The sequence below is a fragment of the Ruminiclostridium sufflavum DSM 19573 genome, from assembly GCF_003208175.1.
GTDB lineage: Bacteria > Bacillota > Clostridia > Acetivibrionales > DSM-1351 > Ruminiclostridium > Ruminiclostridium sufflavum.
Map to the genome: position 1 here is coordinate 1 of NZ_QKMR01000011.1, position 57671 is coordinate 57671.

Genomic DNA, 57671 nt, shown 5'->3' on the forward strand with positions numbered 1-57671 from the left:
CTACTCCTTTGTAGCTACATAATTGTATCAAAATTTCTCTGATACTCTGTTTGTATTGATTATATATCGCCTTTCGTCTATACTTTGGAGTGAACACTATATGATATTTACACATCCATTTTGTGTGAGCTAAGCTGTGTTCCTTATTTGCCATTAAAATCACCTTTCCTCTCGTTAATTTAGTAGCTTGAACAACTCTATTTTAACGAAAAGGTGATTTTTTTGTATAACTTCTGTCGCGCACCCGCATAGCGGGTGGTTTATTGTTTCGCATGGCTCATTTCTCTGCCGAGAAACTTGCCTTATGCTCAACAGGCTAAAGCCCATAAACAAGAATAAAATAGCGGGCAGGGTACTCTGTTTAAGAACAAAGCTCCCTGCCCGCTATTTTATTTGCTTTCATAAATATCTATTACCGGATTTGTGACAAGCTTCCGGTTGACCTGCGTACCCTAGTTTGTATTCGTCAGCAGATTATACAGAACCTGTGCCATTTGGCCGCGGGTTGTAATCTCAGCAGGAGAAAGCTTTCCGCCATTTCCGCTGATTTTTCCGGCCTTTACCAGATAATCCATTGCGGGCTTTGCCCAGGAGGCAATGCTTCCTGCATCTGAGAATTCAGAAACACTTGTGCCTGAGTTGCTTTCAGGCAGTCTGCCTATGGTTTTAAGAGTATTATACAAAAGGGTGAACATCTCCTGACGGGTAACGGTCCTCTCCGGAGAGAATCTGTTCTCACCTGTGCCGCCTGAGATGCCAAGCCTTTTTGCCGCTGCCAGATACCCGGTATAGTAGGTGTTTCCGGCATCTGCAAAATTGTTCTCAAGGTTTTTATCTGAGGCAATGCCATAAGCCTTCATAACAAAGGTTATGAATTGTCCCCTTGTAAGCGCTTTATCAGGACTGAAGGCAGACGGGGCTGTTCCTCCGGTTATACCGCGTGCCGCAAGGAAGGTTACAGCATCTGAATACCACGCATTTTTCGATACATCGTTAAAGCTTACCTTGTTGTAGCCTACAGCATAAGCTGAGAAATGGTCCGTAGTGAAAATAACTGTGCCGGTGTCGGCATCGTAATGCCCGCTGGTTACTGTTTCTAGGCTGCCGGTATCATTGATATAGTAGATAATGATGGCATTTGTATCCTCACCCGGTGCCGGAGTATAGGGCATTGACGCTGTAACTGCTCCGCCGAGCTGTGAAATAATTTTTCCGCTGCTTGTGACTGTGAAGCTGTATACAGGCCTGCTGCCTATGATTTTTCTTATGTCTTCTGAGTAAGCTGAGATATCCAGCTTTGCTACAGAAATGTCAACATCATTTGAGGCTGTATCTGAGATTTTTTTTAGGGCAGCTTCATCAAAGGTGACAGTGCCAAGTCCGCTGGATATGGTCAGGCTGCTGATACCTCCCGAAACAATATCCTTTATGGAAGCGGTGGTGAGTGTTACCTGTGTTTCTGCCGCTGATTCTGTTTTGTCAAGCTTAATTTCCAATTGAGGCTTTTCCCCTGCCTTATCAGCAGCTTCCTTTGCCTTTGCAAGAGCTTCTTTTATCTTCGTTTGAGGGATTGTTATTTTTGCCTTGCCGTTTGCATCAGTACTTGCTGTAATAGCTGTTATAGCTGTACTGCCTGAAACCGTAATTGAGATTTTGCCGGAATCAGAGGATACGGAACCTTTGTTGCTGCCTCCGTCAGATACAGCAGTCGGGTATACCTTCACTCCATCTACATATACTATGCCGCCGGTAAGGTTCTGGCTGCCTTCGGCCTTGCCTTTAATAGTCACCGTGCCGTTTGAAACATTCAAGCTGCCAATTGTATTTCCGTTTATTGTTACATTTGCTGCCGAGCCGTTGATGGTGATATCGCTGTACACGGTGCCATTTAAGCTTGCAATATCACCTATTGTGACTGTACCGCCGGCAATCTTCAGGCTGCCGCCGCTGACATTTCCGTTTATTGCTACATTTGTTGCCGAGCCGCTGATGGTGATATTGCCGTACACTTTGCCATTTGAGCCTGCAATATCACCTGTTGTGACTGTACCGCCGGAAATGGTTATGCCCGTATCTCCATTTCCTCCATGCAGCGCCTCGTACATCCCTCCCGAGGCTTTAACTGTACCGCTGGAAATGGTGATACCGCCTTCAACAGGTCTTAGTCCGCAAATATTGCCTGTAGCATTTACTGTACCGCTTGTGCCGATAATGATGTCACCATTTGCTTGTATACCGCTTCCGACGATGCCGCCGGTAGTTGTCAAATTTGAGTTGCCTCTGATGATAACATCTCCAAAAGCGGTAGATATTCCATGGCAGTCTCCTGATGCCAATACTGTTCCGCTTTCAATTATGATGCTGCCTTGGGCTTGCAGAGCAATAGCCATACCGGAGGCCAGACTAAGTGTATGGGAACCTGCCTTAATGGTCAGGCTGATGTCTGTATCGTTATAGTTAAGACCGGACATACTTATCGCCCATAAATTGGCATTGATTGATACATCACCGGTTAAGACCAGATTGATATTGCTGCCGTTGCTGCATTTGATTTCGATTGAATTGCCGCTGTAGCTGCTGTTAAGTGTCAAGGTCGAGGAGTATGCATTCCAGTCCCAGCCTTTGCCTGTCGCATCAGAAATAAGGTTTACACCGGGCCGGTTGCTGATATTCATTGTGCCGGTTACTGTTCCTGTGATGCCGCCGGTAACGGTAAGAGTCGCGGCGGTACTGTAGGTGCTGCCGTTGCTGTTTGAGATATGGCAGCGGTATTGATATCCGTTGTATGCCGCCGGTACGCCGGTCAGCATTATGGCACTGGAGGTTGTGCCTGAATATATGCCTTCGTTTTCGAGGGAGTTCCAGCTTATGCCGTTCGGTGATTCGTACCAAAGGTAAGATGGTGAGGGAATTCCCTCGGCAATAACAGCAAAGCTTGCGTTCCCGCCGGCACTGGTGCTTTGATTGCTTGGAGGCAGAGCAAAATATGGGTTTTGGTTTACCTTAAAGCTTAACTCGGCAGATGCCGCCGCTCCGTGATCACCGGTGATTACCAGGGTGTCGGTGTAGGTTTCCGCCCCCAGGCCCGATTTGGGTCTTATTCCGACGGTTGCAGTATTGCCGGGGTCTATGCTTATTGCCGATGGGGTGATGATTTCAAAGGAAGAGGCCGCACCTTTCTGCAGCGCGGTGCTCAGCCCGGCAAGCTGTCCTGTGCCTGTGTTTGTAATGGTGAATTCCTGTGCCATAGAGGAATTGTCATAGTCTGTCATTGCATCAGGAAAGGTGATGGCAGACGGAGAAACAGTACAGGTATAGGTGTAGTAAAGTACGGTAAAGCTTAAAGCTACCTCGTGGGAAAATAAGTCATTATCATCTTTAATAATAAGCTTGTCGGTGTATGTACCGCCGGAAAGCCCTGTCTTTGGGCGGAAACTGATTTTCGGTATGTCCGGGTCGCTGTTGACAGTAGTCGGAGTGATAGCCGACGTGATTTCAAAAGCAGAGTAGTTACCTTGTCCCAGAGTTGCCTGAATTCCCGTTATTGGAGCGGTGACTCCCGAAAATAATAGGGATAATTCTTTTGCAGGCTGATTTTGATAGTCTAGGGACACTGTGCCGAAGTCACCGCCGCTGGAAAATACTGAATAACCATTAAATGCCGCGCCCGCAGATGCGGTAATAGGCAGCAGGGTCAGCACCAGGCATACAGCCATAAGCAGTGACAATATTTTGCTGATTGATTTTTTCATGAAATTTCCTCCTTATTCAATTGATTTGTATAAACTATAATATAGTAAAACATTGCAAAGACTGCTTATCTGAGTTTTAGGACCATGCGGTTTTACATCCTCCTCCTGAATAGCCCTGATACCGTTAAAAAAGGTTGTCGGTATCAAGCTCTAAAAATAAGCTATACTTAATTACCAGCGCCTTTCTATATCTACAAATTTCAGAATAACAAGAATTTATAAGTTTGAGGCTTTGATTACAAAATTGTAATCGAAATCTCTTGCATTAAAAATATGTTATACTTAAAACGCAGAGAGGGCAGAGAGGAGTGAAAACCGTGAGAAAACCGCATATCCTTATGGTTGAGGATGAGCAGAAGGTCAGCAGTATTAACCGTGAGTATCTGGAGGGACAGGGCTACGAAATTTCCTTAGCGGAAACACTTTCCAAGGCGCGGTTTCTGCTTGAGGAATACACACCGGATTTAATTTTACTGGATGTGATGCTTCCCGACGGGCAGGGCTTCGATTTTTGCGCTGAACTGCGGCAAAAGACAAAGGCTCCCATAATCTTTTTGACCAGCAGGAACGGGAATGACAACATAATAAGGGGTCTTATGCAGGGAGGGGACGATTATATTGCAAAGCCCTATGACCTTGCGGTTTTGGGAGCGAGGGTTGCCGCCCATCTCCGGCGCAAGGGTATTGAATTTGCAGGATGTATTGAGCTGCCACCTCTTTCCATAGATATTTTATCCGGTACCGTTACACTGGAGTGCAGGCAGATTTCCTTGCCTCCCAAAGAGCTTCAGCTGCTTTGCTGTCTTGCATTGTCGGCAGGGCGGCGTGTCAGCGGTGAAGAGCTTTACAGGCGCACATGGGGTTCGGCTGAGGGTGACTGGAGAAACATAATTCCGGTGAATATTTCAAGGCTGCGCAAGCATCTTGGGCTGGATGACGCCAGCGCTTTTGAAATCTCAGGAACAAAACAGATGGAATATGTCCTGCGCAAGGTGCGCTTCACATAAGCTTCAAGAATTTTTCGCAGCTGTCACAGAGGCAGAGAGAAGCTTACGGTTGTGCCCTTGCCGGGCATACTGTTCACCTTGATAATACCTCCATGCTCCTCTACCAGATATTTACATATATAAAGACCAAGACCGGTGCCGGTTTCGCTTGCTCCGGCCCGAAAACGGGTAAACACTCCGGAAAGTGCCTCCGGTGACATACCTGTTCCGGTATCGGATACTGATATTTCCATAAATTCACCTGCCTGACATGCCGAGACTGTGATCACACCATGGGCTGTGTGTCTGAGTGCATTGGCAATCAGATTGACCAACACCTGTGTGATGCTGTCAGAATCCACATTTACATCAGGAAGATCAAGTTTAACATTTATTTCAAGGCGGTTATCGCCCTTATTCAAAATGGGAAAATGTGTTTCTACTGCTTGGTAGATAAGCTCGTCAATATGACAGGGGCATTTTTTCAGAAGCAGTCCTCCTTCCTCAATTCGGGTTACATCCAGTACCTGTCCGACCATCAGAGCCAAGCGGTCAGCTTCGGAGGAAATTATGCGGGCCTTATTCCGTACAGCCGTATTTTCGCTTCCCGAAAGAAGGGAAAAGATCAGCTGTGCATACCCGGAAATTACTGTCAGAGGTGTCTTCAGTTCATGGGATACATTGGAAAGAAACTCTGTTTTAAGGCGGTTCAGGCTTTCCAAAGCCGACTTTTCAGCTTCAAGAGTATGCTCCGCGGCCTTGGTTTCTGCCAGCACGCGGTTGCTCATAAGAAACAGGGATACCGTCTGTGCCAGCACAAAAACCAGCATTGCTGTTTCTGCCACAGGTATGTTGGACCGGTCACCGAAAATATCGCTGTACATTACAATATCATACAAGGCGGCGAGGTAAAAGACAGCAATGCCAAATATTGCAGCACCCTGTTCCCTTGCCGGCTTGCGCATTTTAAGGAGCAAGCCTGTAATTCCGGGAACTATGCATAAAGCAAGAAATATCTGGTAATATTTCAGCACTGAGGTGTAAAAAACAGAGTCCCCAAATATAATACATACCCCGTAAGCGCAGGAGCCAAAAATTGCCGTATATTGAATGCACCTCAGAAAAGTTCCGGTTGCATACTGCCCGAGATACAGAGAAAGGAAAACAGTCAGCAGGACAACACTCAGGTATTCCAGCATAAAGGACAGATTTCCGGATATGGGGAAATAAGTCCATATCTGACTTTGCAGGAATTCCCGCAATGACATGACGATACAGGCTGTAGCAAAATAAAGGGTGGTCCTTGTGCGGAAAAGCATCAGATAAGTTCCCAGCAGCAATACCGCCGCGCACAGAAGAGCTCCAATAATTACTGTCCCCTTAATCCGCGCAAAGAAATAAGGCTCGGGGACTGTTCCTGATTTGCTGAGTCTTAGTTCCGCGAGGGAAGCTCCGCTTTTGGCATGATAAAATTGTGCGCTGTGGAGGATAATTTCCATTTTGCCGTTTTTTGCCGAGGCGTTGCAGGTAATATTGTTTTCCCATACCTCAGTGGATATTTTTGCGGTACCCGGCTTGCCGGTCTGTCCTGTAAGAACCCCGTTCACGAAAACCCGCAGGGCATGGCGGCTTGAAAGGGTGAAGGTCAGGGTGTATACGCTGCTGCTGTCTGGAACTATAACAACAAACCTCTGAGAGAGGTAGTCCGACCTGATTTCTTTGTAACGGTCAATGCTTTCGGGGACAGAGGTATTCACATTTTCAGGGGCAAGGTATGTATCAGGGTAGTAGCTTGTACCGGGAGGCAGCCGGAAAACTGCTTTCTCCAGACTTGCCGCGCCTGTCAGGTCATATATGCCGTTTTGCTCCGGGACAGTGATTTCTTCGGAAGTACCTCCCATAAGCCCCGGAAGGTTAAGCAAGGCTGTCAGCACCGCTGCTGTGAGAAATGCAGCCAGCAGTATGAAAAGCATTTTTTGTTTATATATAAAATTTTTAATATGCAGCCACCATCCTTCAAGTTTTTTCATGCTTTTATTATATCATGCTTTAATATATAATATCATTCCTTTAACACGATGCAAAACCTGCCAAATTAATTACTATCGGCTAAAGAGACGAATATATTATCACGATATAACGTCGAGGGGTGACAAATATGCAAGCAGGAGATATGATAAATAGGTTAAGAGGCATAAAAACTGATAATGCCTGTACAAGACAAAACAAAACACAAAAAGTCGGGAATAACCGCCGGAAAACAGATAAGATATATGTGAGGCAGAGGTGATAATTATGGGATGGATTGAGGGGATAGGTGAGGCTGTCACCTATATTGAGGAGAATATTAATAAAGGCATGGCAATAGAAGATATTGCTAAAAAAGCATTAATATCTCCGTTTTATTTCCAAAAGGGCTTCGCAATGCTCTGCGGTTGTACGGTGGGAGAGTATATCAGACAGCGCAGGCTTACACTTGCCGGCAGTGAGCTTGTTTCTACTGATAAAAAAATCATTGATATTGCACTGAAATATGGCTATGACTCACCGGATAGCTTCACAAAAGCTTTCACCCGCTTCCATGGTGTCACACCTACTGCCGTTAGAAAAGACGGGGCAATGATTAAGGCCTTTGCTCCGCTCAAAATTAAATTCTCATTGGAAGGCGGTTATATTATGGATTACAAAATTATTGAAAAGGATTCGTTTACTGTCATCGGAGTGTCAAGGCTTTTTAAGTATGACAGTGCAGCCGGAGAGATTCCGAGGTTCTGGTCAGAGCATTATCAGACGGGGAAGGGCAAGCTCGTATGCGGAATGTACGGAATAAGCATAGATGAGAGTATGGGCTCGGATGAATTTGAATATTTGATTGCGGACAATTACCGGCCGTCTGCGGGAATACCCGAGGGCTTTGTCACAAAGCTTATTCCAAAGTATACATGGGCTGTTTTTGCCTGCAAGGGTGCAATGCCGGAAGCTCTTCAGGAGGTGCAAAAAAAAGTCTTTTCTGAATGGCTGCCTAATTGCAAGGATTATGAAATCGCAGCAGGCTACAATATTGAAATGTACACAGATATTGCTGATTACCCTCAAGGCAGCAAGGATGAAAGCTATTACAGCGAAATTTGGATTCCTGTGAAGAAAAAATAGCCTTGTAAGGATTTTATCCGGGGATAGTCAGCCTTGGGCAAGGCTAGTCCAATTGAAAAAGAAATGCCCTGCTAAAGGTTTGACCGGAAAAGAAAAAAATGTATTGAAAAAATTACAGTTTCGTGATATGATAAAGGAGTTAGATACTATATATTAATATGGAATCATCTTTTAATACAACTCTCTTTAATTTATTGGAGTGAGAAGTTACTAATTAAATGATCCAAATAAATTAGGGAGGTATATAGATATGGCTGATAAGGTTTTAACCTGTAAGGATTGCAATGCAGAATTTACTTTTACTGAAAATGAGCAGGCTTTCTACAAGGAAAAGGGGTTTGACAATGAACCACAGAGATGTCCTGATTGCAGAAGGGCAAGAAAGCAGCAAAGGAACAACAATAACAGAGGCGGATTTGGCGGTAACAGAAGCGGCGCAGGAAAGAGCTTCGGCAATAGATGGTAATAAGTCTGAACGTCATTGAGCTTTAATATTTTTTGATAATAAAATTATAAAGTCAATTGAAGGTATTTATGCTTTCAATTGACTTTTTTGTTTATAGGCTTTAGCTTGCTTATCGGCAGCCGGTGCGGTTTATCAAATTCAATCAGGCTGAAAGCCATAGCGGCGATATACTCCCGCCTTTCCAGCCTGCAGTAATTTATTTATAATCTTTTCCGGGAACTCTCCCGAAGGAAAACACCTTTGCAAAAAATACTAATAGAATATAGCCCCAAAGGGTTTCCAAAGCCGGCTAAAAAAGGCTTAACCTTTGCAGCTCGGTATCTTCATTAATAATAGTTCGGGTTCAGACTATATATGGGCTGCAAAGAAAAATTAATTAACTGAAATAAAAGCCTTGGGCAAGGAATAGATTTTACTAGGAAGATTATTTGAGAATTTTAATGCAGGGTAAGGAGGGGCCTTATGGTTACGGAAAAGATTGTTGAAGGCTGCAGGGTTGTTAATTTTGTGCCGGACATGGATGAGAATGAGAGGAAGAACGCAGAAAGGGAAACGGCAAGGAATATTTTGAGAGAGTATAACAGGCTGGAAGAGCAGGCTTGCAAGGCTGCTGCACATAAATAAACTTTCGGGGAGCTGTTTTTCATGATCAGAATATATGCCCGTCAATCTTTAGATAAAAAGGACAGCTTATCAATAAGCAGCCAGATAGAGTTCTGCAAGCGTGAAATAAAGGATGGCGAAGAATACAGGGTTTATACAGATAAAGGCTACAGCGGAAGCAGCATAAATCGTCCGGCATTTGAAAAGCTTTTGGAGGAGGTTCAGAATAACAGGGTTTCCAGAGTGATTGTGTACAGGCTGGACAGAATAAGCAGATCTTTGCTGGACTTTGCAAAAATAATAGAGCTTTTCCAAAGGCACAAGGTTGAGTTTATTTCATCAACAGAAAAATTTGACACCTCGACTCCCATGGGAAGGGCCATGCTGGGTATAATTATGATTTTTGCAGAGCTTGAGAGAGATACCATCAGAAAAAGAATCAAGGATAACTATTATGCCAGAGGCAAGAAGGGCTTTTTTATGGGGGGACCGCCTCCCTTCGGCTTTGACAAGATAAGTGCAAGGGTGGATGGAATCAAAACCTCGGCATTGGTGCCAAGTATCATTCAGTATGAGGCGGTAAGGAAAATTTATGATTTATATGCCAATACTCAGGCATCCTTGGGGGAAATCAGCAGCCAGTTAAATGAAAGCAATGTAAAAGCTCCAAGGGGAGGGCTATGGGATTCCTGCAAGATAAGCAGGATACTGAGAAATCCTGTCTATGTGAGGGCAGACGCGGAGGTATATATTTATTATAAAAATAAAGGGTGTATCATCAGCAATGATATCAATGATTTCGTTAATGAGCTTGCATGCTTTTTATACGGTAAAAGGGATTCCAATGAAAGAAAATATACAGACGTAAAGGAGCATGTGCTTTCGCTGGCTTTGCACGAAGGAATGGTTACCTCACAGGTTTTCTTAAAGTGCCAGTACAAGCTTGATAGCAATAAACAGTTGAAAAACACCGGAAGGGGAAAGCATACATGGCTGTCGGGACTTACAAAATGCGGATACTGCCAATATACTATGACGGTAGTAAAGAACGGAAGCACCTCTTACGGAACCTATAAATATTTTATATGCAGGGGAAAGACAAACTATAAGTGCTGTGACGGGCATACGAAAGCCATATATGTCGACGCTGTAGAGAAAATAGTCAGGAATGAAATCTTTGATAAGGTCAGAAGCATAAAGGACACTCCTGCTGAAGCCGTGCAGGCTGAAAATGCCGAGGCAAACAGACTGAAAATCAGGATATTTGAAATTGATACACAAATAGATAATCTTGTAAATAGTCTTGCAAAAGCGGGAACAGTGCTTACAGATTACATAAATAAAAAAATAGCCGGGATGGATTCTGAAAAGAAGGAATTAATCAACCGGCTGAAGGAATGTACGGAAAGGGTACAGCCGGATAATACTCCGGACAGCCTTAATAAATGCATAAATAATTGGGAAAAAAGTACATTGGAGCAGAAAAAAACGGTTGCTAAGTTTCTCATTGAAAAGATATCCATAAAAGATGATGAGGTGGCAATCAAATGGAAAATATAAAAATTTAATCAGTCCTTGTTTTAAAAAAATTCTTTTGTGTCATGCTGAAAACCGCCGGGCCTGCCCCTTCATCACCTGCCGCTTTCAATTCCTAAAGTTGCGTTAAGCTCATAACAGAGAGATTTTTGTAAAAGCTATAAAATTTTATTATAAGATTTTATAGCTTTTACATATTAAACAAATGCTTGCTATCAGACTATAATAATACAAAACATATGTTATTTATATGATTTAAGGAGGGCTGGCAAAATGTTGAAAAAGCTAATCAGATGCAAAAGCCGATGTATTAAGCGGATGTTTGATGAAGGAGCCTGTTTATTCAATGCAGATATATGATGTATTACTATACTGTATAGGTAGGTGAAAGGTGATGACATACAGAGTCGCAGTATCAAGTACTGACGGAAAAGTAGTAAACCGGCATTTTGGGCATACTGAAAAATTTCTTATTTTTGAGATAACCGGGGAGGATAAATACTGCTTTGTGGAGTCAAGGAGCATACAGCCTTGCTGCAATAACGGTGAGCATGAGATGCAGGCATTTTATAATGCCATAGAAGCCTTGGAGGATGTTCAGGCTGTTATAGTAAGCAAAATCGGAGAAGGGGCTGCGGCATTTTTAGAGAGCAAGGGTCTGACCATATATGAAGCGCCGTATCCAATTGAACCAATAATTCAAAAAATTCTTGATGAAAAATTATATGAGGTGGATAAGTGGCGATTTCATATCAGCAATTAACAAATAAGCATCCATGCTTTGCCTTGGATAAAAAAGGGCAGACAGGCAGAATTCACTTACCCGTGAGCCCTACCTGCAATATTGAGTGCAAGTTTTGTGACAGGAGAATAAATGACTATGAAAACAGGCCGGGAGTGGCTTCAACGGTTATAAAGCCTTCTGAAGCGCTGGATGCCGTCAGAGAGGCCCTGAAGCTGTGTGAGAATATCACTGTTGCAGGAATTGCAGGCCCCGGTGATACATTAGCGACGGGATATGCTTTGGAAACCTTCAGGCTTATCAAGACCGATTTTCCGGATTTGATAAAATGCATGAGTACAAACGGGCTTCTTCTGCCTGAAAAAGCAGATGAAATTATTGAGACTGGAATAGATTCCCTGACTGTGACGGTTAATGCGGTAGAGCCTGAAATCTCAGCTCAATTGAACGGAGGTATCCTTTATCAGGGAGTGCATTATACGGGGACGGAGGCTGCGGAAATACTTATCGAAAATCAGCTGGAGGGAATTAAGAGGGTCAGCCGCGGGGGGGTTACATTAAAAGTGAATACTGTTTTGGTGCCTGGAATAAACAGCGGGCATATTGAAGAAATAGCGCGGACTGTGAGTAAGGCCGGCGCATCAATTTATAACATTATCCCCCTTATCCCCCAGCACGAACTGGCAGCTTGTCATGCACCGTCGTGTGTTCAGGTTGATGAGGCAAGGCAGAAGGCAGAAAAATATATTGATGTTTTCAGGCATTGTCAAAGATGTCGTGCTGATGCAATAGGAATACCGGGTGAAAAAGATTATGGAGAACAGATATATTTAAAAAGGATTTCACATGAGAATACATTTTCACATGGATGATATCACAGAAAGGATACATATAGATGCCAAAAAAAACAATAAATCTTGATATGACTGCTGTTGAAAACCGGGAAATGCGTCTGGGCACTATAACGGCATGGGATGGTTCGGCAACGGAGCTTTGGAAGGAATCCAACTATGAGCTCAGGAGCCAGAGGAAGCATGGAGGCTGCGGGAAGAAAAAGGTCTGCCGTTTGTGCGAATTAAATTCTCCCCTTAATCAGCAGACAATGTGTGCAAATGCTATAGTGGAATGTCAGATAGGGAATATTACCGATTGCGTGCTTATTCAGCATGCACCCATTGGCTGTTCCGCAGATAATCCATGGTTCAACCTTGCCTTTAAGATGGGGCTTAGCAGAAGGAATAAGCCTCCTCAGAATTTACAGGTTTACAGCACGAATCTTTTGGAAAGGGATATGGTGTTCGGTGCATCGGACAAACTCCGGCGGTCTATCCTCGATGCAAAGGAACGCTTTAATCCAAAGGCTATTTTTATTTCTATGGCTTGTGCAACAGCAATTATAGGTGAGGATATTGACAGCATAGCAGAGGAAATGGAGGAGGAAACCGGAATAAGCATTATTCCCCTGCACTGTGAAGGCTTTCGTTCAAAGCATTGGAGTACGGGCTTTGACGTTTCACAGCATGGTGTGCTGCGTCAGATTGTAAATCGTAATCCTGAAAAGCAAAAGGATTTGATAAATATTGTTGCTTTATGGGGAACGGACTATTTTACCGAAATATTAAGACCGCTGGGACTAAAGGTGAACTACATGATAGATATGGCTAGCTATGATGAGCTGGCTCAGGCATCGGAGGCTGCTGCAACAGCCACCTTCTGCCATACATTAGGCTCGTATATGGCAACGGCGCTTGAGGAGCATTTCGGAGTTCCTCAGATTGATGCACCTCAGCCGTATGGAATTGCCGGTACAGATGCATGGCTCAGAGCTATTGCAAAGATTGTTGGAAAAGAGGCGGAAACAGAAGAGTATATAAAGAGTGAGCATGAAAGAATACTTCCTAAGCTTCTGGAATTGAGAGAAAGGTTTAAAGGAATAAACGGATTTGTCATGACCGGCTCATCTTATGCACATAGCTTGATTTCAGTGCTTCGTGAGCTTGGTATAGGAGTGGAGGGCTCAGTTGTGTTTCATCATGACCCGGTATATGACGGAGGACATGAAAATCAGGACACACTGCATGAGCTTATTGATACATATGGAGATATACCGTATTTTACAGTAAGCAAAACACAGGCCTTCCAGCTGAATGCATTATTCAAGCGCGTTAAAACTGATTTTGTAATCATACGTCATCAAGGTCTTGCACCTGAGGCGGCTAAGCTTGGAATACCGTCGCTAGCTATGGGGGATGAGCATTTTCCTGTTGGATATGATGGAATTATACGGACTGGAGAAGTCCTTATTGATATTCTTGCAAGAAAAAAATTTAACGGAGTGCTTTCAAGGCATGTCAGAAGTCCATATAATGCTTGGTGGCGTTCACAGGAGGATCCGTTCCTGCTGGCTAAGCACCCGGAGGTGCTTGATGAAAGGGTAAAACTTGTATAAAGGAGAATTGCAATGGCTGAAAGGAACTTGAAGGTTACCGGAGGAAACAATACGATTGTGCATCCGCATTATGCCTGCGCTATAGGCGGAGCGTATTCGGCAGTAGCGATAAAGGGCGGGGTGCCGATTGCAAATTGCGGCCCCGGCTGCATGTATAAGCAGTATTTTTTCATGGGCTTTGAAAATGGGTTTCAGGGCTCGACGGGAGCAGGCGGAGGAAATGTTCCGAGTGCAAACGTAGGTGAAAGCGATATCGTATTCGGAGGAATGAAAAAGCTGGATGATTTAATAAAAGCAACACTGGCAATCTATGATGCTGATTTATTTGTTGTTGCTACAGGCTGTACCGGTGAGCTGGTTGGCGATGACGTAGGCTCTGTTGTAAAAAAATACCGTGAGGCGGGATATCCTGTAGTGTATGCGGATACCGGAGGCTTCAAGGGCTCAAACCTTATAGGGCATGAGATAGTTGTTAAGGCAATTATTGACCAGTTTGTGGGAGATTATGATGGAAAGAGGCAAAAGGGCCTTGTGAATTTGTGGTTTGAAACACCATATTTTAATACAAACTGGCGTGGTGATTATATTGAAATTGTAAGGATTTTAAGGGCGATAGGCTTTAAGGTAAATGTTCTTTTCGGGCCCCAGAGCGAGGGCGTAAGCGAATGGAGGGATATTCCCAAGGCACAGTTCAATCTTATCATATCACCCTGGGCAGGAATAGAAATTGTAAGGCATTTGGAGAAAAAATATAACCAGCCGTATTTGCATATTCCTGTTATTCCTATCGGTGAGGAGGCCACATCGGCATTTATCAGGGAGCTTGTCAAATATGCGGAAATAGATGAGGAAGAATCTGAAAAATTTATTAAGGAGGAGGCTGAATTATATTACTATTTCTTGGATTCCTTTTCACATTTTTTTGCGGAGTATTGGTATGGATTGCCCTCGCGGTTTGCAGTGGTCGGTGACAGTGCCTATACCCTTGCCTATACGAAATTCCTTGCGGATCAGGTCGGCCTTATTCCTGTAAAACAAATTATAACCGATAATCCTCCGGAGCAGTTCAGAGAGGAGATAAGAGAGGAGTTCAGAAAGTTATCGGAGGGCGTGTCTGTGGAAATCGAGTTCATGGAGGATGGATATCTTGCCGAAAAGGCTTTGGCAGAAACAGATTTTGGCTCAGGCGTACCTCTTATTTTAGGGTCTACATGGGAATCGGATGTGGCAAGAGAAAAGAATGCGCTGCTTCTGGAAATAGATCCTCCTTCCTCGGAAACGGTTGTATTGAATAGAAGCCATATAGGCTATAGAGGTGCGCTGCAGCTTCTTGAAAGAATTTATACCGCAACGGTAGGCAGCAAATAATACTTGCTAAAAGTCAATTACTATCCGCTAAAATACTAATTATGCCGATATCATCCCGAGGGTTTGAACCGTAATTGACTTTAGTCAATTTAAGAAAGGATTAATTAAATGTCAAATAAAGAATTAAGACAAGTAGCAATATATGGAAAAGGCGGAATAGGTAAATCCACTACGACTCAAAATCTTACAGCCGGCCTTGTGGAGCTTGGCAAAAGTGTTATGGTTGTCGGCTGCGACCCTAAGGCAGATTCAACAAGGCTGCTTCTGGGAGGACTTGCACAGAAAACTGTTCTTGATACCTTGCGTGAGGAGGGAGAGGATATCGAGCTTGATAATATACTGAAGGAAGGCTTCGGCGGTACGAAGTGCGTTGAATCCGGCGGACCGGAACCTGGAGTTGGATGTGCCGGAAGAGGTATTATCACATCAATCGGTCTTCTTGAAAGATTGGGAGCGTATACTGAGGATTTGGATTATGTTTTCTATGATGTTTTAGGAGATGTTGTATGCGGTGGCTTTGCGATGCCGATAAGGGAAGGCAAGGCAAAAGAAATCTATATTGTTGCCAGCGGGGAGATGATGGCGCTTTATGCGGCTAATAATATTTCAAAGGGTATCGCGCGTTATGCCAGCAAGGGAGGTGTAAGACTTGGAGGTATTATATGCAACAGCAGAAACGTTGATCGGGAGCACGAGCTTTTAAGGGCTTTTGCGGAAGAATTGGGCACACAGCTTATTTATTTTGTTCCTCGTGATAATGTTGTGCAGCGGGCGGAAATAAGAAAAAAGACTGTTATTGATTTTCAGTCTGAATCGCATCAGGCTGATGAATACAGAAGGCTGGCTGCGGCTATTGAAAACAATAAAAAGTTTGTTATTCCCAAGCCCATGACACAGGAGCGTTTGGAAGAGATTCTTGTTGAATATGGATTATTTGATAATTTTAAGGATGATTACAGGATATAAGCTGCTTGCCAGACTTAAACCGGGTTTAAAGCCCGCTTAAAAGCATATTTGTTTTACAATGGATAATACACCGGAGCTTCTTTGTCAGAAGCAGTTCGGGTGTATTATTTATTTTAGGGTTTTTACTTTTGTATCCAACAGTGACAGCCTCGACTGGAAAAAGGAAATGAGCAGGCAGGCAATTTTGGATAGAATCCTTAAAAAAACAAAACCCGGTTCTATTATCCTGTTTCATAATGATACGCAGTATACGGCAGAGCTTCTTCCAAAAATAATAACAGGATTAAAAGGGGAAGGGTTGATATTTGCACCTGTTTCCGAAATGATAATAACGGATAATTACTATATTGACAGTCAAGGCCGGCAGCAGAGGAAATAGATGACTAAAGTCAATTATTGTTAAAGTCTTCGGGATGATATCGTCATCATCGGTTTTTCAGCCGACAGTAATTGACTTGATGGAGGTTTATGTATTGAAACTGAAACATTTTACTGCTAATATATACATATACTGTAATTTTAATAAAATACTTTAATAAAGTGTAGGTTATATACTTTGGGGAATGGGGATTTCTATGTTAAAAAGTGCTGCAAGCGGATTCAGCATTGAAAAGCTTAATAAAATATGCTTGTGTCTTGTTATGACATTTACAATTGTATTATTCTCGTCAGGAAGCATTGCTGCTGGCACAGCCCCGCTGAAATATGGAGATGTCAACGGTGACGGGATTGTGGACTCCTTGGATTATGCCTTGTACAAGAAATATCTGTTAAATACTGTTTCGGAGTTTCCGGCAGGCAATAATATTGACTGTGCTGATGTAAATGGGGATAAGTCGGCGGATGCACTTGACTTTGCTTTGTTAAAAGCCTATTTGCTAGGGCTGATAACAGAATTTCCGGCGGAGTCCATGAATAATGAAAGTACACCTTGGGACTGGAATGGTATTATCGGGACAGGACAGAGCCTTTCTGTCGGTTGTGAAGCTAATCCGGCAATTACTGTAGCCCAGCCTTATAACAACCTTAAAATATCATTGGAAGGTGAAATGGTGCCGCCCTGGGATGACACAAACAGCAAATTCAGGATGATTCCTCTAATTGAGCCGGTTCGTGTTTATGGCTATTATCAAGGAGGGCCTTATCCGGGAAACATATTCGGTGAAACTCCTCATACGGCTATGGCAAATCAGATTACCTCACTGGTTCGTGCCGCATCAGGAAAGGACTTCGTTTCAGTACATACTGCCGTGGGGGAATCCGGACAGGGGATAGATGCACTTAGCAAGGGCGCCGCTGCTACAGGCTATTCAGGGCATGCATATGAGGCAACACTGTTTGAAGTAAAGGCTGTAAGGAGATTGGCACAGCAGGCAGGCAGGACATATGGAATCGGTGCAATAATATTGACACATGGCGAAAAAGACTCAGGAAATACAAACTATGAAAATGAAATACATAAATTATGGTCAGACTATAATCAGGATTTAAGTGCGATAACGGGGCAAACCAAAAAAATACCGCTTTTTTTAGTTCAGCAGCATTCCTCCGGCACCAGCGGAACCTCAGCTTCCTTGCTGCAGCAATGGCGTATCGGATTGGATTATCCGGGGGAAATTATTTGTGCAGGGCCTGATTATCAGAATTCCTATGTAAGTGACGGAGTTCATTTGACTGCAAAGGGATATCAGCAGCTGGGTGAGCTGTATGGCAAGGTATATTATGAAAGGGTTGTTCTGGAGCATGATTGGCAGCCGCTTCAGCCAATAAGTGCAGAGAAGAGCGGGAAGGTTATTACCGTGAATTTTAATGTGCCTTCCGGTCCGCTTGTTTGGGATACAGACTTGCCGGAGCCTAATCAGAGTACATTGACTGAGTGGAAAAACGGCAAGGGCTTTGAGGTTACTGCGGCAAACAAAAGAATAATAATCAGCTCTGTTGCTATTTCAGGCAGTTCGGTTAAAATTACCTGCGGCGGGGATATTGAGACTACAGACTTAAAAGTCGGATATGCCTTTACTGCCGGCGGGGCTAAAAGGAACGAGGGAACTTACAGATGGGGGCTTCTGAGAGATTCGGATAAATACATCGGCAGCTCGAGCGGGAATATAATCCCCAATTACTGTGTATCCTTTGAAATGGCAGTAAGGTAAATTTGCTATAAAAGCCTGTATGTGTCAGCTTGATGCATACAGGCTCAATATGTTCCGGGCCTGAGACTCTGATCTGCAATTCAGGAAGTCAGATGATTGGGATTTGCTTTGTTTTTTGGGATGTATTGTATTATTTTGGGTTTTATCACTATTATTTTATTAAAAAAATACAAAAATAATATATGATTTTTGTAGAATAAAGGATTTCCATTTTAACAATTATGTAATATAATATTAGAGTATTGTATTATTTTGGCAATATTTTTTGAGGCTTTCAGTATATGGTATTAACCTGTACCTTCATTCTTAGTTATAGAATTTATTTTAAATAATTAATTTAGAAATATTCTAAATTGTATTGTAACAGAATACATATTACATTAGATAAATAAAAGAGATACACAACGGCAAAAGAGAGGAGTGGGGGGAAAATGGTCGGGAATGTGATAGAAAACAATGTAGTGACCATTTCAGGAAAAGTAGTATCGGATGTTGAATATAGTCATGAAGTATATGGTGAGGGCTTTTATTCTTTTTATTTAGATGTGCCAAGATTAAGTGACAGCAGTGATAAAATATCTGTTACATTTTCGGAACGCCTGATACCGAAGAGCAAGCTTCAAATAGGAGTGCCGCTGGAGATAGAAGGTCAATTCAGATCTTATAATAGTTATAAGAGTGAGTCAAACAAGCTTGTTCTTACTGTTTTTGCCCGAGAAATCATCTTTGCTGATGAAGACAGGAGAATAAAAAATCCAAATCAGATTTTTTTGAATGGTTACATTTGTAAGAATCCAATATATAGAATGACACCCTTTGGAAGAGAAATCACAGATATTCTTGTAGCTGTAAACAGGCCATACAACAAATCCGATTATATACCATGCATAGCATGGGGAAGAAATGCAAGATATTCTCAGAATTTGACTATAGGTGATAATATAAAAATATGGGGAAGAATCCAGAGCAGAGAATATCAAAAGAAGCTGGAGTCAGGCGAGGTTATTTCCAAGACAGCGTATGAGGTGTCTGTTTCAAAAATGGAAATATGTGACGGAGTTCAACAGAAGGAAGCCGAGGAAGAAAATGAAAACTCTTCGGCAGCAGAGGAATAACAGTCGGATAATACTCAGCATTTTTTTACGCAATATTCTTGAAGGCGAAGCTTTTCATCATGAAGCGATTGGCTTTCGGCTCAAATAATAATTATAAAAGGCACTTCATTTTATGCTGTTTCTTAAAATGAGGTGCTTGGTTTTTTTGCAGCTGTTTATAAAGCCCTAACAGCGTTACCCTTGTAAATTTTTATGAGGGAAAGCAAGAGCGCGGGATTAACCGGCAAAGGAGGTTAAATTAGGGTTTGCTTAACAGATAAGAAATGCTAGAATTATTTTAACTGATTATCTGTTATAATAATATGGATTACAGCTTGAAAATAAAATTTATTTGAGGAAAAACATGAATATTACAACTGCATCAATTGTTCTCAGCAATACTACGAGATCATTTGATAAAAAATATACATATGCTGTTCCGGAAGGTCTCAAGGGCCAGATTTGTGCCGGCTGCAGAGTGCTGGTTCCCTTTGGCAGCGGAAGTATGGTAAAAGAAGGCTTCGTGCTTGAAATGAATCCTGAAAAGGATTCTGCAAAGCCTATCGGATATAAGACAGTCAAAAGCGTACTGGAGCCGTATCCTTTGTTAAAGGAAGATAATATAAGGCTTTTGGAGTGGATGAAGAAACAGTATATTTGTACATACTCCGATGTGATTAAATGTATGCTGCCGCCCGGAATAAGTGTTAAAGCGATAAAAAATGTAAGGCTTATATCAAAGGCTGAAAACAAGGCTTACAAAAAAAGCAATTTAAACAAGATAATACATAACTTAACTTGCGCAGGCGGAGAATGTGAATATGAGCAGCTGCGGGACATGTGCGGAATAAGGGGCTTCAAGGGATATATACAAGAGCTGTGTGAGTGCAAAGCAATTTATATAGAGGAAAGCTATGAGCAAAAGGTAAGCGCAAAGTCCATAAAGGCTGTTTCCCTGGCAAAGGAAAGGGAAGAAATAATAAATGAGCTTGAAAACAATAAAATAAAAAGGATTCAACAGGTAAGGGTTCTGGAAATCCTGCTGGACAATGAAATAGTTTCTGCCGCGGATATTAAAAGATTCGCAGGTGTCACGTCATCTGTTCTGGATACACTCAGCAAGTACGGCTACATAAGATACACCGATATAGAGGTTATGAGGAACCCATTACGCGATAAGTACTATGAAAAGACAGAGCCGCTTCTTCCGACCGGGGAGCAGTCAAAGGCGTTAACGCTTTTAAAACAGAAGCTGGACAGCGAGGTGTTTAATGAAAGCCTGATTCATGGTATAACAGGAAGCGGAAAAACAGAAGTATACCTCCAATTGATTTCGCATTGCTTTGCTTTGGGTAAAAAGGCCATAATGCTGGTTCCTGAGATAGCGTTAACTCCTCAGATGGTTGAAAGGTTTGCGGCCCGATTCGGAAATAGAGTGGCAGTCATGCACAGCAGGCTTTCCCTTGGTGAAAGGTTTGACCAGTGGAAGCTGATAAGTGAAGGTAGGGTTGACGTTGTTGTCGGCGCCCGTTCGGCTGTTTTTGCTCCTATAAGCAGGCTGGGCCTGATTATAATTGACGAGGAGCATGAAAGCTCCTACAAGTCAGAATCTCTGCCAAGATACAGTGCAAAGGAAGTAGCCCGGAAAAGATGCGAAATAAACAAAGCCCTTCTTTTGTATGGCTCAGCTACGCCTTCGGTGGATACATATTATAGGGCTGTCGGAGGGGAAATCGAGCTTATAGAAATGAAAAATCGTCCGAATGCATCGGAACTGCCGGCTGTTGAGCTCGCAGACATGAGACTCGAGCTTGAAAACGGCAACAGGACACCCTTTAGCTTCAGATTGATGGAGGAACTGAAAAAAAATATTGATAATAGCCAGCAAAGCATACTGTTTCTGAACAGGCGCGGCTTTTCAACCTTTGTATTCTGCCGGGATTGCGGATATACCATGAAATGTCCGGGCTGCAATATTGCATTGACCTATCATTCAAAGAGCAATAGATTAATATGCCACTACTGCGGCTTTACTGTTAAAAATCCCGTTAAATGCCCTTCATGTGAAAGCGTCAACATAAGATATTTTGGAATAGGCACTCAGAAGATAGAGGAAGAGGTCAGGCAAAGACTGCCTGAAAGCTCGGTAATAAGAATGGATGCAGACACAATAGGCTTCAAGAATTCACACGAAGCGATACTGAGCCGCTTCAGGAATGAAAACATCAATATAATGGTTGGCACCCAGATGATAGCCAAGGGCCATGATTTCCCGAATGTTACCTTGGTTGGAGTGCTGGCTGCGGACAGTATGCTTAATACAGGCGATTTCAGATCATCGGAGAGAACCTTCCAGCTTCTCACACAGGTAGCCGGAAGGGCCGGAAGAGGCAGCATAAACGGAAGAGTTATCATTCAAACTTATAATACCGAGGATTATAGTATACTGGCTGCCTGCAATCAGGATTTTATCAGCTTTTACAAGCAGGAAATACTGATTAGAAAGAGACTGAATTATCCTCCGTTTTCGAGCATAGCTATTGTCGTATTCAGCGGACGCAAGGATAGAGCTGTTTTTGACGTGTCAAGGGACATCAGGGCGGAGCTGGCTGAAAGGGTTTCTTCTGATATTGAAGTCTTAGGCCCGTCGAGATGTCCGATACCTAAAATATCAAATAAATACCGCTGGAGATTGGTTTTGAAGGCAAAGGCCGAGGAGCTTCTGCTTGACGAATTAACTGAAATGTCGGATAGGTTTTGGAAAAAGGCAAAGGCTGAGGATATTTTGATGAGCATAGATATAAATCCGTATAATATGCTATAATAATATGCGGGTTATTAATAGAAAATAGTATAAATACAGTTTGAGTGATATCAGTATGGGAATAATATAAAACAGCAGCTGACAATTGGAGGTTATGAAATGGCATACAGGCAGATAAGAATAGATGGTGACGAGGTTTTGAGGAAGAAAAGCAGGCAGGTTGAAAAAATTGACGAAAAAATACTTACTCTTATAGAGGATATGGCAGATACAATGTATAAAGCAGATGGGGTTGGCTTGGCAGCCCCCCAGATAGGAATTCTGAAAAGAGTGGTTACAATAGATGTTGGAGAAGGACTGATAGGAATGATTAATCCGGTAATACTTGAACAAAGAGGTGAGCAGGATGGGCCGGAAGGCTGCTTGAGCTTGCCGGGGACAACCGGAGATGTAAAAAGGCCGATGTATGTCAAGGCTAAGTATACAAATCCCGCCGGCGAGACTGTAATAGTCGAGGCGGAGGAATTGTTTGCACGGTGTATTTGTCACGAGCTGGATCATTTGGACGGAGTTTTATACAAGGACAGAGCTCATAAAATGTACACGCAGGATGAGCTTGATAATATGAAACAGTAGACAGAGGAATATTTATTGACTGATAGAGCTGCTGAAGTCAACTGGATTCAGACCTTTGATGCGGAGGCAGGCCTGAAACCCGGCTATAGACCGGTATCAGCGGTTATTTAGCCGGCAGTAATTGACTTATAAGGGAGGGGTGTTTTTTGAGGATTGTTTTTATGGGAACGCCTGAGTTTGCGGTGCCAAGTCTTGAAATGCTTGTTAAAGAAGGCTATGAGGTGGTTGCTGCAGTTACTCAGCCGGACAAACCAAAAGGAAGAGGAAATAAAATGTGTGAGCCTCCTGTAAAGGAGTTTGCTATAAAAAGCGGTATTGAGGTTTTACAGCCAAATAAAATAAAGACAGAGGAATTTGTTGATAGTATCAGGGCTTTAAAGCCTGATTTGATTGTTACGGCGGCTTACGGAAAGATTTTATCACAGGCTTTGCTGGATGTTCCGCTTTTTGGCTGCATAAATGTGCATGGCTCGTTATTACCGGCGTATAGAGGCGCCGCACCCATTAATTGGGCGGTAATAAACGGAGAGAAAGCAACCGGAATCACAACTATGTTTACAGATGCAGGACTGGATACGGGTGATATGCTTCTCAGCAAGGAACTGGCTGTAGAGCCTGATGCTACGGCAGGTGAGCTCCATGACAAGCTGGCTTTACTTGGGGCCGAGGTATTAAAAGCTACATTAACAGAGCTTAAAAAAGGAACTCTTGAGAGAAAGCCGCAGGACAATGCTTTATCCTCATATGCACCTATGATGTCAAAGGAGCTGGGACTTATTGATTGGAACAAGACCTCGCAGGAAATACACGATTTAGTCAGAGGAACAGATCCCTGGCCCGGTGCTTATACCTTTTTAAACGGTGAAAGGTTGAGAATCTGGCGTACAAGTATGGCGGGCAGCAGGCAAATTAATCCGGACTGTGAAAGTGGCCGGATACTTGAGATTAATAATGAGGGGCTTTTGATAAAGTGCGGGGACGGTTGTATTCTTGTACGGGAAATCCAGCTGGATTGCTGTAAAAGAATGAGTGTGGAGTGCTATATCAGAGGACGTCAGATAAATGTGGGTGAAAAGCTTGGAGAAAAGTAATATGAAAGCCTTTTTCAGGGCAGCCTTATTAATATTATCCTCATTTACTCTTTTATTGATATTGCTTTGCTTTGCGTACCGGTATTCGTCGATTAATACCTATAATAGCATATTAATTTTTATAATAATAATAATATGTTTTTGCATACTTTTGGCTGTATTGATGTTTATTGCCATTGCTTACACCGATATAAGGAAAAAGACCGGCGGAATATTTCTTGTACTTACGAAGCTGGGATTAAAGGTATTGCTGCCCTTGGTGCTTATACTTGAAAAGACGGACAATAAGACCAGAAAAATAATACAGCTGTTTTTTATTGAGCTGAACAATATTATTGTTGATTCTGACAATAAAAAGTATAAGACACAGGATATGCTGCTGCTTTTGCCTCATTGCCTTCAAAACAGCGAATGCGGTATAAAGGTTACAGGCAGCCCTGAATTGTGTAAGCGTTGCGGCAGATGCAAAATCGGAGATATAATGGAGTATGCGAAGGAAAAAAATATAAGTGTTTATATTGCCACAGGAGGTACGGTTGCCCGCAACATAATTAAGAAAATTAAGCCAAGGCTTATAATATCAGTCGCTTGCGAAAGGGATCTTATGAGCGGTATTTCTGATGTAAGAGGGATACCGGTGGTGGGTATAGTGAACAGAACTCCCAACGGACCGTGCCATAATACTGATGTGGATATTAATGCAATTAAAAAAAGAGTTGAGGAGCTTAGCTTTTGATGGAGGAATAGCATGGGATATTTTTACATGGATAAATACTATATAATTCTTGTTGTACCGGCTTTAATTATTTCAATGCTGGCGCAGATGCTTGTAAAGGGCACCTTTAACAAATATGACAGAGTCGGAAGCTCAAAGAACATGACGGGAGCAGAGGTGGCAAGATATATTCTTAAGGCAAACGGGATACATGATGTTCAGGTCGCAAGGGTTAGCGGAAGGCTGACGGATCATTACGATCCTCGGAAAAAGATTTTGCGTTTATCGGAAGCTACTTACGGAAGTACTTCTGTGGCGGCAATAGGTGTTGCGGCACATGAAACCGGACATGCGATACAGCATGATGTTAAATACGGGCCTCTGGCACTGCGCAGCTCACTGGTGCCTGCTGCAAATATCGGTTCATCCGCAGGACCGTATATTGCAATTCTGGGTTTATTTCTGAGAATGCCGGTAATAATTAATATAGGCTTGCTGATGTTTGCGGCGGCAATCCTTTTTTACCTGATTACGCTTCCTGTGGAATTCAACGCCAGCAGAAGAGCGATAGCTTCCTTGGACAGTACGGGGCTGCTTATGAAAAATGAGCTGACAGCTGCCAAAAGGGTGCTAAATGCGGCGGCAATGACTTATGTTGCATCTGCTTTAGTGGCAGTTGCAAGCTTTGCAAGATTATTGCTTCTATCTGGTCAAAGAAGGGACAGGGATTAGCAGAAAATCAATAACCAAAGCCAATTATGGAGATATGGGTTTTAAGAAATGTATTGGAGAAAAATATGGCAATAGATTTAGCTAGAGAAACTGCTTTAAAGATTTTATATGATATTAATGAAAATTCAGCGTATTCAAATATTTCTGTCAATAAATATTTGGAAAATAGCAGCCTTAAGGAGCTTGACAGGGCTTTTGCGACTGACCTCGTATATGGTACTGTGAAGTGGCTGCTGCAAATTGATTATATTATAGAGAAATTTTCAAGCGTAAAGATGAAAAAGCTTTCGCCTTGGATTATAAATATATTAAGAATAGGAATTTATCAATTGCTGCATACTGATAAAGTCCCTGTATCCGCAGCCTGCAATACAAGCGTTGATTTGGCAAAAAGATATGGGCATCAGAGCTCAAGCCGGTTTGTAAATGCTGTACTGAGGAGTATAGCAAAGAGGATTGACAGCCTCCCGTTTCCGGATAAGACTGATATGGCTGAATATTTCAGTATAATTTATTCCCATCCAAAATGGATGGCCGAAAAGTGGATTTCCCTTTATGGGCCGGAGTTTACCGAGACATTGTTAAAAAGCAATAATGAAAAACCGGATTTCACAATAAGAGTAAACACACTTAAAACAAGCAGAAACCAGCTTGTTGAGGAATTACATAAGGAAGGCGTTAAAACCAAAGAAGGCAGATATGGACAGGAGGCAATTATATTGGAAAACCCCTCCTCCATAGCAAAGCTTAATGCCTTTAAAGACGGATTATTTCAAGTGCAGGACGAGAGCTCCATGCTGGTAAGCAGGATATTGGCTCCTGAGGAAAGGGAGCTGGTTATTGATGTATGCAGTGCTCCCGGAGGGAAAAGTACACATTTGGCGCAGCTTATGAATAATACTGGTACAGTAATAGCCAGGGATATTCATCCTCACAAGCTGAAGCTTGTTGAGAAGGCTGCCGCAAGGCTGGGAACAGATATTATAAAAACCGAATTATTCGATGCATGTCTGCTGGATGAAAAAATGATTGGCAAAGCGGATAGGGTATTGGTGGATGCTCCCTGTTCCGGTTTAGGCATAATAAGAAAAAAGCCTGATATCAAATACTCAAAAGGTAGCGGAAGGGCTGATGAATTAGTCCGGCTTCAGCGGAAAATACTCAGCAATGCCTCGAAATATGTTAAGGAGGGAGGCTGTTTGGTATACAGTACATGTACAATACAGCCGGAGGAAAACCTTGAAAACATTACGGCATTTCTTGAGGAGAATAAAGCTTTCAGATTAATCGGCTTTGAAGAGCTGATGCCTCAAAGCCTGAAAATAAATACCTCCCGTGAAGGCTACATACAGCTGTATCCGAATATAAATCAGACAGATGGCTTTTTTATAAGTAAAATGATAAGGGAAAGATAAAATACCGGAAAACAATAACTATTTAATTAAATTAAGAGAGATAGAAAAATGAACAATTTGATGGATATGACTTTGGAAGAGCTGGAGCAGATGCTTGCAGACATGGGACAGCAGCGCTTTCGGGCAAAGCAGATATTTAAATGGGTGAACAGCGGGATTAGTTCCCTTGAGGATATGACAAATATTTCAAAACAGCTCAGGCAGGAGCTGAGTGAGGCATATAAAATTACAAGACTCAGAATTGCAGGCAAATTGGAATCAAAGCTGGATTCTACGGTAAAGTACTTGTTTGAGCTTGAAGATGGGAATATAATTGAAAGTGTTTTAATGGAGTACAAGTACGGTTTTACTGCCTGCATTTCTTCGCAGGCGGGCTGTAAAATGGGCTGTGCCTTTTGTGCCTCTACAGGTGCGGAGTTTGCCAGAAATTTGACTCCGGGAGAAATGCTGGATCAGATTATGACGATGCAGCAGGACTCAGGCAGCAGAATCGGGCATGTTGTGCTGATGGGAATAGGTGAGCCGCTGGACAATTATGACAATGTAATTAAGTTTTTGAGAATTATCAACCATCCTGACGGCTTAATGATAGGCTTCAGAAACATTTCTCTTTCTACCTGCGGTATTGTACCAAGGATTTTAAAGCTATCCGAGGAGAATATTCCCGTTACGCTTTCTATATCCCTGCATAGTGCCAGAGATGACAAGCGTTCGGAAATGATGCCCATAAACAGGTCCTTCTGTATTGACAAATTAATTTCAGCATGTAATATATATACAGAGAGGACGAAAAGAAGGATTTCCTTCGAATATGCAATGATTTCAGGAGAAAATGATTCTGAGCAGGACGCAAGAGAACTGGCCGGTTTATTAAAAGGGATGCTGTGTCATGTAAATCTTATACCGGTAAATACAGTACAAGGAAATGGCTATAGAAAAAGCTCAAGAATTCAGATAGAAAAATTTAAGAACATTATGGAATCAAGAGGTATTGAAACTACTGTCAGAAGAGAATTAGGCAGCGACATCAACGCTGCATGCGGACAGCTTAGGAAAAACAGGCTTCAGCAATTGTAAGCAAGTTCTTTGGATTTCAATGTTTGTATCAGGAGTGATTAGATTGAACTATGGCATAAAGACAGATAGGGGATTAAAACGGCAATTAAATGAAGATAATTGCAGTGTGTTGGTTGGATACACAGGTATTCCACCCTGTTTTGTCATTGCTGACGGAATGGGCGGACATAAGTGCGGAGATGTTGCAAGCAAGCAGGCGGTCGATTCTGTTTGCAGTTATTTGCTTAAGGCGGATTGGGAAAGTGATAATATACCTGAATTATTAAAGAATATTATTGCTGATGTCAATAAGGAGTTATACCAATTTTCGCTGCTTGATGAATCTACACAGGGTATGGGGACAACTCTGATTATTACCGTCCATAAAAATAAAAAACTTTATATCGGGCATGTGGGAGACAGCAGAGTATATATAATCAGGGGAAACACCATTCAAAAGGTGACAAGTGACCATTCATTTATTGAAGAGCTTGTAAAAAACGGAACAATAACCAAGGACGAGGCTATAAACCATCCTAAAAGAAATGTAATCACTCGTGCCGTAGGGTATGAGCATGATTTGCTTGTAGATACATACGAAGTAGAGGTTTTGGAAAATGACGGGATACTTGTTTGTACTGACGGCTTAACAAACATGCTGTCAGAAAAAGAAATTCTGGAAATAATTACAAAAGCCGAAAATCCGCAATCGGCATGTGATAGTTTGATACAAAATGCAAATAATAAGGGTGGAGAAGATAATATTACCGTTATAGTCGGAAGAATATAGATTGAGGTGAATTATGGAAGGTCAGATACTGGGAAACAGATATTTATTATTGGAAAAAATCGGCGGCGGCGGGATGGCTGTCGTATATAAATCTAAGGATACGCTATTGAACAGGTTTGTTGCTATAAAGGTACTTCGGAGTGAATTTTCAACAGACGAAGAATTTGTTAAGCGTTTTAATGTTGAGGCTCAGTCAGTAGCAAGCTTATCTCATCCTAATGTTGTATCAATATATGATGTTGGTTTTCAGGGTGATGTCCATTATATTGTCATGGAGTATGTGGATGGATTGACTTTAAAAGAATATATAAATAAAAGCGGGGCACTTGACTGGCAGGAGGCTATTAAAATCAGCATACAGATTTGCTCTGCCATTGAGCATGCTCATAAAAACAATATTGTACATAGGGATATTAAGCCTCATAATATTTTGATGACAAAAGAGGGAATCGCGAAGGTAACGGATTTCGGTATTGCAAGAGCGGTTACATCTTCAACCATCACTATGGTCGGAAGCACAATAGGCTCTGTGCATTATTTTTCACCGGAACAGGCCAGAGGAGGATTTATTGATGATAAATCAGATTTGTATTCTCTTGGAATAGTGATGTATGAAATGGTAACGGGCAGAGTGCCTTTTGACGGCGATTCACCGGTAGCTGTTGCGTTGAAGCACATACAGGAAACACCGGCTGAACCGAGGAAATTTCTTCCCAGCCTGCCTTATGGAGTTAATGAGATAATTATAAAGGCCATTCAGAAGGAGCAGGGGCTCAGGTACCAATCTGCGACAGCTATGATTGTTGATTTGAACAAGGTATTGGTTCGCCCCCAAGGCGGCTTTGTCGGACAGGAGACAGCATCAAATCAGTCCACTATCAGGATGCCTACCTTAAATAATTCAAATATTAGTAATCAAGCCAGAAATAGCAGTTCGGCCGGCAAGCACTCGGAGGCACAGAAAATAAAAAAGAAGAACACCACGGCATACTGGCTTGCTGGAATAACGAGTGTACTGGTAATAGCCATAGCGCTGTTTTTTACCATAAGCTTATTAATGAAAGGCAATACTGAAACTTATCAGATAGGGAATTATAAGGGGCAGGAGTATTCGGCAGTAAAGGCGGAGCTGGAGTCAAAGGGGCTGAAGGTTATTGAGATATGGCAGGATAATGAGGACTATGACAAAGGGATTATATTGGAGCAAAGTCTGCCGGAAGGTACGACATATAGGGACGGAAAATATACGAATTTAGAGCTTACAATAAGCAAGGGCCCTCAAATGTCAAAGGTTCCGGATGTTGTTGGAAAAGAAAAAAGAGAAGCGCAAAATGATATAAAAACAGCCAATTTAACTTCTTCAATCGCTGAAGAATATAATGAGGACGTTTCAGCCGACTATGTCATTAGAACCGAACCGGCTACAGGAAATGAAGTAAAGGTTGGTTCCGAGGTTGTGATATATGTCAGTAAGGGAGCACAGCTCAAAACGGTAAAAGTGCCCAATCTGGTGGGAAAGACAGAAGCTGAGGCTGAAAAGCTTTTATCGGATTCAAAGCTTGTTATCGGTAAAATATTACCGGCGGGTGTTACAAAGGGTATTGTAAACAAGCAGTTGCCGGCAGCCTTTGAGGACTTGACCGAGGGTGACTCAGTAACAATTTTCCTTACTCCGCAGGAAGAAGGGCCGTCAACAAGTACGGCTCCGTCAACAGATACAGCAAATAATCCGCAGGAAACAGGACAAAAGCCAACCGGAGATTCCGCTTCTGATACAAAGTCATCTCCAGGTAAGGAGGAGGAGGTTATTCCTTAGAAAGTATCAGGAGGGGTAACAGTCAAAATATATGATTGGCTTGGCTAATTACGGTTCAAGCCTTTGTACGAGAAAATACGGGGACGGTATGTATCGTTTTTTAGGCAGATTAGGCGTTTAAGACGGCTGCATTTCGCAGCTTGTTTTTGAGGGATTTGAGGAGGTAATTATTTGCCCATTGGTATCATTCTAAAGGGAATTGGCGGCTTCTATTATGCGGAGGACATAAGCAACAGCTTGGTATACGAATGTAAAGCCAGAGGAATATTCAGAAAGGATTCCATTATTCCTCTTCCCGGTGATAAGGTTGAATTCAGCATATTAGATGAGCAGGGGAAAACAGGATCTATAGACCGGATTCTTCCCCGGTTTTCTGAGCTGGTAAGGCCATCAATTGCAAACATAGATCAAATTATTATTGTTGTTGCAGCAAAAGCTCCGAATACAGATTTTATGTTATTGGACAAGCTTTTGATTACTGCAGGAAAGAAGAAGCTTAATGCTGTTATTTGCATCAACAAGACCGATTTAGATGACGGTACCGCAAAAAATATCAGGGATATATATTCTCCTATAGGCTACGATTGCATAGAAGTAAGCTCTGTTACTAAGGTGGGCTACGATATTTTGCAGAAAAAGCTGAAGGGTCATATTTCTGCTCTCGCAGGTCAATCGGGAGTAGGCAAGTCAACTATACTCAACCATATAATGAATTCATTTGTAATGGAGACAGGAAGTGTCAGCTGTAAAATCGAAAGAGGGAGGCACACCACAAGACATGCAGAAGTAATGGAGCTGGAAAATGGAGGCTATGTGGCGGATACTCCGGGATTCAGCTCGTTTGAAATAGAGGATATCCGCTATGACGAGCTTGAAAATTACTATCCTGAATTCGGAAAGTATTTAAATACCTGCAAATTTACTTTTTGCAGTCATATTACTGAGCCAAGATGCCCGGTGAGAGAAGCGGTAGAACGCCTTGAAATAGATAAAGACAGATTTCAGAGATATACGCAGTTATATATTACATTAAAAGACATACCACAATACAAAACAAAAAAATCTGAATCGAGGAGATGAAAAAATGCTTAAAATTGCACCTTCTATACTATCCGCAGATTTCTCCTGCCTTGGTAATGAAATCAAAAAAGTTGATAGCTGTGCTGATTTAATTCATGTTGATGTTATGGACGGTCATTTCGTTCCTAATATTACAATTGGACCTGAGGTAGTAAAATGTATAAGGAAAGCCACAAAAACGCCCTTTGATGTACATCTTATGATACAGAATCCAGACCAGTATATTGAAAAGTTTGCGGAGGCAGGAGCAGATATTATCACTGTTCATGCCGAAACCGGCACTCATTTGAACAGGACTATCGAGCTTATTAAGGGCTGCGGCAAAAAAGCGGGAATTGCGCTTAATCCTGCTACGTCATTATCTGTACTTGACTATGTTTTACAGGATGTTGACATGGTTTTGATAATGTGCGTAAATCCCGGATTTGGAGGTCAGAAATATATTGACTTATCAACGCAGAAAATACAGAGCTTGAAAAATATGATAATACGTAATAAGCTTGATATTGATATTGAGGTTGACGGAGGAATTAATGCTGAAAATATTGATGTCGTTGTAAGAGCCGGTGCAGGTATAATTGTTACAGGCTCTGCGGTATATAATACTCCTGACCCTGAAGAAGCGGTTAAGCAATTGAGAATGAATGCTTACAAAAAGTCAATTTAGTTTATTATAATTATGAAAGAAAGCTGAAACAATAAAGGTCAATTACTATCGACCGACGGAATCGGTTTTTTAGCCGATAGTAATTGACTTTTGGCAAAACAAATAGATGCTTGAAAGGCGCTTGTGGTAAGATGAAGGCTTTTTTAGTTTGTAACGGCTCTATAAGAGATTACAATGAGATTAAAAAACATATCGGCTCCGGCGGCTATATTATTTCAGTTGACGGCGGAGCAGGCCATTTGAGGAAAATGGGCATTGAACCTGATATACTTATAGGAGATTTTGACTCTGCTGCTTCTGAGGACTTGAGATACTTTGCAGACCGTGGAGTAAGCATATTTAAATTTCCTCCGGAAAAGGACATGACCGATTCTGAGCTTGCAATTGAAAAGGCAGCCGAAATCGGAGCCGAGGAATTGGTTTTTATTGGTGCGCTGGGCTCAAGAGCAGACCATTCCTTCGCCAATATGCTTCTGCTGAAAAAATGTCTGGATATTGGTATCAGAGCTTGCATTCTTGATGAGAATAATCAGATATATATGTTTAACTCGACCTTTACTCTCGGGAAGCAGGCGGGATACAAGCTGTCATTGATTCCTGTTTCCGAAAGGGTCACAGGCGTTACTACATATGGACTAAGGTACAGGCTTCATAATGCTACAATGCTTCTGGGCACATCTTGGGGTGTCAGTAACGAGTTTCTGGAGGATAATGTTACTGTTGCCCTTGATAAAGGACTATTGCTGGCTTGTGTTTCCAGGGATTAGAAAGCAGGCTGCAAGGTAATTCAAGCTGTGTTATTTCTGAAAAGCTATAAAATTTACTGAATAATCCAGCTTTCTGCAGATAAGCTCTACCTATGAAAAATTAATCTGAGAAGAAAGCTGAACAAATAATTTAGTACGTGACAAAAAATGGAATATAAGGTATAGTTAGCATGTAAGAGTCATCCGCCAAGGCGGAATATAATAAAAATTAAATATTTGAGACAGGTGTCAATTATGTTTTTAATAAATAAAAGCATGAATTGATGAAAAGGGAAGCGGGTGAAAATCCCGCGCGGTCCCGCCGCTGTGAAAGAAGAGCTACTGTATTATGCCACTGGGAAACCGGGAAGGCAGCAGGAGCAATGATGCTTGAGTCAGAAGACCTGCCTGTTTCTTAATGTCATAAACTCTACGAGCGATAGGGGGTGTGTTAACAGTATATGCCAATGCGGTTTTATTCTTTTAAGCCTCTTAACGATTCAAGTTGAGAGGTTTTTATATTTTTCGGATAAATTTGAGAGGGAAAGGTTGGTTGCATGCTGAGACTGATGAATTTTTCTGACTCTTCATATGACTTAGACAGGTTTTCAAATGATTACCGTCAAATTAATGATTTTCTTAAAAAGCATTATTTGAACGGATTGGAAATGATTCAGTGTGCCCAGTGGAAGGAGGAGCTTATCCCCTCTTCTATGATTATAGGCTTGCATATGCGCTTCTGGCCAATATGGCTTGACTTTTGGCGGGATGACAGGGAAGAACTGCTCAGGCAGTTCGGTGATGAAGCCTCGTATGTGCATTATTACGGAGGCAGGTCAAAAGAAGCTCTGTTGGAGTATTACCGAAGCGAAATAAAAGCAGCAGGTGATATGGGAGTCAAATACATAGTATTCCATGTAAGCCATGTGCAGCTGGAGCATTGCTATAACTACCGGTTTACATATTCTGACGATGAGATAATAGATGCATTTATTGAAATGATAAATGAAATACTGGATGGTGTTGAAGCTGATTTTGACATATTGCTTGAAAATCAGTGGTGGCCCGGGCTTACACTTCTGAACAAGAATGCGGCTGTCCGTCTTCTGGAGGGTATACGGTACGGTAAAAAGGGCTTTATGCTTGATATAGGGCACTTGATGAATACAAACACAGAATTGTCCTCGGAAGAGGAAGCTGTTGAGTATACGCTCATGGTATTGGAACAGCTGGAGGAGGTTTCCGGCTTAATTAAAGGCATTCATCTCAACAGCTCTCTTTCGGGTGAATATGTAAAAAGGCAGATAAATGAATGTACAGGCTATAACGTGAAGGACAGCTTTTTTGACAGGTATCTGAAGGCCTTCGGGCATATAGCCCGGATTGACAGGCATCTTCCTTTTATGAATCCGTCAATCAAGCGTGTAATTGATTTTATTAAGCCGGAATATCTTGTCTATGAGTTTATTACCGGCTCATACGAGGAATTGGAGCAGTATGCAGCAGCCCAGAACATAGTGCTGGATTAAAGCCTGTGCCGGCAGCAGCATTTTCATTTAATTTAATCTTTACTGCAATGAGCCATTAGCCGGTTAAAAAAATAACGGAGGTAATAAAGTGAGTAAGAATATCAAAAAAATATTATGTATATTCATGTTGGCAGTTATCCTTTCCACAATGCTCAGCGGCATAGTGCTTGGGGCAGATCCGATAACTGTGACAGTCAGGATTCAAGGCTATAGTGCAGGTGCAAACAGCGGCTCTATTTTGAATGAGTATCAGGTGACACTTAACGACTCAACGGGCTTTACAGCATATGCTGCACTAAGCAAAGCATGCAGTGATAAATCCATCAGCCTTGTTGCATCGGGAAGCGGTGCAAGTACATATGTATCCAGCATAGACGGTCAGACAGAAGGTTATTTTACTCCAAACTCTTCTTATTATTCCGGGTGGATGTTCCGTGTGTGGAGACAAGCTGATCCGACAACCGATGAATTGCCGTCTGTCAGTGCGGGGGCATATACAATGCAGGGAGGAGACAAGATGACATGGTATTATGCAATACCGGCGGAATCATGGTATACCTGCATGAGCAATTACTCAAGCATAGGGACTTCATATCCGGAAGGAAGCTCAATAGCTGTTAATGTCAAGGCTCAGAAGTTTACAGATATAATGAACTGGACTTTAACAGGATTTAATAATCTGTCAGGTGCGACGGTTGTACTGGCTAAAGCATCGAACGGGCTGGAGCTGGCAAGCGCTACTACTGATGCGAGCGGCAATGCTTATATTGTGGCACCGGATGTGGCGGCTAATACAGCTTGCTATTTATATGTAAAAAATAAATTTTTTACATCGGGAGCTTTGAATACAGGTTTGCAGCACGTTAAATCATGGAGAAAGAGCGTAACAATAACAGCAAATTAAGATTGTTGAATTTTAAGAGTTAAAATACAAACCCGGCTAATGGGGAGCAGTTGAAAAATATACGCAATTAATACACAACTAATACGCAACTATAAAAACGGAGGTTTTGAAATGTTAAAAAGGCTTAGCTCAATGCTTTTAATCTTATGCCTGATAACCAATATTTTTCTGGGCATGGATACGTATGCTTTAGAAACTGACAGGCATGTAAGCATAAGGGTAGAGGGTATTTACAGCAATATTGCCGCTACCGGCAAGGATTATACCACACAGAAGGAAACAGTGTATGATGCCTTGTATGAGGTTCTGGAGGACAACGATGTACCGGTGGTTGTTCAGGACAGTCAATACGGCAAGTACATATCGTCAATCAATAATGAGGCTGCGGGACAGTTCGGAGGCTACGACGGCTGGATGTATGCAGTGAATGGTGTTGAAGGTGCTGTTTCGATGGATTCCTGCAGTATCAATGAGGGAGACAGTATCCTTGTATACTATGGAGGCTATTCACCTCAAACTTATATTCCGGAGGTGTCGTTATCCTCCGGGGAGGTAGCGGCGGGCACTGCTTTTACGGCAAAAATAACCGCTACCTATTTTGACTGGAATATAAATAATAATGTAACTGTGAATGTTACCGGCGCGGCAATTACGCTTCTGGATGAGACATATACAACAGACAATAACGGACAGGCAGTTATTACGGCACCTGCGGCAGCAGGTGATTATACTCTTGAGATAAGCAAGGAAAGAGCGAACAATTATCCCTTGCTTGTAAGAACAACTAAAGAAATAAAGGTTACTGCCTTAGGCAAGCCCTTGGAATTGGACAAAACAGAGGCAAAGCTGGGGGATACGGTTACTTTTTCACTGTATTCCGATAATTCCTCAGATTCAAACCGGCCCTTTGAGATATATTTTCTGGATAAAACCGGTAACACCTTTACGTCTGAGAAGCTATGGTCGCCTGAGCTGGACGATTATTACAGCGATACAGTGTATGCTTACGGAACTCTTGACGAGAATGGAAAGTGCAGTACAGTATTTAAAATACCTACGGACATAGATACCGGAGAGTACGGCTTCAGTACATATTTATACGGTACCGGCAGATTTGTGCCGTCAGATTTAAAATTGACGGTTAAAGCATCTGATATTATTAATAAAAGCTTATTGACAGCCGCAATTCAGGCCGCAAATTCAGGGAAGGCTTCTGTTGCTGTGAGCCTTAACGGCTCAGAGGTGGAGACTTCAAAAAAATGGGTTGTACAGGAAATAATGACCGCATACGTGGCAGCTATAGCCGAAGCGCAGAGGATATCCGATAAAGCGGATGCCGTACAGTCAGAGATTAATCAGGCTGTTATTAATTTGGGCACGGCGTCGGATGTATTTAACAATGCCGCCAGGGATGGAAAGAAGCAAGCTGCCGGTTATACGGTAACCTTCACTGCCGGAAAAAATGGAGCCTTGACCGCGGCTGTGGAGAATATGCCAATAGCAAGCGGTTCTGAGGTATTAAAAGGCAAAAATATAGTGTTTACCGCATTGCCCTCGGATACTTACAGAGTTAAGGCTTGGGCTGTGGACGGCGTTACGGTGGCAGGTAATAAAACCAATGTGCTGACTGTTACGGGGATACAGTCTTTAAAGAAGGTAACAGTGGACTTTGAACGAATTCCTTCTGCGATTGCGATTCCGGTTGACAGGCAGACAATTGTAAGTGCATTGGATAAAGCCACAGACAAGCTGATTGAGAGATTTGACGATTCCGACTTCAATTATCAGAAGCACTGGATGGCGATTGCTATAAACGGGCTGGGGAAAAAGGTTCCCGGTTCATATTTAAGAGATGTTAACGACGGAGACATGCCGGCAAATAATTCCGGGCAATATGGAAAATATATTCTCGGAATATTGGCAGCGGGAGGAGATCCAACCAATATCAACGGAAGAAATCTCCTCGAGGAGCTGTGCCGGCTAAGTGATATGAAAAACGTGAGTACCGAAGGCGGTATTTACACCACGCCTTTCGGGCTTCTGGCACTGGATGCCGTTAATTATAAGATTCCGGCAGACGCAGGATTTACAAGAGAGGATATTATAAACGAGCTTATATCGCTTGCCAGCCCCACAGGCGGCGAGGACGGAGTAGGCTTTGTTTTGACCGCCTTGGGAAAATACTATGGTGAAAAGGCGGAGGTAAAAGCAGCGGTAGACAAGGTTGCAGCAGCATGGGCAAGCAGGCAGGGAGAGGACGGAGGCTTCGGAGCCGGAGCATGGTCTGCGGAAAACAATGTAAATACTGCCGCACAGGTATTGATGGGCTTGAGCTTTAACGGTATAGACCCGCAGTCACAGCTGTTTACAAAGGCAGAGGGAAACCTTGTCAGCTTTATATTAAGACTGCAAAACGAGGACGGTACCTTCAACTGGCAGAAAAATGATGAGGGAAGTATAGCAATGGCAACAGAGCAGGCTGTCTATGCCTTGGATCAGTATTTAAGACAGCTTGACGGTAAAAAAAGCATTTATAATTTCACACAAAAGGTCAATGATGCACCTGATATAACTGCACCTGTTATATCAACGGATTTGGCCGATAATACGGTGAACGCTTCCGTACTAAAATTTACGGCGGGTGCGGTTGATGCTTCAGAGGGCCCTATTGTGCCTGCTATAAGTCTGAACGGCAAAGCGGTCGAGAAAATAAACGGGAACTACAGTGTTAATCTCGAGGAAGGCTCAAATACAATAACAATAATTGCGGCAGATTCAGCAGGGAATAAAAGCGAGAAGAGCTATACAATTGTTTATAGCTCAAAGACAAAGGAAATTCCTGCCGGAGACAGGCCTGAAATAGAAATTCCTTCAGACAGCAATGATTATAAGCTGCAAATAACTGCGGGGGACAGCAACAGGGAAATTACCGTATATATACCGGAGAACAATACGGCGAAGCTTTTTGCCGAGCTGCCGGCAAATACGAGTCTGCCCGGGCTTTCGGCTGTAAAGGGCAGGGTTGAGGTACTGTTCACAAAGGGAATACAGGTTATAAGCGGAGGAACCGGGGTAAAGGCCGAGCTGATAACCTCACTTGATACGGGAGATGCCGGAATAAGCAGTAAGATTAAGAATATCATTCCCGGCGGTAAAAAGCTGGATTCCATTAATTTCGCATTAGCTATGGGAAGCAGCGAGAGTATAAGTTTTGACGGCTTTGTCCTTCTTACCTTCAAGGGAATGCAGGGCAAGGAAGCGGCATATATCCAAAGCGGCATACTTCACCCTATTGAAAAATATGCCGGTGATACAGCAGGCCTTGCAGCAGGGAAAAGCGAATATGCATATGACAGCGGCAAGGATCTGCTTGTAAAAACAAAACATTTTACAGATTTCATAGTTTACTCGGCAAGTGATGATAAAACCTCCGACAATGACGGCGGAACAAAAAAATATGCGGAATTATCTGTTGACAAGCTTACAATCGGTGAGGGTTATGCGATTTCACCGGTACGGGCCGAGCTGCAAGCCGGTGACACCGCATGGACATTATTAAAACGCGAGCTGGATGCACGCGGCATAAGCTGCAAATTTATGTGGTCCAAGCAATACGGAAGCGTTTATGTCCAGTCTATAGACGGTGACGGTGAGTTTGACCATGGCAGCGGCAGCGGCTGGATGTATTCGGTAAACGGAAAATATCCTAATTTCGGAGCTTCAAAGTATGTGCTTAAGGAAGGGGACAAGCTTCAGTGGAGGTATACTACCAATTTGGGCGCAGATTTGGGAGAGGACCTCAGCAAATGGGAAAATCCCGGCGGACAGCTGCCAAATTTAGATGAGCAGACCTCAGAAACAGATGACGAAGCAGCAGCCGGCGGTGAAACGGCTCAGCCTTCTGATGACAGCTCTGATGCTATTGACCTTAAAAAGATATATAAGGATGAAGGCTTAATTTCACAATGGGCATATAAAGCGATAAGCATTAATGCGGAGAAGGGCTTTATTACAGGAAACAACGGCAGCTTCATGCCAAAGGACAATATCACAAGGGCGGAATTTACAAAAATAATTGTATCGGTTCTGGGACTGGATATTAATTCCCCTAACGTAATCAGCTTTGCAGATGTCAAGGAGGATAACTGGTTCTATCCTTATATTAATGCGGCATATAAAGCCGGAATTGTTAAAGGCAGCGGCAGCAGCTTCAATCCGAATGACAAAATAACCCGTGAGCAAATGGCGGCAATTATTGTAAAGGCACTTGGAGTAAAGCCTGTCAAGCCTGCTTCTTCAATAAAAGATATAAATAAGGTATCCCGCTGCTTTAAAGCAGAGGTTGAAACGGTGTATGCTCTTGGATTAATGGTGGGTGACGGCGAAAGCTTCAATCCGGGTAGCTTTGTAACAAGGGAAATGGCAGCCGTTATTGCCATAAAGGTATATGACTATAGAAGCGGCTCATATGAGAAAAATTCAGACATAAAAAAATATATTGAGGAAACCGGGGCATTGATGCAGAAGACAGTTTCAAATCCTGTTGTTTCCAGTGTGGGGGGAGAGTGGACAGTACTGTCCCTCGCCCGCTCCGGCATCAAGGTACCGGACAGCTATTATGCAGGCTATTACTCAAATGTGGAAGAAAAGCTTGCAGAATCGTCAGGAAAGCTTAGCAATATTAAGTATACCGAGTATGACAGGGTGATTTTAGCATTAGGTGCTATCGGAAAGGATGCAACAAGTGTTGCGGGGTATAATCTGACAAAGCCCTTGGCGGATTTCAGCACTCTGATAAAGCAGGGCTTGAACGGGCCTGTCTGGGCATTGATAGCCCTTGACAGCAAAAGCTATGAAATACCTGCCGATGGTAAGGTTGAGGTTCAGACTACAAGAGAGCTGCTGGTTGATTATATATTGTCAAGGGAAATTGAAGGCGGGGGCTGGTCTTTAACCTCAGAGGCACCTGCTGATACGGATATAACCGCTATGACACTGCAGGCGCTTTCAAATTATCAGGATAATGAAAGTGTAAGGGCAGCTGTTGAGAGGGCTCTAAGCTATCTGTCCGATACGCAGCTGAAGGACGGCAGCTTTGAAAGCTCATGGGGAGATGAGGTCAGCAGTGAAAGCATTGCTCAGGTTATAGTTGCTCTTACTGCCCTTGGTATTGATCCCAAGGAGGATCAGAGATTTATAAAAAACGGCAATGATACAATAACTGCCCTGCTTGGTTTTTATTCAGAGGGGGGAGGTTTCCGGCATGTCCTGAACGGAGAAACCGATGCTATGGCTACCGATCAGGGAATGTATGCACTTGTGGCCTATGAACGGTTTGCCGGAGGGGAAAATAAGCTCTATGACATGAATGATGTCAAAAAGTAATAAAAAAGCTTCAGCAATGAAGAGGTGAAAAAAGGCAAATGAAAAAAAAGCATCTTTTAACGGCTGTGCTGGTAATAATCTTGCTGGCTGCCGCCTTTTTCTGGGGAGGAAATTATCAGGAGAAGGAGATAGAGGTTAGCGGAGGCAATGCTCAAGCTCAGCCTGTGTATGATGACGGGACTTATTTACATGGCTCGGATATACAGGAAAATGATAAATCTGTTACACGTAGGGATAATAGTACCGGTGAATTAGATTCGGAAGAGGAGGAAAGGGTGTCTCCGCCCATTAAAACAGAGGAACCGGCACAAAAGGACAGTCAGAAGAAGGCTGAGAAAAAGGCTGGGGCTGCTTCCCCCGGAATGACTGCTGAAAACAAAACCGGAAATAAAGCTGGGGGTACTGTTTCACAGGAAGTAAATGAAAAGGATAAATATCAGACAGATCCTGTACCGGAAGGGAAACCGGAACCGGTTGAATGGCAGTCTGCAAAAATAGATAAGCAGAAGCAATTAACCTGTGTTTTATCGGTGACCTGCAAAACAATACTTGATAATATGGACAGGTTCAACAAGGATAAGCTTGAGGTGCTGCCGGCAGACGGAATAATATATAAAAGCCGCGAGGTAGGCTTTTATGAAGGGGAATCCGTATTTGACGTACTGCTGAGGGAAATGAAAAGTGACAAAATACATATGGAATTTGAAATGACGCCTATATATAACAGCAACTACATAGAGGGTATTCACAATCTGTACGAATTTGACTGCGGAGAGCTAAGCGGCTGGATGTACAGGGTAAACGGATGGTTTCCGAATTATGGCTGCAGCAGGTATATGCTTAAGGACGGAGATGTTGTGGAATGGATTTACACCTGTGATTTGGGGCGTGATATCGGAGGAGGGAAAGCAGTGGGAGGCAAGGGATAATGAGAGACGCATTTTCTGATTTTCATCCTGTTATAAACTTTGTTTATTTTACGGCGGTAATAATGTCAGGCATGTTTTTTCTGCATCCGGTACTGCTGGGAATTTCCGCTGTAAGTGCATTCACATATTCAGTGCTGCTTAACGGAAAAAGAACGGTAAAGTTTAATGTGTTTTGCCTTGTACCGATGCTTTTGTTTATGGCGGTTATTAATCCTGCATTCAATCATCAGGGAAGAACCATACTGTTTTATTTGAAAAACGGGAATCCTGTAACCCTTGAATCCATACTTTACGGCGCGGCGGCAGCCGTCATGTTTGTAACGGTAATATTATGGTTTTCATGCTATAATGCAGTTATGACTTCCGATAAATTCATATATTTATTCGGAAGAATTATACCGTCACTGTCGCTGATTTTATCAATGGTGCTCCGCTTTGTACCGAGGTACAGGGCACAAATAAAGGTGATTTCAAATGCTCAGAAATGTATTGGAAGAGATGTTTCTCAAGGGAATATAATAAAAAGGGCTCAAAACGGAATAAGGATTCTTTCTGTTATGACTACATGGGCATTGGAGAATGCGATTGAAACGGCAGATTCCATGAAATCGCGAGGCTACGGGCTGCCAAAGCGCACCAGCTTCTCGATTTTTTGCTTCGACGGAAGGGACAAGGCAGCTCTTGCAGCTATTATAGCTTTAATTGCTGTCTTGCTGGCAGGCAGCGCGGCAGGCCTGAACACAATACGCTTTTTCCCTTCAATAAGCGCTGCAAGGATTTCCTTTTTCAGTATCGGTGTGTTTTGTGCCTATTTAATATTATGCATGCTGCCGGTTTTTATAAATATAGCGGAGAATATAAAATGGAAATATATAAAATCAAGGAGCTGAGCTTTTCATATCCTCAAAAGGATAAGGAAGCTTTAGCAAATATTAACCTTAATGTGGAAAGGGGAGAGTTTGTCACTGTATGCGGCAGATCAGGCTGCGGGAAAACCACATTGCTCAGACATTTGAAAACAGTTCTGACACCTTACGGGAAGCGCAGCGGGAAAATTTATTTTATGGGGGAGCTCTTGGAAAAGCTTGAACAGCGCGTTCAAGCCTCTCAAATCGGCTATGTGCTTCAAAGCCCGGACAATCAGATTGTAACGGATAAGGTCTGGCATGAGCTGGCTTTCGGCCTTGAAAGCCTGGGCATGGATAATAAGACTATCCGGCTCAGGGTGGCTGAAATGGCAAGCTTTTTCGGAATACATACCTGGTTTCACAAAAATGTGACAGAGCTTTCAGGAGGGCAGAAGCAGCTGCTGAATCTGGCTTCTGTTATGGCTATGCAGCCTTCGGTATTAATATTGGATGAGCCGACCTCTCAATTGGACCCAATAGCGGCGATGGATTTTATAGAGACAGTTAAAAAAATAAATCGTGAGCTGGGCACTACAATAATTATGACAGAGCATAGAACCGAGGAAATTATTCCTGTGACGGACAGGCTTGTTGTAATGGAGGAGGGCTGCATTACAGCAGACGGTTCACCTGAAAGCGTGGGAAAGAAATTAAGCAAAGAAAAGCATCCGATGTTTTTTGTAATGACCTCTCCAATGCAGATTTATGCAGGCGTACAGAATAAGCTTCCTTGTCCGGTTTCAGTCAAGGATGGCCGCAAATGGCTTGATTTAATAGCTGGAGAAACTGAGGTGAAAAAAGAAAACAGCAGGGCTGCTTATGGCAAGTCCTCTGAAAATACGGCAATTGAAATGAAGGATGTATGGTTTAAATACCGAAAGGATATGCCGGATGTAATAAAGGGCTTGTCTTTAAAAGCAGGAAAGGGGCAGCTTTATTGCATAGTGGGAGGAAACGGGTCAGGGAAGACAACGGCATTGTCTCTTATAAGCGGAATATGCAGACCCTATAGAGGCAAAATATTAATCGGCGGAAAAAATACGGCAAAAATGAATCCGGAGGAGCTTTTTTATAATAATCTGGGAGTACTTCCTCAGAATCCCCAGGCATTATTCGTAAAAAAAACGGTTGAGCAGGATTTGTATGAAATGCTGTCGGGACTGAAATTGGAGAAGCAGGAAAAAGAGAGTAGAATCAGAGAAGTCGTTGAGCTTACGGAGCTTAATGATCTGCTTGCAATGCATCCCTATGATTTAAGCGGGGGAGAACAGCAGAAAGCAGCCTTGGCAAAGGTGCTTTTGCGGAAGCCCCGGATTTTGCTGCTTGATGAGCCGACAAAAGGGCTGGACGGCTGCTTCAAGGAAAAGCTGGCGGAGCTTTTGAAGGGCTTGACACGGCAGGGGGCGGCGGTTATTGCGGTTTCCCATGATATTGAGTTCTGTGCCCGTCATGCAGATGTATGCGCAATGTTTTTCGACGGCAGTATAATAACGGAAAATACCGCAAAGGAATTCTTTGCGGGAAACAGCTTCTATACTACGGCGGCAAACCGTATGGCAAGGCATATATGTAAGAATGCGGTAACGGTGGAGGATGTGATTGAGCTATGCCGGAAAAGCAAATGCCGGTCAAATATATAGACAGACGAACTATACTGGCGGCGGTAATTATTTTAATTATAATTCCGGGAACGATTCTGTTTGGTGTGTTTTTTCTGAAGGACAGGAAATATTATTTTATAAGTCTGCTGATTTTGATTTATACCATGCTGCCTTTTATGCTGGTATTTGAAAAAAGGAAGCCTCAGGCACGCGAGCTGATTGTCGTCGCAGTGCTGGCAGCGATTGCTGTGGCCGGAAGGGCGGCTTTTTTCATGCTGCCCCAGTTTAAGCCGGTTGTTGCTGTTGTAATTATTGCCGGTGTATGCTTTGGAGGAGAAGCAGGATTCCTTGTGGGAGCGGTTGCCGGCTTTGTATCAAATTTTTTCTTCGGACAGGGGCCGTGGACACCGTGGCAGATGTTCTGCTTCGGCATTATCGGGTTTTTAGCAGGAATACTTTATAAAAAGGGAATTCTGAAAAAAACAAGGTTAAGCTTATGTATTTTCGGTGGGCTTGCCACATTTTTCATTTACGGAGGCATAATAAATATAGGCTCGCTGCTGATGTTCACTTCTCAGCTTTCATGGAAGGCTCTGCTTGCCTACTATGTGTCCGGATTCTGGTTTGATATTGTGCATGCTGTCGCAACAGTTGTATTCCTGTATGCAATATCCCAGCCCATGCTTGAAAAGCTTGACCGGATTAAAATCAAGTACGGGCTTATTGAAACTGAAGAAGCTTAAGCTTATGCTTGTTTGCTTTTCTCAAATAGAGCTTTCATGGGGAAAGTTGAGTTAAGAATAAAATTTTATATAAATTACGGCAACCGGCACAATTGTGCTTATTAATGCCAGAAAAATTGCGCCGAAGCCCCCAAGCTTGTTGTTGTCCTGCTTCCACATGTTGATACCAAAGGTCAGAGTATAATATCCGGAACAAATAATAAAAAAAGACAGAATAAAAAGCATATTATTTTTTCCCCTCCTTTTCCTCTGTTTTATCTTCCCAAGCCTTGAACGGAGATGAATATATCAGAAGTCCTGTCCGCCTGATACTGACATCAACGGTTAAGTTTACTTTTGCATAAGGATAATGTGAAGGCCAGTTATACTGCTCCCATTCCTGTATTGTAGGGAAATATCCGGCTACTTTATGCCCGAATCCAAAGATATCTGCTTTCAATTCCTTTTGCGTTTTTTCAATAAGCTTATTTAGCCCGCTTTGTAGATAATCCTTGATTTGGCTGTCCAAGCTGTCCAGATTATCGATGCTTTCATAATTTATTCTGCTGTTTATAGACTCGATTTCACTTTCGATTTTCAGATTAACGTCAATTACAGGGTTTCCGTTTTCAAAACGGCACTTAATCATAGGATGCCTTCCCAGCCTTATATCAACAGCAATTTCATTACCGGGTTTTTCCCTGTCGTCAATTGTAATAATTCCTCTTTTATATTTGCCAAGCAATAAAAGATAGTACCGGGTTTCGTTGGAATTCAAGGCCCCTGCCAGCTTGTCGCCTCTGAATACGGCAGTGCCTACAAATTCTCTTTTGGTTACTCCTTTTCGAGGCAGTTCATCAGGCAGAAAGCCTGTGTCAACAATCAAAGGTGACGTACTGCTATGATTGCCCTTTGGCAGCTTGTCAAAATTATTTATACCGCCGTGTATGGCAACAGCGGATTCGTAGGAAGACATAATTCCCCTGTAAAAGCTTGTAAATCTGGCTTCGGGGAAAAAACCTGTATTTTTGGATTGGGTGGTCAAAAGTTCTATGGCCTTTGCCAGACTATCCCCTATATTTGTCTTGTTTTCATTTATAAATTCTTCTGCCTTGCCCTTTACTATAGCAACATGCATTGTTTTTCTTGTTTCCCTGTAGCGCACTATTGGCGCAATGTAATTTCCCACGCCTTCTTTTGCTATTTCCTCGGAGAATACAATCATTTTAGTATGCATTAAGGAAATTCTTCTGGAAACGGCCATGCCTAGCATGTCAATACCCTCGAGTATGCTTGGTGCTTCTATGGTCTGGATGTTTGTATCTGATATTTTATTTGAAGAAGACTGGCTATCCTCGCCGTTTTTGCCGCTTTCCTCGGAACTGCCGCCGCCGCTGCTTTTGTAAGTGGAATACTGGATAGAGAGGATAATTTTGTTATTAACCCCTTTATCTATTCCTAAAACCAACGCATAGACCTCGGAGTCGATTTCCATAGAATCATAGCAGCCCGTAAGCAAGATATTTAAGACAAGTACTGCTGATATAAACAAGCTAATTTTTCTGAGCATTCAAGGCAGCCCCCCTTTTTCTTGTTATCAACGAGATTATTAATACGGCAACCGGCACCAAATATATAAAAAACATACTGTATTGCCTTATGACGAGCAGGTTCATCTGCAGCACCTCAGTCAGATTGTCAGGTAAAATGGCAACCAGAAACAATAAAAAGGAAAAAGGGAAGATAAGAGGCTTGTGTCTGTTTATTCTAAATGCTTTGCAGTAAATACTTATGGGCAGATAAAAGGAAATGGACACCGAAACTACGGAGGATATAACCCAGGTAAAAAGGAAAATGGACTCCAGTCTTTGAAGGAATCTGTTATAATATATAACTCTGGCTAATTCAAACATTCCTGACAGGTTTTCGCTCCCGATTTTATAACCAAAAACCATCAGATAACAGGCTACTGATATACCAAAGCTTATTCCGGCTATTAGCAAGCTGATAACTCCTGCTTTTTTAAAGTTTTTCAGCCCGTGAATTGAATTAATGATTACCGTAAGTATAAAGAATTCATCGTATGCCGAACTGCGCAATACTCCTGTAATAAGTGTTTTATTTATTCCGTATCCCAGATAAGGCTTCAGGTAATCAGCGTCATACTCGGGATACGTAAGCACAAGAATGGTTATAAAACCGGCTATAACAGGGAAAAAGCTTATTACGGATATTCTTGAAATACCGTTCAGACCGAAATATACAATCAGGCATACAACCCCGATAAACAGAGCCATTATGACACTGGGCGGTGTGTAGGGGAGATTAAAGGCCTTAATCATTTCAACGAATTCTCTTAACGTGGAACCGGCATAAAATATACCGTAAGCACAGAAGCATATTGAAATAAGCTTTCCTAAAAATTTACCAAGAACCAGCTCATATATTTCAACTATATTGTTACCTTCAAATCTTTTCATAAGAAGATATATCAAAAAGAAGAAAAACAGGCTTACCGCACAGGATAGCAGGGTCGTATACCAGGATGCGGTTCCGACCTCTTTTACAATAAAGCTTGTGCTTGTATAAAATATTTTTGTGGTTATGATAAAGGAGGATATGCATATTGCCTCAAATAGTCCTATTTGACCTTCACTGCTCATCTTTGTCCCTCCGTTTGGAAGAAATTTTGTCCTGTATGGGATTCTGGGCATCTGTTATGGTCCATTTGCGTGATATTAAGGGCTGCATGGTTTTATCAACTGCATTTAAATAATCCGGCCGTCTCTCCTGCTTCCACACAGGCTTTCTGATAATCAGATCCTGACTTTTTTTAATCCAGGGAGCCAGAGGCTCAAGCATATTTACGCCAAAGGACTTTGTATTAGCTATTAAAGCTGTTATGACAACAAGCCCCAGGGATATTCCGTAAAATCCGATAAAGCAGCCCATGGTTATAAAGAACAGTCTGATTATTCTTGCACCGAAGGCAAGGCTGAAATCAGGTATGGCAAAGTTACCAAGACCTGTAATGGCTATTATTATAATTAATACGGGACTTACAAGGTTTGCCTGTACCGCTGCCTGTCCAAGAATCAACGCTCCTATTATACCTATTGTATTTCCGATTATACCCGGTATTCTGATACCTGCTTCTCTTATAAGCTCAAAGGCAAATTCCATAAAGATGACTTGAAGTATGGTTGGAAAAGGTATGTTTTCTTGGGCCTTTGCTATTGCTATAAGAAGATCCGTTGGTATCATTTCTCTATGAAAGTTTGTTAATGCGACATATAGGCCCGGCAGCAAAGTGGCAAAAAAGAAAGCTCCGATTCTGATAAATCTCATTAGTGTTCCATACTGCCAGCGCATTGATGTATCTTCAGGAGAGTGGAACAAGGAAAACAGAGTAATTGGAACAATGAGAGCAAACGGGGTGCCTTCAGCAATTATTGCCACTTTTCCATCCAATATATGGGAGGCTGTTCTATCCGGCCTCTCTGTCGAAAGAATGGTAGGAACAATGGACCAGGAATTTTCCTCGATAAATTGCTCGAGCATTCCACTGCCTGAAATATAATCTGTTTTCAAGCTGCTTATTCTTCTTTTGACCTCTTCGACTATTGCAGGATTTACGATTCCCTTTACGTACATTATTGCACAGAGATTATTGTTTTTTTCTCCAATCTTAAGAAATTCTGTCATTAAGTCGTTGTTTTTAATGATTTTTCTTATCAAGGTTGTATTTGTTTTCAGATTTTCATTGAAGGCTTCCTGAGAACCCTTTACAACACCTTCAATCAACGGCTTGTCTACATTTCTTTTGTCATATCCTTTTGTTTCACTGAAAATATAGTAGTCACAGCCGTCAACATACAGACCTGTATCCCCGATCAGGATTTCCTCTATTACTTCATCAGGCTTTGTGACCTTAACAGCTTGATTGGTTTCAATAACATTAGCCAGAATATAATCCAGCTCACATACTTCATTTTCATTGACAAAATTTTCATCTTTAAGAAGGGGCCGAAGTATAAAATTATTTATGGTCATCCTGTCCACCATCCCGTCAATGTATACCAAAAAAGCCTTATACTTGCCTTTTATGATAAATTCACGTATTATAAAATCCTTGTTATCTGGATAATTGAATTTGTTATTTAAATAAGCCATATTTGAAGCTATGTTATTTGAAATATGGTTTTCATCGGCTTTGATTGCACTTTTATTATTTTTTTGCTCTGAGGGGGCTATGGGCTTTTTAATAATTCTGGTGTTCTTATGAACAGATTTTTTTGAAGTCTGCCCGTTATTGTCATATTGAGCTGTGCCGGCAGCATTATTCTTGGATTGCTCAACCTCGGGAATTGTAAATGTTTTGGCTTTTTCAGCATTTTTATAGGTTATGAGAGACAAAGCCCTGCTGAAAATACTGTCTTTTTTCATACAAACCTCCATGCCTGTAAATGTGCTATATTTTGTACAAACTCTGTTTTCCAGCTGATAAAATTGGATTTAGCAATAAAGATATTATCCGCAGCTCTTTTTAATTTATACTTTTGCCGCACTAATCCGCATTAAGACATATGCCGGAGTAAATTGCAGTTGAGAGCCTTCGCACTTAAAGCGCGGGAATGATCTTTTTCAAGTGAGCCATGCTTCAAATTATTCTAAATTTATCTGAATTAAACAATTTAGGAAGATTATATTCTTCTTGCAAAAGGTTATACTTGCGCACAATAAATCCAATAATTGACAATTATATTTGACAGGAATAATATAAATGTTATACGCATTTGCTCTCACCGGTCTTTTGCTGTGTATGCTGCTTTCCGGGCGGTGAAAGAAAGGCTGGTTGTGCAGGTGCTGATAATTTTGAAAATGGAGGCGTTATTATGGAAGTTAAGTTTATTGAAAGGCTAAAAGAATATGCACTGAATTCTCCCATGCAGATTGCTTTGACATTTTTGAACTATGCAGCCGGAGACAGAAGCGAACTGAATGTTACATATACAGAGCTTTATAACCGTGCCAGAGCTGTTGCGGTTTCACTGATAGAAGAAGGCTTGAAAACCGGTGACAGGGTGGTTGTCTTATCAAATCAAACCAAGGAGAATGTTTTTGCCATACTGGGGACAATGCTTGCAGGCGGGGTTTTTACTATCATACCGTCTCCGGATAACGAAAGTAGAAAGCAGCGTTTTAAATCAGTGCTGGAATCCTCCGGCGCAAAGTTTATACTTTATGATAATTTATCAGAAGAACCGATGAAGGAAAGCGGCAAGGGGGAAATAGCAGCTGTTAAAAATATTAATACGGCAGAATGCAACGGAAATCCCAATGAATGGATACAGCCTGAAATTTGCGGGACAAGCCTTTTATACCTGCAGTATACGTCCGGCTCCACCAGTGTGCCGAAAGGTGTTATGGTGACGTATGGCAATATGTACTACAGCCTTGAATATGCTAAGTATTGCATTAAGGAAAATATGCCGGAGGTTTTGGTATTCTGGGCGCCTATTTTTCATAATATGGGCCTGTTTACCGTCTTTCTTGATCTTTATATTGGTGCAAGGTGTGTAATAATGCCTCCGGATGCTTTTCTGGAGAATCCCCTTAACTGGCTGAAGGCTGTTTCCGATTACAAGGCAGAGCTGACAATGGCGCCAAATTCGGCCTTTGATTTTTGCACAAAATATATTGATGACGCAGCCTTGGCAAGCTTGGATTTAAGTACTCTGAAATTTGTTATAAACGGTTCTGAGCCAATCACACATAAAACTCTGAATAGCTTCACACAGAAATTCAGAAAGTGCGGCTTTGAATTATCCATGTTCTGTACAGGCTACGGACTGGCAGAAGCAACATGCGTTGCATCGGGAGCACTGCATAAGGTGGATTTTAAAAATATTGATTATGATTGCAAGAGGAAGAATAAATTTGTTTTATGCGGTGATGACAGCCCCTCCCAAATGCAAATTGCATCCATGGGAAGAGTTATAGGCAATCTGAAGGCAGTTATAGTTGATCCGGAAACCGGAAGGGAGCTTGGGGATAATGAAATAGGGGAAATATGGCTTCAGGGTGAAACTGTTTCCGGGGGCTATTGGAATCAGAAGGAACAGGACACAACCTTCAGGGGAACTATTAAAAACCGCAAGGGATTTTTCCTGAAGACGGGAGATATCGGTGCGCTGTATGATGGAGAACTGTACATTATAGGAAGGCTTAAGGAAGTTATTATTATTAACGGACACAATTTATACTCACAGGATATAGAAAAGAATCTCAAGGAAGCAGTTCCTGCCTTGAGGCTGTGCAGTATTATATCCTTTTCAAAGACTATAGGAGGCAAGGAAAGGGTAATTACCTGTGTTGAGCTTGCAGCCGGAGCAAGGCATGATTTTAAGGATTTAGAAGGTAAAATCAATGAAAGTTTTTCCTGCGTATTTTCTTTTACGCCTTATGATATTGTGTTTGTGGAGGAGCGTTCACTCCCAAGAACCGATAACGGAAAGATACAAATTATCAAGTCAGGTGAATTGTATGATACCGGATTGCTGAAAACAGTTTACAGTACAAAAGCCTCTGAGCTTTCAGGAGACAGCTCACGAAAAATCCTGAAGCCGCAAAATGCATATGAAGAAAGGGTCATGGAAATATTTACAAGGCTTCTTGAGCCGGAAGCGGAAATCAGCACCGATGACAGCTTTTTCACAATAGGGGGTGATTCCTTGGCTGTAACACAGCTTGCCTCAATGATAAAAAGTGAATTCGGTACTGTAATACCGATGAAGTATATTCTTGAAAATCCGACAATACATGCAATTTCAAATTGTATTCAGCTGGAAAAGGAAAATAAAAGTCTGGAAGCTTATTATACAAGTAAAAAAACACTTGCGGAGGAGTGCAGGCTGGATCAATCAATTATACCGGATTTACAGGGGGCTTTGCAGATAGGAAATCCCGAAAATGTATTTTTGACCGGTTCTACAGGCTTTGTAGGTGCTCATCTGATAGCTTCCCTGATGGATAGGACCAGAGCCGCCGTATATTGTCATGTCAGATCAAAAAATCAGGAGGATGCATATAAGCGTATTATTGATAATGCCGTATATTTTAATTGCTGGAAGGAGGAATACAGGGAAAGAATAGTACCTGTTCCTGGTGAATTGACAAAGCCTATGCTGGGGATGAGCGAGGCGGCCTTTGACCAATTGTCACGAGTGATTGATACTATATACCATAATGGAGCCATGCTGAATTTTATCTATCCGTACAGCTACCTTAGAAACATTAATGTTGCAGGTACTGAGGAATGTCTGAGGCTTGCCTGCAGGAACAGGGCAAAGGTTTTTAACCATATATCGACCTTCAGTGTTTTTGATAACCCAAGCCATTTTAGAACTGTTGCATATGAAAATGATTCCTTGGAATCTGACAAGGGATACTTTCTTGGCTATACGGAATCAAAGTGGGTTGCGGAAAAGCTTGTGCGCATTGCCGGGGAAAGAGGGCTGAAGGCTTGTATTTACCGTCCGGGTGAAATAACGGGAGCAGTAACATCGGGAATATGGAAAATGAACGATATGGTGAGCCGTTTTATTGCAGCCTGCATTCAGATGGAGGCTGTTCCGGATATATCTGTCAAGGTTCATATCACGCCGGTTGACTATATAGCAGCTTCAATTGTATATCTGTCAATGCAGAAGGAATCAATAGGCAATGCTTTTAATCTTGTAAATGAAAGCGTTAAGACAGTGAGGGAGATAGGAGAATATATCCGCTCCTTCGGGTTTAATGTCAGGATAATTCCATATGAGGCTTGGAAGCAGCTTCTCGTGGAGGCCGGTTCCGAAAATGCCTTGAAATTACTTGAGCCTTTGTTTTTGGAGGAAAAAAGCGAGGAGGAATCAATCCTCAGAAGGTATGCTGACCTCGAGGCTCATTATGATACCTCAAATGTACTTAAGGGTCTCGGAAATTCGGGGATAAGCTGTGCACCGGTGGATGAAAAGCTTATGTTCAGGTATCTTGACCATTTTGTATCGGCAGGGTATATACCGGCTCCGAAAAACATGGAAAGGAGCAATGGTTTTAAGGAATTAGCGCATATTTCATAGCAGGAGGATAAGCTGTTCTATATATTATATTTGCTTTACGGAAGCAGCAAAAAAATCAGGGGTAAAAACCCGCAATTTAAACCTGCCCCAAAGGTTAGAGCTAAAATCTGATGATTGGAGATAGGTTTAAATCGCGGGGTTTTTTATTTGCGGATTTGGAAAGAATATAACAGGGGAAGCCTGAGCAGGGATATGCCTTTTGTGCGGGAAAATTGGGCTGTCAAGCTGTCAAGCAAGCTGTCAGCAACTGAATATATGGCAAAAAGAGGAGAGAAGACTATGAGACAAAGACGCTGGATGAATTCAAGGGTTTCTATTACTCATAATGATAATGAAGCAGCAGCAATAAAAGATGCAATTAACCTGCTTCAGGTAATTCCGGCTGTAAACAGCAGTGATGTGGTAGTTATAACACCAAACTGGGTAAAAAATCAAGCGCCGGATTCTGCGATAGTAGTTGGACAGGAGAGTCTGAGACAAATTATAAGGCTTTTCAAGGGCAAAAATCCCAAGAGAATAGTAATAGCAGCCGGTTCGGCGGATGATGAGACTAAAAATGTAATGAAAGCAGTGGGATATGAAAAGATTATTACAGATGAAGGAGCAGAATTCATAGATTTAAATCATGGGCCGTTTGAAAGGCTTACGCTGAAGCATTCCGTTATTGCCTCAACCAATATAAATAAAATTTTATATGAGGCAACTATACTTATATCCTTTACGCAATTAAAATATCATGAGGAAGCAACTGTTTCCGCTGCCATAAAGAATATTGCAATGGGCTGGCCCCCGGCTGAGGAACACGGATTTCCAAAAAAGCAAACAGGGATACACAGAGAACTGCACGGCTTTATATCAGCTATGGCAGAGCAGATACCCATTGATTTGTCAATTATAAGTGCAAGTCCTGCCATGATAGGCACAGGGCCTTCAAAGGGAATATCGCGCCATACCGGACTGGTGGTTGCAGGCTGTGATCCTGTTTCAGCAGATACGGTAGCTGCAAGGCTTTTGGGTTTTAGACCCCAAGGAGTAAGATATTTATTTGAGTGTGCAGGTAAAAACGTAGGTGAAAGTGACATAGAAAAAATAAGCATAGAGGGCATACCCTTGGTTGATGCGGAAAATATATTCAGCAGGGCGGCATACGGAGCTGCCATAGCTTTAGACAAGCCTTAGAAATTCTGCCGGCACAGCCGATATTCCATCGTTTTTCAGGGGATTAAGCTTTTAAACTGAGGCTTAGCCCATAGTAATTAACTTTTAGTTAAAAAATAGTACTTGACAAGTATGTATACTAGGAATATATTTAAACAATAAACCGGTTAACTATTAATTGGTTATTTATTAACCGATTAATCTTTTGAAAGGAGTTGTTTAATGCTTTCTTTTTTTAATATAACAAAGAAAATGAATACCCTTAACATTCTGCACCGTATCTGTATTCAGAAGCAGGTGGCTAAAAACGGACTTTATTTTGGGCAGCCGCCTATTCTGGAATATGTTGCAAATCACGATAAATGCACTCAGTGTGAGGTCGCGGATTTTATGAAGGTATCTCCTGCTTCAATTGCCACGTCTGTAAAGCGTATGCAAAAATCAGGCTTTCTTGAAAAGGTAGCCGATGAAAGTGATCTAAGATATAATCGCCTTAAAATTACGGAAAAGGGAAGAGAGCTGTCGCAGGAATGCCGTAAGGACTTTGACAGGGTGGATGCTCAGATGTTCTCAGGCTTTTCAGATGAGGAATGCGAGCAGCTGTGCGGTTACTTCGAGAGAATGATAAAGAACCTGTCTACGGAGGAACTTGAAAACAAGACATTTTTTTCGCTGATTGCCGAAGGGAAAAAACTTTTAGCCCGGCAAAGCAAGGAGGGAAGGCTTGATGATTAAAAAGCTGATGCCGTATTTATCGAAATACGGTATTTATGCAGTTCTTTGCCCTTTGGCAATTATAGGTGAAGTACTTTTAGAGATACGGATACCGTTTCTCATGGCTAAGATTGTTGACAATGGTATTCCTTCAAAGGACATTGCTTATGTAATGCAAACCGGGGGCTTGATGGTAGTTATGGCACTGCTTTCGCTGCTGTTTGGCGTACTTGGCTCTAAGTTCGGTGCAACCGCAGGCATGGGCTTTGGAAGTGAGCTTAGAAAAGGTCTTTTTAACAAGATTCAGGAATTTTCCTTTTCAAATATTGATAAATTCAGTACCGCGTCCTTGGTTACCCGTTTGACTACTGATGTAAATAATGCCCAGAATGCATTTATGATGATGATTCGTGTACTGGTTCGCGCACCGGTTATGCTGGTCAGTGCAACTATTATGGCATACACTATAAATAAAAGTCTCGTGAAGGTATTTCTGGCTGCTATTCCGGTTTTGTCAGCAGCATTGATTGTGATTGCGGGGCTGGCATTTCCACGTTTTTCAAAGCTGTTGAAAAAATATGATGCTCTGAACGCTTCTGTTCAGGAAAATTTAATAGCTATCAGGGTTGTAAAGGCATTTGTGCGTTCCGGCTATGAAAAGCTGAAATTTAAAGCTGCGAATGACGAGCTTATGAATGCCGCCATGAGAGCTGAAAAAGTGGTTGTCTGTAATATGCCTATTATGCAGATTACAATATACTTCTGCATAGCTGCAATACTATGGTTCGGAGGTAATATGATAATTGCGGGAACAATGCTGACAGGTCAGTTAATCAGCTTTATCAGCTATGTTACGCAAATAATGGTATCACTTATGATGATTTCCATGGTACTTATTACAGTCGTGCTTTCCAGAGCATCGGTCAGCAGGATATTAGAGGTGCTCGATGAAAAAGCTGATATTGCCGATAAGCACATAAAAGGCGGACAAACGGTAAAGGATGGCTCCATTGATTTTGAGGATGTTTCATTCAGATATGATCCTCAGGCGGAAAGTGATACTCTTGAGCATGTGGATATACATATTAAATCAGGGCAGACAATTGGAATTATAGGCGGTACAGGTTCTTCAAAAACAACCTTGGTGCAGCTTATACCCAGATTGTATGATGTGACGGGCGGAAGAGTTCTTGTAGGAGGCGTAGATGTCCGAGATTATAATTTGAAGGAATTAAGAGACTCGGTAGCTATGGTGCTCCAGAAAAATGTTTTGTTTTCCGGTACTATTAAGGATAATCTGAAGTGGGGAAACAAAAATGCAACTGATGAACAAATTATAGCTGCCTGTAAAGCAGCTCAGGCACATGATTTTATAGAAAGCTTTCCGGACGGTTATGAAACCGAGCTGGGACAGGGAGGAGTAAATGTTTCCGGAGGTCAGAAGCAGCGCCTTTGTATTGCAAGGGCATTGCTAAAGGAGCCGAAGATTTTAATTCTGGATGACAGCACAAGTGCGGTAGATACTGCCACAGATTTAAAAATCCGTGAAGCTCTCCGTAATTACAGCGAAGAAATTACTGCTGTAATAATTGCACAGCGTATCAGCTCTGTGTGTGATGCGGATAAAATAATTGTATTGGATGACGGAAAGCTTGATGCAGTAGGAAGTCACAAGGAATTGCTGCAAAACAACAGGATTTATCAGGAAGTTTATTATTCCCAGCAGGAAGGGGTGGGTGCATAATGCCAAGACCGGCAAAACAAAATTTTCAAAAGCCCAAAAGCGCCGGAAAAACTCTTGGACGCATTTTTGGATATATGCTGCATCAGAAGTGGCTGCTTATTATGGTGGCTGTCTTTGTAATAATCAGTTCAGGAGCCGGTGTGGCAGGCACCTACTTTTTAAAGCCTATAATTAATGATTATATTATTCCTTTAATTGGTTCAAATCCGCATGATATAGATTCAGGCCCGTTTATAGGGATAATCATGGTATTATGTTCCATTTATTTGCTTGGGGCAATATCCACCTTTGTGTACAGCAGGACTATGGTTAAAATTTCAAACGGCACCCTTAATTCTATTCGCAAGGATTTGTTTAACAGAATGCAGGATCTGCCTATAAGATATTTTGACACTCATACTCACGGAGAATTAATGAGCCGTTACACAAGTGATGTTGACACTCTCCGTGAAGCAATCAGCAATGGCTTTACTCAATTTATCACTTCCTTTATTACGGTTGCGGGAACCTTTATTATGATGCTGATACTCAGTCCTGTACTGACCTTGCTTATTATTATCATGCTCTTTATTATGTTTACTTTAATCAAAAAGATAGGCGGAAAAAGTGCATTATTTTTTAAAAAGCAGCAAAAGGCTATCGGGGAGGCAAACGGCTATATAGAAGAAATGATTGAAGGGCAGAAAGCAGTAAAGGTTTTTTGTTATGAGGAGGAGACTGTAAATGAATTTGCCAGACTAAATGAAAATTTGCGTCAGGCCTCGACAAACGCCAATACATATGCCAATGTTATGATGCCTGTTATGGGAAATCTTTCTTATTTCAACTATGCCCTTACAGCTGTTGCCGGTGCTGTATTGGTTATGTACGGACGTATGGACATTGGCTCTGTGGCATCATTTTTGCAGTATACCCGGTCCTTTTCACAGCCCATTACTCAAATAAGCCAGCAGTTTAATGCAATACTTTCGGCGCTTGCGGGGGCAGAAAGGATTTTTGAAATTATTGATGAAATTCCGGAGCAGGATGAGGGATATGTTACCTTGGTGAATGCAAAGGAAAATCATGACGGAGTCTTAGCTGAAAGTGAAAGCTGTACCGGCCTGTGGGCATGGAAACACCCTCATCATGACGGGACAGTAACATATACCCGGCTTACGGGAAATGTTCAGTTTTCT

General features: G+C 42.1%; 44 protein-coding genes and 1 riboswitch (1 of these 45 running past the window's edge). Of the genes, 37 read left to right on the forward strand and 7 right to left on the reverse strand.

From position 1 onward, the window contains the following. Together LY28_RS10090 and LY28_RS10095 are read right to left on the reverse strand one after the other, a co-directional pair. A partial coding sequence (locus LY28_RS10090; protein WP_207658080.1) for a transposase occupies nucleotides 1-154 on the reverse strand: 154 nt, incomplete at its 3' end. A gap of 298 nt (nucleotides 155-452) precedes the next feature. Further along, nucleotides 453-3752 (reverse strand): S-layer homology domain-containing protein, encoded by a 3300-nt coding sequence (locus tag LY28_RS10095; RefSeq protein WP_110462070.1) that lies wholly within the window; start codon nucleotides 3750-3752, stop codon nucleotides 453-455. Nucleotides 3753-4069: 317 nt separating this feature from the next. Between LY28_RS10095 and LY28_RS10100 the strand changes: the two genes are divergently transcribed. Continuing rightward, complete coding sequence (locus tag LY28_RS10100; RefSeq protein ID WP_242981210.1) at nucleotides 4070-4759, forward strand: response regulator transcription factor; 690 nt, start codon at nucleotides 4070-4072, stop codon at nucleotides 4757-4759. A 23-nt stretch (nucleotides 4760-4782) separates the two neighbouring features. On the opposite strand, the gene LY28_RS10105 is transcribed toward LY28_RS10100, so the two are convergent. Next, nucleotides 4783-6768, reverse strand: a complete 1986-nt coding sequence (locus LY28_RS10105; protein ID WP_242981211.1) for a sensor histidine kinase — start codon at nucleotides 6766-6768, stop codon at nucleotides 4783-4785. Between the two features lie 265 nt (nucleotides 6769-7033). On the opposite strand from LY28_RS10105, the gene LY28_RS10110 reads away from it, so the two are divergent. From LY28_RS10110 to LY28_RS10255, 31 genes are all read left to right on the forward strand, one after another. Next, complete coding sequence (locus tag LY28_RS10110; RefSeq protein ID WP_110462071.1) at nucleotides 7034-7891, forward strand: AraC family transcriptional regulator; 858 nt, start codon at nucleotides 7034-7036, stop codon at nucleotides 7889-7891. Nucleotides 7892-8141: 250 nt separating this feature from the next. Continuing rightward, on the forward strand, nucleotides 8142-8357 hold the full coding sequence (locus LY28_RS10115; RefSeq protein WP_110462072.1) for a zinc-ribbon domain-containing protein: 216 nt from the start codon (nucleotides 8142-8144) through the stop codon (nucleotides 8355-8357). Nucleotides 8358-8819: 462 nt separating this feature from the next. Further along, on the forward strand, nucleotides 8820-8981 hold the full coding sequence (locus tag LY28_RS19120; protein WP_165835546.1) for a hypothetical protein: 162 nt from the start codon (nucleotides 8820-8822) through the stop codon (nucleotides 8979-8981). Between the two features lie 21 nt (nucleotides 8982-9002). Further along, nucleotides 9003-10520 carry a recombinase family protein gene (locus LY28_RS10120; protein ID WP_110462073.1) on the forward strand — a complete coding sequence of 506 codons (1518 nt, stop codon included), beginning with the start codon at nucleotides 9003-9005 and terminating at the stop codon, nucleotides 10518-10520. A gap of 370 nt (nucleotides 10521-10890) precedes the next feature. Then, on the forward strand, nucleotides 10891-11259 hold the full coding sequence (locus tag LY28_RS10125) for a NifB/NifX family molybdenum-iron cluster-binding protein (protein ID WP_110462074.1): 369 nt from the start codon (nucleotides 10891-10893) through the stop codon (nucleotides 11257-11259). After that, nucleotides 11235-12110 carry a radical SAM protein gene (locus LY28_RS10130; RefSeq protein WP_110462075.1) on the forward strand — a complete coding sequence of 292 codons (876 nt, stop codon included), beginning with the start codon at nucleotides 11235-11237 and terminating at the stop codon, nucleotides 12108-12110. The genes LY28_RS10125 and LY28_RS10130 overlap by 25 nt, the downstream gene beginning before the upstream one ends. Before the next feature lie 23 nt (nucleotides 12111-12133). Continuing rightward, nucleotides 12134-13687: a nitrogenase component 1 gene (locus LY28_RS10135; RefSeq protein WP_110462076.1), complete on the forward strand. Its 1554-nt coding sequence runs from the start codon at nucleotides 12134-12136 to the stop codon at nucleotides 13685-13687. A 12-nt stretch (nucleotides 13688-13699) separates the two neighbouring features. Continuing rightward, entirely contained in the window at nucleotides 13700-15055 is a 1356-nt protein-coding gene (locus LY28_RS10140; protein WP_110462077.1) for a nitrogenase component 1, read from the forward strand. A 108-nt stretch (nucleotides 15056-15163) separates the two neighbouring features. Continuing rightward, nucleotides 15164-16021, forward strand: a complete 858-nt coding sequence (nifH, locus tag LY28_RS10145; protein ID WP_110462078.1) for a nitrogenase iron protein — start codon at nucleotides 15164-15166, stop codon at nucleotides 16019-16021. Between the two features lie 58 nt (nucleotides 16022-16079). Further along, on the forward strand, nucleotides 16080-16400 hold the full coding sequence (locus LY28_RS10150) for a polysaccharide deacetylase family protein (RefSeq protein WP_242981212.1): 321 nt from the start codon (nucleotides 16080-16082) through the stop codon (nucleotides 16398-16400). A 196-nt stretch (nucleotides 16401-16596) separates the two neighbouring features. Further along, the gene (locus LY28_RS10155; protein ID WP_242981213.1) at nucleotides 16597-18174 is read left to right on the forward strand and encodes a dockerin type I repeat-containing protein; all 1578 of its coding nucleotides are present in this window, start codon (nucleotides 16597-16599) and stop codon (nucleotides 18172-18174) included. Nucleotides 18175-18605: 431 nt separating this feature from the next. Then, on the forward strand, nucleotides 18606-19289 hold the full coding sequence (locus tag LY28_RS10160; RefSeq protein ID WP_110462079.1) for a single-stranded DNA-binding protein: 684 nt from the start codon (nucleotides 18606-18608) through the stop codon (nucleotides 19287-19289). Between the two features lie 343 nt (nucleotides 19290-19632). Continuing rightward, complete coding sequence (gene priA / locus LY28_RS10165) at nucleotides 19633-22092, forward strand: primosomal protein N' (protein WP_110462080.1); 2460 nt, start codon at nucleotides 19633-19635, stop codon at nucleotides 22090-22092. A gap of 99 nt (nucleotides 22093-22191) precedes the next feature. After that, nucleotides 22192-22668 carry a peptide deformylase gene (gene def, locus LY28_RS10170; protein ID WP_110462081.1) on the forward strand — a complete coding sequence of 159 codons (477 nt, stop codon included), beginning with the start codon at nucleotides 22192-22194 and terminating at the stop codon, nucleotides 22666-22668. A gap of 146 nt (nucleotides 22669-22814) precedes the next feature. Further along, nucleotides 22815-23759, forward strand: a complete 945-nt coding sequence (fmt, locus tag LY28_RS10175) for a methionyl-tRNA formyltransferase (protein WP_242981214.1) — start codon at nucleotides 22815-22817, stop codon at nucleotides 23757-23759. Nucleotides 23760-23922: 163 nt separating this feature from the next. Then, entirely contained in the window at nucleotides 23923-24495 is a 573-nt protein-coding gene (locus LY28_RS10180) for a DUF116 domain-containing protein (protein ID WP_242981215.1), read from the forward strand. A gap of 12 nt (nucleotides 24496-24507) precedes the next feature. Further along, nucleotides 24508-25206 (forward strand): zinc metallopeptidase, encoded by a 699-nt coding sequence (locus LY28_RS10185; protein ID WP_110462083.1) that lies wholly within the window; start codon nucleotides 24508-24510, stop codon nucleotides 25204-25206. A 65-nt stretch (nucleotides 25207-25271) separates the two neighbouring features. Beyond that, complete coding sequence (rsmB, locus tag LY28_RS10190; protein ID WP_110462084.1) at nucleotides 25272-26621, forward strand: 16S rRNA (cytosine(967)-C(5))-methyltransferase RsmB; 1350 nt, start codon at nucleotides 25272-25274, stop codon at nucleotides 26619-26621. A 48-nt stretch (nucleotides 26622-26669) separates the two neighbouring features. Continuing rightward, the gene (gene rlmN / locus LY28_RS10195; protein WP_110462085.1) at nucleotides 26670-27698 is read left to right on the forward strand and encodes a dual-specificity RNA methyltransferase RlmN; all 1029 of its coding nucleotides are present in this window, start codon (nucleotides 26670-26672) and stop codon (nucleotides 27696-27698) included. Between the two features lie 34 nt (nucleotides 27699-27732). Then, nucleotides 27733-28467, forward strand: coding sequence for a Stp1/IreP family PP2C-type Ser/Thr phosphatase (locus tag LY28_RS10200; RefSeq protein ID WP_242981220.1), 735 nt, complete (start codon nucleotides 27733-27735; stop codon nucleotides 28465-28467). 13 nt (nucleotides 28468-28480) lie between these two features. After that, nucleotides 28481-30283 (forward strand): Stk1 family PASTA domain-containing Ser/Thr kinase, encoded by a 1803-nt coding sequence (gene pknB, locus LY28_RS10205; RefSeq protein WP_110462087.1) that lies wholly within the window; start codon nucleotides 28481-28483, stop codon nucleotides 30281-30283. A gap of 171 nt (nucleotides 30284-30454) precedes the next feature. After that, entirely contained in the window at nucleotides 30455-31363 is a 909-nt protein-coding gene (gene rsgA / locus LY28_RS10210; RefSeq protein ID WP_110462088.1) for a ribosome small subunit-dependent GTPase A, read from the forward strand. 4 nt (nucleotides 31364-31367) lie between these two features. Beyond that, a complete protein-coding gene (gene rpe / locus LY28_RS10215) occupies nucleotides 31368-32030 on the forward strand; it encodes a ribulose-phosphate 3-epimerase (RefSeq protein ID WP_110462089.1) in 663 nt (220 codons plus the stop codon). A 131-nt stretch (nucleotides 32031-32161) separates the two neighbouring features. Next, nucleotides 32162-32797 carry a thiamine diphosphokinase gene (locus tag LY28_RS10220; protein ID WP_110462090.1) on the forward strand — a complete coding sequence of 212 codons (636 nt, stop codon included), beginning with the start codon at nucleotides 32162-32164 and terminating at the stop codon, nucleotides 32795-32797. Nucleotides 32798-33003: 206 nt separating this feature from the next. Beyond that, a riboswitch (cobalamin riboswitch) is annotated at nucleotides 33004-33202 on the forward strand. A gap of 131 nt (nucleotides 33203-33333) precedes the next feature. After that, nucleotides 33334-34305 (forward strand): TIM barrel protein, encoded by a 972-nt coding sequence (locus LY28_RS10225; RefSeq protein ID WP_110462091.1) that lies wholly within the window; start codon nucleotides 33334-33336, stop codon nucleotides 34303-34305. Between the two features lie 88 nt (nucleotides 34306-34393). Next, on the forward strand, nucleotides 34394-35209 hold the full coding sequence (locus LY28_RS10230; protein WP_110462092.1) for a DUF4430 domain-containing protein: 816 nt from the start codon (nucleotides 34394-34396) through the stop codon (nucleotides 35207-35209). A 111-nt stretch (nucleotides 35210-35320) separates the two neighbouring features. Next, complete coding sequence (locus tag LY28_RS10235) at nucleotides 35321-40594, forward strand: S-layer homology domain-containing protein (RefSeq protein WP_110462093.1); 5274 nt, start codon at nucleotides 35321-35323, stop codon at nucleotides 40592-40594. Between the two features lie 38 nt (nucleotides 40595-40632). Next, nucleotides 40633-41523 (forward strand): DUF4430 domain-containing protein, encoded by an 891-nt coding sequence (locus tag LY28_RS10240; RefSeq protein WP_110462094.1) that lies wholly within the window; start codon nucleotides 40633-40635, stop codon nucleotides 41521-41523. Further along, nucleotides 41523-42413: an energy-coupling factor transporter transmembrane component T gene (locus LY28_RS10245; protein WP_110462095.1), complete on the forward strand. Its 891-nt coding sequence runs from the start codon at nucleotides 41523-41525 to the stop codon at nucleotides 42411-42413. Before LY28_RS10240 ends, LY28_RS10245 begins: the two co-directional genes overlap by 1 nt. After that, a complete protein-coding gene (locus LY28_RS10250; protein WP_110462096.1) occupies nucleotides 42386-44071 on the forward strand; it encodes an ABC transporter ATP-binding protein in 1686 nt (561 codons plus the stop codon). The genes LY28_RS10245 and LY28_RS10250 overlap by 28 nt, the downstream gene beginning before the upstream one ends. Further along, on the forward strand, nucleotides 44038-44775 hold the full coding sequence (locus LY28_RS10255) for an ECF transporter S component (RefSeq protein ID WP_110462097.1): 738 nt from the start codon (nucleotides 44038-44040) through the stop codon (nucleotides 44773-44775). The genes LY28_RS10250 and LY28_RS10255 overlap by 34 nt, the downstream gene beginning before the upstream one ends. Nucleotides 44776-44826: 51 nt before the next feature. Here LY28_RS10255 and LY28_RS10260 read toward each other — a convergent pair whose 3' ends face one another. The 4 genes from LY28_RS10260 to LY28_RS10275 are packed head-to-tail and all read right to left on the reverse strand — an operon-like array spanning nucleotide 44827 to nucleotide 49200. After that, the gene (locus tag LY28_RS10260; RefSeq protein WP_110462098.1) at nucleotides 44827-45000 is read right to left on the reverse strand and encodes a DUF3953 domain-containing protein; all 174 of its coding nucleotides are present in this window, start codon (nucleotides 44998-45000) and stop codon (nucleotides 44827-44829) included. Nucleotide 45001: 1 nt separating this feature from the next. Continuing rightward, nucleotides 45002-46324 carry a Ger(x)C family spore germination protein gene (locus tag LY28_RS10265; protein WP_110462099.1) on the reverse strand — a complete coding sequence of 441 codons (1323 nt, stop codon included), beginning with the start codon at nucleotides 46322-46324 and terminating at the stop codon, nucleotides 45002-45004. Beyond that, entirely contained in the window at nucleotides 46308-47417 is a 1110-nt protein-coding gene (locus LY28_RS10270; protein ID WP_110462100.1) for a GerAB/ArcD/ProY family transporter, read from the reverse strand. The genes LY28_RS10265 and LY28_RS10270 overlap by 17 nt, the downstream gene beginning before the upstream one ends. Beyond that, a complete protein-coding gene (locus LY28_RS10275; RefSeq protein WP_110462101.1) occupies nucleotides 47407-49200 on the reverse strand; it encodes a spore germination protein in 1794 nt (597 codons plus the stop codon). The genes LY28_RS10270 and LY28_RS10275 overlap by 11 nt, the downstream gene beginning before the upstream one ends. Before the next feature lie 449 nt (nucleotides 49201-49649). On the opposite strand from LY28_RS10275, the gene LY28_RS10280 reads away from it, so the two are divergent. From LY28_RS10280 to LY28_RS10300, 5 genes are all read left to right on the forward strand, one after another. Then, nucleotides 49650-52877: a thioester reductase domain-containing protein gene (locus LY28_RS10280; RefSeq protein ID WP_110462102.1), complete on the forward strand. Its 3228-nt coding sequence runs from the start codon at nucleotides 49650-49652 to the stop codon at nucleotides 52875-52877. 147 nt (nucleotides 52878-53024) lie between these two features. Beyond that, nucleotides 53025-54056, forward strand: a complete 1032-nt coding sequence (locus LY28_RS10285; protein ID WP_340162542.1) for a DUF362 domain-containing protein — start codon at nucleotides 53025-53027, stop codon at nucleotides 54054-54056. A gap of 201 nt (nucleotides 54057-54257) precedes the next feature. After that, a complete protein-coding gene (locus LY28_RS10290) occupies nucleotides 54258-54770 on the forward strand; it encodes a MarR family winged helix-turn-helix transcriptional regulator (protein ID WP_110462103.1) in 513 nt (170 codons plus the stop codon). Next, the gene (locus LY28_RS10295) at nucleotides 54763-56493 is read left to right on the forward strand and encodes an ABC transporter ATP-binding protein (RefSeq protein ID WP_110462104.1); all 1731 of its coding nucleotides are present in this window, start codon (nucleotides 54763-54765) and stop codon (nucleotides 56491-56493) included. The genes LY28_RS10290 and LY28_RS10295 overlap by 8 nt, the downstream gene beginning before the upstream one ends. After that, nucleotides 56493-57671 carry the 5' portion of an ABC transporter ATP-binding protein gene (locus tag LY28_RS10300; RefSeq protein ID WP_110462105.1) on the forward strand. It continues 711 nt past the right edge of the window, so only the first 1179 of its 1890 coding nucleotides appear in the window; it begins with the start codon at nucleotides 56493-56495; the stop codon falls past the right edge of the window. The genes LY28_RS10295 and LY28_RS10300 overlap by 1 nt, the downstream gene beginning before the upstream one ends.

Coding starts and splice junctions, on each gene's coding strand:
- LY28_RS19120 (WP_165835546.1), top strand. CDS start 8,820: ATGGTTACGGAAAAGATTGTTGAAGGCTGCAGGGTTGTTAATTTTGTG.
- rlmN (WP_110462085.1), top strand. CDS start 26,670: ATGAACAATTTGATGGATATGACTTTGGAAGAGCTGGAGCAGATGCTT.
- LY28_RS10120 (WP_110462073.1), top strand. CDS start 9,003: ATGATCAGAATATATGCCCGTCAATCTTTAGATAAAAAGGACAGCTTA.
- def (WP_110462081.1), top strand. CDS start 22,192: ATGGCATACAGGCAGATAAGAATAGATGGTGACGAGGTTTTGAGGAAG.
- LY28_RS10235 (WP_110462093.1), top strand. CDS start 35,321: ATGTTAAAAAGGCTTAGCTCAATGCTTTTAATCTTATGCCTGATAACC.
- LY28_RS10095 (WP_110462070.1), bottom strand. CDS start 3,752: ATGAAAAAATCAATCAGCAAAATATTGTCACTGCTTATGGCTGTATGC.
- LY28_RS10265 (WP_110462099.1), bottom strand. CDS start 46,324: ATGCTCAGAAAAATTAGCTTGTTTATATCAGCAGTACTTGTCTTAAAT.
- LY28_RS10140 (WP_110462077.1), top strand. CDS start 13,700: ATGGCTGAAAGGAACTTGAAGGTTACCGGAGGAAACAATACGATTGTG.
- LY28_RS10135 (WP_110462076.1), top strand. CDS start 12,134: ATGCCAAAAAAAACAATAAATCTTGATATGACTGCTGTTGAAAACCGG.
- LY28_RS10150 (WP_242981212.1), top strand. CDS start 16,080: ATGGATAATACACCGGAGCTTCTTTGTCAGAAGCAGTTCGGGTGTATT.
- nifH (WP_110462078.1), top strand. CDS start 15,164: ATGTCAAATAAAGAATTAAGACAAGTAGCAATATATGGAAAAGGCGGA.
- LY28_RS10275 (WP_110462101.1), bottom strand. CDS start 49,200: ATGAAAAAAGACAGTATTTTCAGCAGGGCTTTGTCTCTCATAACCTAT.
- priA (WP_110462080.1), top strand. CDS start 19,633: ATGAATATTACAACTGCATCAATTGTTCTCAGCAATACTACGAGATCA.
- LY28_RS10125 (WP_110462074.1), top strand. CDS start 10,891: ATGACATACAGAGTCGCAGTATCAAGTACTGACGGAAAAGTAGTAAAC.
- LY28_RS10185 (WP_110462083.1), top strand. CDS start 24,508: ATGGGATATTTTTACATGGATAAATACTATATAATTCTTGTTGTACCG.
- LY28_RS10245 (WP_110462095.1), top strand. CDS start 41,523: ATGAGAGACGCATTTTCTGATTTTCATCCTGTTATAAACTTTGTTTAT.
- LY28_RS10115 (WP_110462072.1), top strand. CDS start 8,142: ATGGCTGATAAGGTTTTAACCTGTAAGGATTGCAATGCAGAATTTACT.
- LY28_RS10225 (WP_110462091.1), top strand. CDS start 33,334: ATGCTGAGACTGATGAATTTTTCTGACTCTTCATATGACTTAGACAGG.
- LY28_RS10280 (WP_110462102.1), top strand. CDS start 49,650: ATGGAAGTTAAGTTTATTGAAAGGCTAAAAGAATATGCACTGAATTCT.
- LY28_RS10295 (WP_110462104.1), top strand. CDS start 54,763: ATGATTAAAAAGCTGATGCCGTATTTATCGAAATACGGTATTTATGCA.
- LY28_RS10270 (WP_110462100.1), bottom strand. CDS start 47,417: ATGAGCAGTGAAGGTCAAATAGGACTATTTGAGGCAATATGCATATCC.
- LY28_RS10160 (WP_110462079.1), top strand. CDS start 18,606: ATGGTCGGGAATGTGATAGAAAACAATGTAGTGACCATTTCAGGAAAA.
- LY28_RS10250 (WP_110462096.1), top strand. CDS start 42,386: ATGGAAATATATAAAATCAAGGAGCTGAGCTTTTCATATCCTCAAAAG.
- LY28_RS10255 (WP_110462097.1), top strand. CDS start 44,038: ATGCCGGAAAAGCAAATGCCGGTCAAATATATAGACAGACGAACTATA.
- LY28_RS10105 (WP_242981211.1), bottom strand. CDS start 6,768: ATGAAAAAACTTGAAGGATGGTGGCTGCATATTAAAAATTTTATATAT.
- LY28_RS10180 (WP_242981215.1), top strand. CDS start 23,923: ATGTTTATTGCCATTGCTTACACCGATATAAGGAAAAAGACCGGCGGA.
- LY28_RS10220 (WP_110462090.1), top strand. CDS start 32,162: ATGAAGGCTTTTTTAGTTTGTAACGGCTCTATAAGAGATTACAATGAG.
- LY28_RS10155 (WP_242981213.1), top strand. CDS start 16,597: ATGTTAAAAAGTGCTGCAAGCGGATTCAGCATTGAAAAGCTTAATAAA.
- rsmB (WP_110462084.1), top strand. CDS start 25,272: ATGGCAATAGATTTAGCTAGAGAAACTGCTTTAAAGATTTTATATGAT.
- rpe (WP_110462089.1), top strand. CDS start 31,368: ATGCTTAAAATTGCACCTTCTATACTATCCGCAGATTTCTCCTGCCTT.
- LY28_RS10290 (WP_110462103.1), top strand. CDS start 54,258: ATGCTTTCTTTTTTTAATATAACAAAGAAAATGAATACCCTTAACATT.
- LY28_RS10240 (WP_110462094.1), top strand. CDS start 40,633: ATGAAAAAAAAGCATCTTTTAACGGCTGTGCTGGTAATAATCTTGCTG.
- pknB (WP_110462087.1), top strand. CDS start 28,481: ATGGAAGGTCAGATACTGGGAAACAGATATTTATTATTGGAAAAAATC.
- LY28_RS10260 (WP_110462098.1), bottom strand. CDS start 45,000: ATGCTTTTTATTCTGTCTTTTTTTATTATTTGTTCCGGATATTATACT.
- LY28_RS10110 (WP_110462071.1), top strand. CDS start 7,034: ATGGGATGGATTGAGGGGATAGGTGAGGCTGTCACCTATATTGAGGAG.